Raw genomic sequence first — 54339 nt, 5'->3', positions numbered from 1 at the left:
AGCGCGGCGCCTCTTCTTCGTCGACCAGACGTATGGCAAGGTCGATGACGGCGGCAGGCACGTGTTCGAGCTTCGCCGGCCCCAGACCGCGCGCTTCGGCCAATCCCGCGATGGGATCGGGTGTGCGCACGATGAGACGCCCGCTGCGTGCGGAGAGGTATACCTGATCGTCTGACACGAAGGCGGCGAAGACGCCTGCCGCCCGGAAGAAGGCGAGCGCCTCAAACGCAAGCATCGTCTTGCCGGTGCCCGATTCGCCCTCGATCAGAATGCCGGTGCCCGCAACAACAATGGCAGTGGCGTGGCGGTTGTGCATGGCGGTCAGGCCTCGGCCGGCAGCGAGACGATGAAGCGGGCACCCTTGAGGTCGCCGGGCTTTGCCCCGGCAATGTTCTCCGCTGTCAACGTGCCGCCATGGGCCTCGATGATCTGGCGGCTGATGGAGAGGCCAAGGCCGGAATTCTGGCCGAATGCCTCGCCGGCCGGGCGATCCGTGTAGAAGCGTTCGAAGATGCGATCGATGTTTTCCACGCGGATTCCGGGCCCATTGTCCTCAACCGTGAGGATGACGCGCTTGCCGGCGCGCGCGAGGCGCACATCGATCCGTCCGGTCTTCTCCGGCACGAAGGAGCGGGCGTTCTCGATCAGATTGGTGATCACCTGCCCCAGCCGCAGGTCATGACCCTGAATGAAATAGGTCGTGTCCGCTTCGTCTTTTCCGCCGGCTGTGAACGTGATCTCAACCGGCTTCTTGGATGAACCGGCCTCGCGGATCGCACCCACCAGATCGCCAACGAACTGCTTCAGCTCCACGCGGCCCGCGTCCTCGCGCGAAAGCTCCGCATCGAGGCGCGATGCATCGGAAATGTCGGTGATCAGGCGGTCCAGGCGCCTGACATCGTGCTGGATGATTTCCAGAAGCCGCTCGCGCGAGCGCTCATCCCTGGCGAGCGGCAGGGTTTCCACCGCGCTGCCGAGGGAGGTCAGCGGGTTCTTCAGCTCATGCGCCACATCGGCGGCAAAGCTCTCGATGGCGTCGATGCGTGCATAAAGCGCCTTCGTCATGTCGCGCAGAGCCGCGGACAGATTGCCGATCTCGTCCTGACGGTGGGAGAAGTCGGGGATCTCCTCACGCGAACGCGCGCCACGGCGCACGCGCACCGCCGCCGCCGAGAGGCGCCGCAACGGGTTGGCGATCGTCGAGGCAAGCAGCAGCGAAAGAATGGCCGTCACCAGCGCTGCGACGGCAAACACGCGCAGAATCGCCTTGCGCTCGGCTGCAACGATCTTGTCGATGTCGCCGCCCTGGGTCGACAGGAGAAGCACGCCGAGCACCGCGCGGAAGCGCTGGACGGGCACGGCGACGGAAACGATCTGCTCGCCCTGCTCGCTGATGCGCACCACATAATTGGTCGTGCCGGTGAGCGCCTTCATCACTTCCGGATAGGCCACACCGCTGCCTCCCGGCTGCTCCCGGTAGACAGGCAGGTCCCGGCGGCGGAAAATCTCCCTCAGCCGTTGCCAGACCTGATCGAAAAGGCTCGCATCTTCATCCTCGATGGAGGGCAGCTCATAGCGGAGCACCTGCCCCAGATACTGGGAATCAAGCAGAAGGTTGGCGTCTGGATCATAGATGCGGGCGCGTGTCCGGGTCTGCGGTATGAGCCTTCGCAGGAGGGGAGCCACGCGCTCGGGATTGATCGGAAAGTCGAGGCTTTCCAGCTGGTCGCCCCGCGGCGGCAGGCTCTGCCCCGCCTGCAGCTCGAGCAGCTTGTCGGGATCCACAAGGATGGAGTCGGTCTCCACCTCGGCAGAGCTGGCAATGGCGCCGGCAATGATCTCGCCCTGTGTCATCAGGCTTTCCACGCGGGCGCTGATCAGCTCTTCGCGGAACTCGTTCAGATAAAGAACACCGACAACCAGAACGCCGAGACCGGCGAGGTTGAGAAAAAGGATACGCCGCGTCAGGCTGGAAAAGACATAATGGCCGAAAAGACGGCGCAGGGGCACGGCAAGCCGGCCCAGAAAAGGCTGGCCCGCTGAACGCGCGGCCCTCGCGGACCGCCGCTCCGTCTTTTCCGTTTCTGCACTCATCGCTACTGTCTTGCCGGCACACGCGCCGGGCTACTGCAATTCCGGGACGACCCCAGGGTCCTGACCCAAGAGCGGTTCACCGTTTCATGGAAACGCCGCTCCGCTCTATCTGTCTTTCCGCATTTATGCGGTCGTCAGGTGACTCCACCTGACTGCAAAATGCTAGATCTCTCGGAAGCGATAGCCGACGCCATACAGCGTTTCGATCATGTCGAATTCGCCGTCAACCGCCTTGAACTTCTTGCGCAGGCGCTTGATGTGGCTGTCGATCGTACGGTCGTCCACATAGACCTGCTCGTCATAGGCCGAATCCATCAGCGCGTCGCGGCTTTTAACCACGCCCGGACGCTGCGCCAGCGAATGCAGGATCAGGAATTCCGTGACGGTGAGCGTCACCGGCTGCCCCTTCCAGGTGCAGGTGTGGCGCTCCTGATCCATCACAAGCTGCCCTCGCTCCAGCGACTGCGACTGCTTGCCCGGCGCCTTGGCAGCGATCTCGCGATTGCTCGCGCGGCGCAGAACCGCCCGGACACGCTCGACCAGAAGGCGCTGCGAGAAGGGTTTGCGCACAAAATCGTCAGCACCCATCTTGAGGCCGAAGAGTTCGTCGATCTCGTCGTCCTTCGAGGTCAGGAAGATGACCGGCACATCGCTCTTCTGGCGCAGCCGGCGCAAGAGTTCCATGCCATCCATGCGCGGCATCTTGATGTCCAGGATCGCCAGGTTCGGCGGCCGCGCGCCCAGCCCTTCGAGCGCCGAAACACCGTCGGTGTAGGTCTCGACCCGATAGCCTTCCGACTCCAGTGCGATGGAAACGGAGGTGAGAATGTTGCGGTCGTCATCGACAAGCGCGATTGTTGCCATATCCAGCGGCTCCCTCATGGGCATATCGTCCCTATCTGCATCGATCGGCTGCGCAGTTGCAGGACAAATTGGGTACAAAATGTGGCATATAAAGCAGCCTGTGTCACACCGGCGCAGTCTCGTGACACCTCCGGACGCAGCGAAGCTGTGCAAATCTGCGATGAATCCGGGCCGATTTAAACGATTTAAACGATTTTAAAAAATTTAAATCGATTAATGGTTTGAAATCCCTCGCTTATTTGTGTTTTCAGCTGAGATCGCCTGCGGAGACAGGCATCTCAAGGGAAATCTGGTGGTTACGATGAACGAAACCGGCATGCGCAACCCGGCTTGCGGGATCGACAGCAATGGTCTGAAAACGACGGGCGCCGTCTTTTATAATTTTCAGCCGGCTGCGCTCTATGAGGAGGCGATCCGCCGCGGCGAGGCAAAACTCACCGCCGACGGCGCGCTGGTGGCCGAGACCGGCCAACACACGGGCCGCTCCGCCAGGGACAAGTTCGTCGTGCGCACCACCGACACCGAGGATGCCGTGTGGTGGGACAACAACAAGCCCATGTCGGCTGAACATTTCGACGCGCTTTACGCGGATTTCGTAAAGCAGGCCGCTGACTGCGACCTTTTCGTGCAGGACCTTGTGGGCGGGGCGGATCCTGAAAACAGCCTGCCCGTGCGCGTCATCACGGAATATGCATGGCATTCTCTGTTCATCCGCAACCTGCTCCTGCGGCCCGAAGTGGAGGCGCTTGCCTCCTTCGTGCCGGAGATGACGATCATAGACCTGCCGTCCTTCCGCGCCGACCCCGAGCGCCACGGCTGCCGCACCGAGACCGTCATCGCCGTGGACCTGACCCGCAAGATCGTGCTGATCGGGGGCACCTCCTATGCGGGCGAGATGAAAAAGTCGGTCTTCACCGCGCTCAACTACATTCTGCCGGCAAAGGGCGTCATGCCGATGCACTGCTCGGCCAATGTCGGGCCGGATGGCGATGCCGCCGTCTTCTTCGGCCTGTCGGGCACCGGCAAGACCACGCTTTCTGCCGATCCGTCGCGCACGCTGATCGGCGACGACGAGCATGGCTGGGGCGAGACCGGTCTCTTCAACTTCGAGGGCGGCTGCTACGCCAAGACGATCCGGCTGTCTGAAGAGGCCGAGCCGGAAATCTTCGCCACCACCCGCCGTTTCGGCACGGTGCTGGAGAATGTTGTGCTCGATGACCAGCGCCGCCCCGACTTCGACGATGGCAGCCTGACGGAGAACACGCGCTGCGCCTATCCCCTGCACTTCATCCCGAATGCAAGCGAGACCGGCCGTAGCGGCCATCCCAGCAACATCATCATGCTGACGGCGGATGCCTTCGGCGTGCTGCCGCCCATCGCCAGGCTCACACCGGCGCAGGCCATGTATCACTTCCTGTCGGGCTACACTGCCAAGGTGGCCGGCACGGAGAAGGGCGTGACAGAACCGGAAGCGACCTTCTCCACCTGCTTCGGCGCCCCCTTCATGCCGCGCCATCCCTCGGAATACGGAAACCTGCTGCGCGACCTTATCGCCCGTCACGGTGTCGATTGCTGGCTGGTGAACACCGGCTGGACCGGCGGGGCCTATGGTGTCGGCAACCGCATGCCCATCAAGGTGACGCGCGGCCTTCTGAACGCGGCGCTGAGCGGCGGGCTCAACGATGTGGAGTTCCGCACGGATCCGCATTTCGGCTTTGCCGTTCCCGTTGCGGTGCCGGGCATTGATGCAGGCGTGCTTGACCCGCGCTCCACCTGGGCCGACAAGGCCGCCTATGACGCTCAGGCCCGCCGTCTCGTCGGCATGTTCGTCGACAATTTCGAAAAATTCGAAACGCATGTGGATGCCAGCGTCCGCGCGGCAGCGCCGCATATGGCGGAAGCGGCCGAATGACATCAGGCTTGCATCCCTGCCGCTGAATGCGCATTTTCAGGCCCGGTTCACGACCGGGCCTTTTCATGTGAACGGACAGGAGCAATGGCCGAGGGCGACCTCAACATCAGGAATGGCGTTACCGTCTTCGAGGACGAGTTGCAGGAACAGTTCATCCGTTCCTCCGGTCCCGGCGGGCAGAACGTCAACAAGGTGGCGACCGCCGTGCAACTGCGTTTCAATGCGCGGGGGGCACGCGGCCTGCCCGAACGTGTGCGCGAAAGAGCGCTTGCGCTGGCAGGCAGCCGCGCCACCAAAGACGGCGATATCGTGATCGAGGCCGGGCGTTTCCGCACTCAGGAGATGAACCGCGCCGACGCCCGAGACCGGCTTGCCGAACTGCTTTCGCGCGCCGCCGAACCACCGCCCAAGCCACGCAGGAAGACAAAGCCGTCCCGCTCCGCCATTGAGCGGCGGCTGAAGGCAAAGGCCGGTCGCTCATCCGTCAAGAAGATGCGCGGCAAGGTCAGCTTCGACTGAGGCGGGCATCGTCAGGGGACGCGCCCGCTACGGTAACTTATGCCCAGCAACTGTTTTGCGGTTGAAATCCTGAGGCGTTACACGTCAAATATCCCAATTCTAACTGGAGACCTTACCCATGGGCATTTTCGATTTCGTCAAATCCGTCGGCAAGAAGCTCGGCGTGGTGGACGAGGAACCCCCGGCAGCGGACGAACTGAAGAAGGAACTCGATTCCCACAAGCTCGGAACCGACAAGGTTGATGTGGTCGTGGAAGGTGACAAGGTCGTTCTCAAGGGCGAAGTCGCTGACCAGTCGGCTTTCGAAAAGGCCGTTGTTGCCGTCGGCAACACGCTCGGCATCTCCAAGGTCGAGGCCGGCGAACTGAAGGTCGCTGCGGCGGCAGCGAAGGCGCCGGTTTTCTATACCGTGAAAAAGGGCGACAATCTCTGGAAGATCGCCGAGGCCAATTACGGCAAGGGCAAGGGTGCGAAATACACTGTGATCTTCGAAGCCAACAAGCCGATGCTCGACGATCCGGACAAGATTTACCCCGGCCAGGTGCTGCGCATTCCCGATCTCGCCGAGGCGTGATCGCAACTGTCATGATCTGACAGGAGACGGCGGCTTTCGGGTCGCCGTTTTCTTTTTTGCGGGTGTAAGCTTTCTGCGCGAGGCTGTCTGCGTGGTGCGTGGTTCGACAAGCTCACCATGAGGAAGGCGGTATCGGGCAAGCCTGTTCATGAACATGATGGTGGGGTTTGCAGCCAATCCCGCCCCTCATGGTGAGCTTGTCGAACCACGCACTCCATCAATGCAACGGCGCATCATGCGCCGTGTTCGATGCAAGGAGAATTGATTGCCAACCCTGACCGAAGGCGTGCGCCATCTACCGGGTTATCTCGATCGCGCAGCCCAGGAAGCGCTGGTTGCGGACATTCGCGCCGTGGTGCGCGAGGCACCACTGTTTGTGCCTGCCATGCCCCGCACCGGCAGGGAGATGAGCGTTCGCATGACCAATTGCGGCGCGCTCGGCTGGGTTACGGACAAGGAGCGCGGCTATCGCTATCAGGCGATGCATCCCGTGACTGGAAAACCCTGGCCGCCCATTCCGGCACGGCTGCTCGCGCTTTGGGACGAGGTGGCGGATTTTCCCGCTCCGCCCGAAGCCTGCCTTGTCAATCACTACACCGAAGCGGCCAAAATGGGCCTTCACCAGGACCGCGACGAAGAAGCCTTCGCAGCACCGGTGGTTTCCGTATCGCTTGGCGACACATGCCTCTTTCGCGTCGGCGGCACAACACGCGGCGACAGAACCGTTTCCGTCAAGCTTCAGTCCGGAGATGTGGTGGTGCTCGGCGGGGCAGGGCGGCTGGCCTTTCACGGCGTCGACCGCATTTATCCGGGCACCTCGACACTGCTTTCGGCGCCCGGGCGCATCAATCTCACGCTGCGCCGGGTTACAGCTTCCTGAGCGCGACCTCTTCTGTCAGATGGTTGGCGCCCTTGCGCAGGATCAGATCCGCGCGCGGCCTGGTCGGCAGGATGTTTTCGCGCAGGTTCTTCAGATTGATGTTCTCCCAGAGCTGCTCGGCAATGGCGAGCGCGGCGTTGGGCTTCAGCGCGGCATAGCGGTGGAAAAAGGATTCCGGATTCTGGAACGCCGTTTCGCGCAGCCGCATGAAGCGGTCCACATACCATTGATGGATCAGATCTTCCGGTGCGTCGATATAGATGGAGAAATCGAAGAAATCCGACACCACGGGGACGGCTGCCCCATCCTGCGGAAGATCGCGCGTCTGCAGGACATTGATGCCCTCGAAGATCAGAATATCGGGCCGGTCGATTGTGCGGAACTCGCCCGGCAGAACATCGTAGGTCAAGTGCGAGTAAAGCGGCGCCTGGACATTTGGCAGGCCGGCCTTGATGGCCGAAAGAAACCGCAGGACGGCCCCGACATCGTAGCTTTCGGGAAAGCCCTTCCGTTCCATCAGATTTTCGCGCCGCAGGACCTCGTTCGGATAGAGGAAACCATCGGTCGTCACCAGATCGACCTTCGGGCTGGATGGCCAGCGGGTGAGGAGCTCCTGCAAAACACGCGCCGTGGTCGATTTGCCGACGGCCACTGAACCGGCGATGCCGATGATGAAGGGGGATTTGACCACGTCTTCCGAATCGAAAAACACCTGCCTCTGCCGGAACAGGAGTTGTGTGGCTTCCACATGGGCCGAGAGCAGGCGCGACATGGAAAGATAGATCCGGCGCACCTCCTCCAGATCGACCGGGTCGTTCAGCGAACGCAGGCGCCGAACCTCGTCCTCGGTCAGCGTGAGCGGAGTATCGGCGCGAAACTTCGCCCATTTCTCGGCGCTGAAAATGCGATAGGGGGAGTACTTCTCCCCTGAGACAAGCTGGTCCATGAAGTTCGCGGCCCCCTTCCTTGCCGCCATGGCTGTCTTTGTGCTCTCGGTCATGCGTCGAATGATGCCATTCTGTGCAGAAACGATCTATCCCTTTCGGGATGCCTTCTCCTCAACGCCCGAACGTGCGGTGCGGCGCTCAAGCTCTTCCATCACCTCGTCGAGCGAAACGCCTTCGAGCGCCAGAACCACGAGCCAATGATAAAGAAGATCGGCGCTTTCGGAAATCAGCTCCTGCCTGTCACGCGAGACGGCGGCGATCACCGTTTCAACGGCTTCTTCGCCCAGCTTCTGCGCGGCCTTGGGCGTGCCCTTTGCAAACAGCCTGGCAGTCCATGAGTTTTCGTCGCCCGAGCGCGCGCGCTCGGCGATGATGGCTTCCAGACGGGTGAGGTCGAACTGGCTCATGCCTGCTCCGGGGTCTGTGCGGGATCGAGCCGCATGGGAATGCCCGCCGAGGCCATATATGCCTTGGCCTCGCCGATCGTGTAGGTGCCGAAGTGAAAGATCGAAGCGGCCAGCACGGCACTGGCATGGCCCTCGCGCACGCCTTCGACGAGGTGATCGAGCGTACCGACGCCGCCGGAAGCGATCACCGGCGCACGCACCGCATCGGCCACGGCGCGTGTCAGCGGAATGTTGTAGCCCGCCTTGGTGCCATCGCGGTCCATCGAGGTCAGCAGGATCTCGCCGGCGCCTAGATCGACCACCTTTCGTGCAAACTCAACCGCATCGATGCCGGTCGGTGTGCGCCCGCCATGGGTGAATATCTCCCAGCGCAGCGGTTCGCCTTCGCCAGAGACCTGCTTGGCGTCTATTGCCACGACAATGCACTGATCGCCGAACTTGTCGGCAGCGCGGGCCACGAGCTCCGGGTCCTTCACCGCCGCCGTGTTGATCGACACCTTGTCGGCCCCGGCGAGCAGGAGTTTGCGGATGTCGGAAACCTCGCGCACGCCACCGCCCACGGTGAGCGGCATGAAGCACTGTTCGGCGGTGCGCGCCACCACGTCGAAGATCGTTTCGCGGTTGTCGCTGGAGGCGGTGATGTCGAGAAAGCAGAGCTCGTCTGCCCCGGCGGCATCATAGGCCTTCGCCGCTTCCACCGGATCGCCGGCATCGATCAGATCGACGAAATTGACGCCTTTGACGACGCGGCCGTCCTTCACATCGAGACAGGGGATGACGCGGGCTTTGAGGGTCATTTGTTCACTTTGCACACAACTTTAAGTTCCATTAGCCTTGTCAGATGGATTCTCGATCTGCTGACAGCGAATACATATTCTATGCCGATGAGAGTGGCGATCACTCCCTTAGATCCATCGATCCAGCCTACCCCGTATTTTCTTTATCCCTCTGTGGTTTCAAGAAAACCACCTATTGCAGCCGCATCGTTCCCCGGTTTCAGGCCCTGAAATTCCGATATTTCGGGCACGATGCAATCATTCTTCACGAGCACGACATCCGCAAACAGAATGGCGCTTTCCGGATATTGACCGACCGTGTTGTCAGGGAAAGTTTTCTCGACGATCTTTCCGACTGCCTCACCAATGCGCCGTTCAAAATCTTTAGCACCGTGATTTACAAGCTGGACCTGAAGCTGGATCTCTTTCCCGAGAATCCCTACGCCATCTCCCTTCGCATCAGCCTCCAGCATGTGTGCGGTTTTCTGAAACGAAATGGACAATTTGGCAAGCGAACCTACTTCATTTTCGAGAAGCGCGGCACCAAGGAAGACGGAGAACTGGAGCTCGAGTTTCGCCGGATCGTGTCTGGCCAAAACGATCTTTCCCTTCCACTGGACCGATTTGAGATTGTCTTCTGCGACAAGAAGGCCAATTCGACGGGAATGCAGATCGCCGATCTGACAGCGCGCCCGATTGGATTAAGCGTTTTCAGGAAAAATCAGACAAACCGGGCGTTTGAACTGATCCGCGGCAAACTCCATCGAGGTCGACGTTACAGTCGACCGAGCCAGGGCATCATCGTGCCATAAAAGCGAAAGGCCTCGGATTACTCCAAGGCCCGACGCCGACCGGGAAACCCCAATCCATTTGACTTCAATATAGGGCATCGCCCAAAAATGTCAAGAAAACAGAAGTGATTCCAATCGCTTATGGAAATTAAAGCAAGTGATTCTTTTTGCTGAGAAAATGACTTCTATCCGTTCTTCTGCAGAATTCTCAACGCCTCCGCCGGATCGATCCGGCCGTCATAAAGCGCGCGGCCGGAGATTGCGCCTTCGAGCTTCGCCGCGTCGGGCATGGTCATGCGCACGATATCGGCTATGGAGGCGAGGCCGCCCGAGGCGATCACGGGGATGGAGACCGCATCGGCAAGCTCGATGGTCGATTCCCAGTTGATGCCGGTCAGAACACCGTCCCGGTCGATATCCGTGTAGATGATGGCGGCGACGCCCGCGCCTTCGAACCGGCGGGCCAGTTCGATGGCTGAAAGATCGGAGGTTTCCGCCCAGCCTTCCACGGCCACCTTGCCGCCGCGCGCATCGATGCCGACGGCGATCCTGCCCGGAAACGCCCTGCAGGCTTCCTTCACCAGATCGGGATCGCGCACCGCGACAGTGCCGAGGATCACGCGCGACAGGCCCTTTTCGAGCCAGGCCTCGATATGGGCGAGCGTGCGGATGCCGCCACCGAGCTGTACCGGGTTTTTCGTCGCTTTCAGGATCGCCTCGACGGCATCGCCATTGACGCTCGCGCCGGCGAAAGCGCCATTCAGGTCAACCACATGCAGCCATTCGAAGCCCTGCTCTTCAAAGCTGCGGGCCTGGGCGCCGGGGTCGGTGTTGTAGACCGTCGCCTCGTCCATGTCGCCCAGTTTGAGCCGAACGCACTGGCCGTCTTTCAGGTCGATGGCGGGAAAAAGGATCATGTGTCAGACGCCCTCGATGATGCTGAGCCTGGCTTTGGAAACGGGTTGCCGGAACGTGATGGCATGCTGGTATTCCGGCGAGTGGTAGCAGGCGAGCGCCTGCTCATAGGATGAAAACTCGATGACCACCTGACGATCGCCCGTCGGTTCCTCCGGCGCGAGCGACTGCCCGCCGCGCACCAGAAATTTCGCGCCGTACTTCTCGAAGGCGACAGCATTGGCTTCGATATATTTCCTGTAGCCATCGAAATCGGTGATCTCGACTTGCGCGATCCAGTAGCCTTTTTTGTCCGCTCCACTCATCACGGCCTCCAGCGAAGGAAATTGGCGATCAGGGCCAGGCCAAGCGCCTGGCTCTTTTCCGGGTGGAACTGCGTGCCCACCAGATTGTCCCGCGCGACCGTTGCTGTGATCGGCCCGCCATAGTCAGCGGTGGCGAGAATCTCGGCCTCGTTGCGCGCGGCGAAGTGATAGGAATGCACGAAATAAGCGTGCAAACCGTCCGCTCCGGTGGGAATTCCATCGAAGATCGGGTGCGAATGTTTCACGTGAATCGTGTTCCAGCCGATCTGCGGGATCTTGAGTTTCGGGTCGGACGGTGTCATCTCGACCACATCTCCGGCAATCCAGCCGAGCCCTTCCGTGACCGTCTTCTCCAGCCCGCGTTCGCTCATAAGCTGCATACCGACGCAAATGCCGAGAAAGGGCCGCGCCTGATGAATGGCGACATCCGTGATCGCCTCGACCATGCCCGGCACGGCATCGAGCCCCCGCCGGCAGTCGGCATAGGCACCGACACCCGGCAGAACGATGCGGTCAGCAGTGCGGACGGCATCGGCGTCCGCCGTCACGGCGATCTCGGCCGCGATGCCGTTTTCACGTGCGGCACGCTCGAAGGCCTTTGCGGCCGAGCGCAGATTGCCCGAACCGTAATCGATGATCGCAACCTTCATGGTCAGCGCGCTCCAGGATATGTAAAGAGACCAAGCGCCGGCTCGCTGGCACGGCCCGAACCTCTCGCCGGTGCCGGTCTTTCGTTCAGGGCAGGGAGCGGGGTTTCGTTCCCGGCTTCCGCCTTGTCGGAGAGGAGGCCGGCCATGAACCGGGTTTCGGCCTCGTCGCGGCCTGCAGCATCGACAACACCCCATTCGCGCCAGCCGCGCCTCTCAAGCATTGCAACACGCAGATTGCGTGCCTCCAGCGCGATGAAGAACGACAGACAGAGCGATGCCACCGTTGCCGTTACGGACCAGCCTTCCAGTGTCCCAAGCGCGCCGACGACGAGCGCAGCGGCAAGGGCAGCCAGCGCCTCCAGCCACATGCGATGCCAGAGAAACCACAGAAACGGCATGATGAAAGCCAGAAAGGCAAAGCCGTCGCGTATGAGGACTGCCTGTTCCACATCACCCTCGGGCGGCTCCATCACCACATAGCTTGCCATCGGCCTATCCCTTCAGGCTGCCCTTGGTGGAGGGCACCGCGTTGCCCTGGCGCGGGTCGGCCTCGCAGGCCGTGCGCAACACACGCGCCACCGCCTTGAAGCAGGTCTCGGCGATGTGGTGGCTGTTGGCGCCGTAATGGTTGGTCACGTGCAGGGTGATGCCGGCATTCTGCGCCAGCGCCTGAAAGAATTCGCGCACCAGCTCGGTGTCGAACGTGCCGATCTTCTGGGTCGGAAAATCCACGTCCCAGACGAGAAAGGGGCGCCCGGAAACATCAATTGCGGCGCGCGTCAGGCATTCGTCCATGGCAAGGTCGAGCGAGGCATAGCGCGTGATGCCGCGGCGCTCGCCCAGCGCCTCCGAGATGGCTTTGCCCAGAGCAATACCGCAATCCTCGACCGTGTGGTGATCGTCGATGTGCAGATCGCCATCGGCCTTTACCGTCATGTCGATCAGCGAATGGCGGGAAAGCTGCTCCAGCATATGGTCGAAAAAGCCCACGCCGGTGGCCACCTCAAAGCGGCCTTCGCCGTCGATATCCACTTTGACGGCAATGGCCGTCTCGTTGGTCTTGCGGCTGATTTCGGCGGTGCGCGTCTTGCTGGAAGCCATGGTCTTTCCCTTTGCGCTGCGTGAAGGCCAGCCTTCTAGCAGCATGTTCGGGCAGCGCCAAGCACTCTCACCAATCTCGTCTCTCGCGTTTGCATTCCACGTTGTTCAACTTACATATTCGCTCTGACGGTGCCGTGCCTTATCGGGCGGCGCGAAAAGGAGTGTGCGATGAGCGACGAAAAATCCATGCACGCCACGACAATCGTCACTGTGCGCAAAGGCGGCAGGGTGGTGATTGCCGGAGACGGGCAGGTCAGCCTGGGCAATACCGTGATGAAGGGCAATGCACGCAAGGTGCGGCGCATCGGCAAGGGCAATGTGATTGCCGGCTTTGCCGGGGCGACGGCCGATGCCTTCACCCTTCTGGAGCGGCTGGAGGCCAAGCTGGAACAGTATCCCGAGCAGCTGATGCGCGCCTGTGTCGAGCTGGCCAAGGACTGGCGCACCGACCGCTATCTGCGCCGGCTCGAGGCGATGATGCTGGTCGCCGACAAGAACATCACCCTGGCGCTGACGGGCAATGGCGACGTGCTGGAGCCGGAAGGGGGCATCATGGCCATCGGTTCCGGCGGCAATTTTGCACTCGCTGCGGCGCGTGCGCTCGCCGACACCGACAAGGACGCCGAAGAGATCGCCCGCAGGGCGATGGAGATCGCCGCATCCATCTGCATCTACACCAATGACAATGTCGTGGTGGAAACGCTCGATGCCGAGTGAACCGGACCAGATAGATATTATCCCGGTCACGGCCGGGCACTATCCGCTCCTTCTCGACTGGCTCCACCAGCCGCATGTGCGCGAATGGTGGGGCGATCCGGACACGGAACTGGCCCATATCCGTGACATGGTGGAAGGGCGGGACACGACACGGCCTTTCGTGATCCGCCTCGACGGAAAGCCCATCGGTTACATCCAGTACTGGTTCGTTGCCGACAACAGGAGCCCGGATATCCTTGAAAAGGACCCATGGGTGGGCGAACTGCCGGAGGATGCCGTGGGTGTGGATCTGACCATCGGCGAAGAGGCGCTTCTTTCCCGGGGCATTGGCAGCCGTGCCGTCAGGCTGATGGTCCAACGGCTGCTCGATGAAGGCCACGCCAGCATCATCATCGACCCGGATCGTGAAAACCGCCGCGCCGTGCGCGCCTATGAGAAGGCGGGCTTTCGCCCGATCCCTCATCTTGAAGGCCGCACCGGGAGCGTGCTCATCATGCAATACGACAAGAACAACGAGACGAACACATGACCACATTTTCCCCGCGCGAGATCGTCTCCGAACTCGATCGCTACATCATCGGCCAGAAAGACGCCAAGCGCGCCGTGGCCATTGCGCTGCGCAACCGCTGGCGCCGCCAGCAGCTCGAGCCGGAGTTGCGCGAAGAGGTGATGCCCAAAAACATCCTCATGATCGGCCCCACCGGCGTCGGCAAGACCGAGATTTCCAGGCGTCTGGCCAAGCTTGCCGGCGCGCCCTTCGTCAAAGTCGAGGCTACGAAATTCACCGAGGTCGGCTATGTGGGCCGCGACGTGGAACAGATCATCCGTGATCTGGTCGAGGTGTCGATCGGCCTGACCCGCGAGAAGATGCGCGAGGATGTCAGAGCCCGCGCCCACATGAACGCCGAAGAGCGCGTGCTTGAGGCGCTGGTGGGCAAAACCGCCAGCCCCGCCACCAAGGACAGCTTCCGTCAGAAGCTGCGCAACGGGGAGCTGGACGACAAGGAAATCGAGGTGGAGGTCTCCGACTCGGGAGGCGGCATGCCCGGGTTCGAGCTTCCCGGCATGCCCGGCGCCAATATCGGCGTTCTGAACATCAACGACATGCTGCAGAAGGCCATGGGCGGCCAGCAGACCAAAAAGCGCAAGACGACGGTCAAGGAATCCTACGAGCTGTTGATCGCCGACGAATCCGACAAGCTGCTCGACCAGGACGAAGTGACCCACCGGGCACTGGAATCGGCGCAGAATGACGGCATCGTCTTCCTCGACGAGATCGACAAGATCGCCACGCGCGAGGGCGGCGTGGGGGCCGGCGTCTCGCGCGAGGGCGTGCAGCGCGACCTGCTTCCGCTGGTTGAAGGCACGACCGTTGCAACGAAATACGGGCCGGTGAAAACCGACCACATTCTGTTCATCGCTTCTGGTGCGTTCCACGTTTCCAAGCCCTCGGACCTTTTGCCCGAGCTCCAGGGCCGTCTGCCGATCCGCGTTGAATTGCGGGCGCTGGAGAAAGACGATTTCCGCCGCATCCTGACGGAAACCGAGGCGAGCCTCATCAAGCAGTATGTGGCCTTGATGGAGACGGAGGGCGTGACGCTCGAATTCACCGACGACGCCATCGACCGGCTGGCGGCCATTGCCGTCGATCTCAATGCGACCGTCGAGAACATCGGCGCGCGCAGACTGCAGACGGTGATGGAGCGGGTTCTCGACGACATCTCGTTCGATGCGCCGGACCGCTCCGGCAGTGCCTTAAAAATCGATGCAGGCTATGTCGATGAAAATGTCGGCGACCTGGCCAGAAACACGGACCTGTCGCGCTTCATTCTTTAGTCGCTGACTGAGTTCATTGCCCTGCCATCTCCGCGTCGGCAGGGCAATGAAGCCGGCTTTTCAAGTGTGACATCTCTGCCGCGGTCGCGGCGTCATCGCGCTCTGGCCGCGAATGTCTCTCGACTTGGTGTCAGGCTTTGCCTAATTTGCCCGCAATCCAGAAAAAAAGAACGACTCGGGGGCGCAAGCAGCGCGACATGGCATCACGGGCTCGATTGGTTATCGGCATTTGTGTCGGCTTGGTCGGCGCGGGTTCCCTGCCCGTGGCGGCGGCAAAGCTTGTGCCCGAGGGCAACCGCAATGCCGAGCAGCCGCCCATACCCGGTGTTTCGGCCAAGCGCACCAAATCCGCACAGACCACCTATGACGCCAAATACGGCAAGGTCTATCAGCTTCTGAAAAACGACAGCGGGCTGGTTTCCAAGATCCGTTCCATTTCCGCCAGCTATCAGATCGATCCCGTGCATATGGTGGGAGCCATTGTTGGCGAACATACTTACAATGTGGACGCCTATGACCGGCTGCAAACCTATTATGTGAAGGCGGTCTCCTACCTGAAGAGCGATTTCTCCTTCTCCCATGCCGGTGAGACCGTCGGGCAGTTCATCGAACGGCCGGAATTCGCCGAGTGCGAAAAGGAGAAGGGCAGCTACGACCTGTGGTCCTGCCGTGAAGCGGTTTGGGACAAGGCGTTTCGCGGCAAGAGTGTGGACGGGACGAAATGGCCGAACGACCGCTTCGGTGCCGTGTTCTTCCAGCCCTTTTACGCCGGCCAGACCTTCGGCATCGGTCAGCTCAACCCGCTGACAGCGCTCAAGATGACCGACATGGTGCACAAGGTGTCCGGCTTCAGAAGGATCAGCCATGACAATCCGCAGGAAGTCTACCAGACGATCATGGACCCGGATAAGTCGCTCGCCTATGTCGCGGCGACGGTGAAAAAATCGATCAGCGCCTATAAGCGCATTGCGGATTTTGACATTTCCGGAAACCCCGGCATCACCGCAACGCTCTACAATCTCGGTAATCCCGAAGCGCGCGCTGCGCGGCTGGCAGCCGAAAACCGCATTCTCCGGGCAAAGGGCCAGCGGATAAAGCTTCCAGAAGAGAACTATTACGGCTGGCTGGTGAACGACAAACTGGATGAGCTGAAGGCGCTGTTCCAGGACTCCTGAGCTCGCACCGGCAGGATTTTCTACCTTTTTCCGGTCGCACGGTCGCCGGTAATGGCGCGGAGCTGCTGCAGAAGCAGGGTCACCTCGGCGTTCTTCATAGAAGCGATATGCGCCGCCAGAAGATTGGCGAGTTCGGTCGCCTCGGGTGCGAGCCTGGCCGTGTCCACGACAACGCGCGGATGGGAGAGCTCGGCAATGCGCTGCATCTCATCCGCCTCGTCCCAGATCACATTGAAGTAACCGATGATCTTCTGGATCATCGCCCAGTTGGGCGGGCTCGCACGACCATGTTCCAGCGAAGAAAGATAGGCTGCGCTTACACCGATGGACGCCGCCATCTCCTTCTGGCTGACACCGCGCTCCCTGCGAAGCTGACGGATTTTTTCACCGAGCGGCGTCACATCCCGCTCCCGTGCCTGCGCTTCAGGCGAATGTAGAATGCACCGCCACCGCCATGCCGGCGGCTGGCCTGGTCGATCCCGCTGACAAGCGAAGAAAACGGCGGCGTCGCAAGCCATTGCGGAACGGCGCGCCGCAACACGCCATCGCTGCCGAAGGAAGCTCCCTTGCCGGTGATCACGAGCACATGACGCACGCCATCGGCATGGGCGCGGCTCAGGAATGAGAGGAGGAGACTGTGCGCCTCGGACTGGGTCAGCCCGTGCAGGTCCACGCGCCCCTCCAGAGCGAGCCGGCCGCGCGCGAGCTTGGTGTGCGTGGGTTTGTCTATCCGCCGCGTCGGATGCGCTTTCGCCGGGGGCGCGTTGTTCTGCTGCGAAGCGCCTGCCGGAGCCTTGCTGCCGGTGTCCTGCGCAACGAGGCGGGTCAACTCGGCCATGGTGTCATCGGTCGGTTCCGGCGGGTCTTCGAGCACCTTGCCCTTCAGCGGCTCGGTTGTGCGCGCCACCCGGTTCCAGAGGATGCGGTCTTCCATGCTCAGGCGTTTCGGTGTGTGGCTGGTCATCGATCAGCCTCCCAGAAGCCCGCGCGGAACCAGCGCATAGAAATCCGCTTTGTGGCGGATCACGCCGGCGATCTCGCCTGCCGCTGCGCCACTGCCAATGAAGAGATCGGCCCGCGCAGGCCCGGTGATCGCCGAGCCCGTATCCTGTGCGATCATCAGGCGACGGAAGGGCTGACCATCGACCGCATCGAGTTCGGGCGCGTCGATGAAGAACGGAGTCCCGAATGTGTGCAAAAGCCGGTCGACCGCTATGGAGCGTCCCGGTGCAAGCTGCACCTTGGCGGCGGCTACGGGTCCGAGTTCGGGGGCCCCGGCATCGGTCTCCCGAAAAAAGATAAATGAGCGATTTTGCCACAGAATCTCGTCAATCCGGTCCGGATTTTCCGAAAACCAGGCGCGAATGCTCTGCATTGTGACCGTTTCAGGCGCAAGCTCGCCACGGTCGATCAGAACCCTGCCAGCGCCGGTGAAAGGGTGGCCCGATTTGGCGGCATAGGTCACACGCATGGTCGAACCGTCTTCAAGCCGCAGCCGTGCCGCGCCCTGGACGTGGATGAAATAGGCATCCACCCTGTTGTCGAGCCAGACAAGTTCCAGCCCCTGGCCCGCAAGTGCTCCACGGTCGATAGCGCCGCGGTCGTGATACGCCACGAGGCCGGTACCCGTCTTTCTGGCGAAGGCGAAATAAGGGTCGAGACCGGGAGGTCGATTGTTTTCATCGACATCGACCAGATCGCCGGGGCGCTTATAAAGCGGGACGCAGAAACGCTCCGTCTTGACGCGCGAGGCTTCCACTTCCGGTTCATAATACCCGGTTACGAACCCGGGCCCGCCATCCTCCGCCCGTATGCGGCAGGGGATGAAATGCTGTTCGAAGAAGGCGCGGGCCGCCCGCTCATCGGCATCCGGCATGGCGCGGGCCGCCCTGTGCGCCGGGGCAAATGCGGAAAGGGCGATACCGAGAGCACCCGAGCGATAGGGCTTTATCTCGATACGTTCGGCCGAGCGGGCAAAGGCCTGAAAGGCGGACAGGACCGAATCCTGCCGCCAGCCCGGCATTTTATCGAACGAAACCCGCTCGAGGGTTGGCGAAAGCGCCGCAGGCGGCGCGGCCGTGCACGACGCTCCGCCAGACAAGGATCAATCCTCGGCTTCCGTGGCGACGAGCTTCCAGTTGGGATCGCGGGAGCGCGTATCGCGCGCGAAAGTCCAGACATCCTTGACTTCAGCGACGGTTTCCGGATCGCCGTCGATCACCTCGCCGGCGCTGTCGCGCGTGGCGGAAATGAGCTCACTGACGATGCGCAGCGTGACATGTGCCTCGGAGCCCTTCATCTCGGCTGCAATGATCGTCATGTCGTCAATGCCGACAAAGGAGGATTCAATCTTTTCGCTGCGTTTCTCACGCTCGTCGATGGCAGCGACGAAACCCTCATAGACCTCGCGGGAAAGCAGGTTCTTCAGCGTGCGGCGGTCGCCATCGGCATAGGCCATCACGATCATCTCGTAGGCCATCTTCGCGCCCTCGACAAAACTCTTGGGAGCGAAGGATGCGTCGGCATCCCGGATGGCGCGCATGCCCTTGTTCAGATCGGTGCCAGGCTTCGCCGCCTTGTCGATGTCGGCATAGGTCTGGTCCGGTTCCGCTGCGCCCTTGCGGCGCGGGAGGGACACCACGTTTTCGCCATTGGAGGACTGTTCCTTACGGGACGCATTGCGCCCGGCCGTATAGGGGTCGAACGGCGGACGCTCATTGCCCGTGCGCCGGCCCAGCACGTTACGCAACTGGAAAAAGATCACCACAGCGGCAATCAGAAAGAAAATTGTGCCGAAATCGAAGAATTCCATAACGTCCAGCCAAACGAGCCACTGTGTTCCACAGCGCGTGCCGGCTCAGGGCAGGCGCAGAGGCGACGGCATCCCGTCCCTACCGGAAATCATATAGAACGCAGGGAGCCATCATTCAAATTATCGGTCAGAATACCTATGTTTTCCCAACTGGCCAGCATGGAACGGCCAGAAACGGCTTAAACATGCAACAAGGCTAACAGGTTCGTGCGCTTTTCCATTGTTCCCTTCCTGCTCCTCGCCATCCCGCTTGCCGAAATCGCCATGTTTGTGGTGGTCGGCAGCCAGATCGGCGTGTTTCCCACACTGGGCCTCGTGCTTGTGACAGCCATCGCCGGCTCCATACTCCTGAGAATCCAGGGGTTCGGGGTTGTACGCCGCATTCAGGAAACCATGAATGAGGGCGGCGTGCCCGGCCGTGACCTGGTGCATGGCATGATGATCATGGTGGCCGGCGTGCTGCTTCTCACGCCCGGTTTCATCACCGATACGCTCGGTTTTCTCCTTTTCGTGCCAGCCATCCGCGATGCAGGCTGGAAATTTCTTCGCAGCCGGATCGTCATCCTCGGCGGCCCGGCATCAGCCGGAGGCCGGCACGCAAACCCTCATGGGCGCGATACCGGGCCGCAGACCATCGATCTTTCTGCAGACGATTACAGCGAATCCGGCGACGAGAATTCGCCCTGGCGCAAACCGGACCGCGAATAGAGCATCGGACCGAAAAGTGGAATCTGGTTTTCGGTTTATTCCGATGCTCCACTTATAATTTAGATCGTCCTTTGTGCGTCCGGATGGACGCACGGCGATCCAGGGGCTACCCCGCCGCGCCTTGTCATGCGCCGAAGCCCATGCTAGCGAGCAGGCAAATCTTAAAGGGGAGCCGCGCGGCTGCCGAACCACGCTCGAGGAAAAACGCATGGCCAAGAAACCAGAAGAAAAGACCGAAGCTGCAAAGGCCGGCAACGGCGCCCAGCCCTCTCTGAACGTGCTGACCCAGTATGTGAAGGACCTTTCCTTTGAAAGCCCGGGTGCACCGCAATCGCTGCGCGGCCGTTCCGAAGCCCCCGCGATCAACATCAATGTCAACGTCAACGCCAACCCGCTCGGCGATACGGACTACGACGTCGTTTTGACGCTCAATGCCAAGGCCGAGGCCGAGGGCAAGGTTCTTTTCAACGTCGAGCTGGTCTATGGCGGCGTTTTCCGCGTTGCCGGTTTCCCGCAGGAGCACATGCTGCCGGTTCTCTTCATCGAGTGCCCGCGTCTGCTCTTCCCGTTTGCCCGCCAGGTCATTGCCGATACGACGCGTGCCGGCGGCTTCCCTCCGCTGATGATCGATCCGATCGATTTTGCCCGCATGTTCCAGCAGCGCGTTGCCGAGGAACAGGCAAAGGGTCAGGTTCAGGTTTCCTGAACCAACCGGTTCCCGGAATTTTTCAGGCAGGGCGGTGCTTTCGGGCGCCGCCCTGTTTCATTTGAGCCGTATTCTTCCTGCCGCGCCCATACTTTCAGGCGCGAAAAGTGTGCCAGAGTGCCTTTTCGCCAAGCTTCTCCACCAGCGCTTCATGCGCCGCGCGCTCGGCTTCGCTGATCCGGGGTGGCAGGGGGGCGGGTCTTGCTGAAACCGTCACAGCGCCCCGGTCCGTATTGCCCCCCGCATCGTCACCGCCGGTGGAAATTTCAAGACCGAGGGCGGCCTGTTTTCCGCCGATCAGCTCGATATAGACTTCGGCAAGAAGTTCGGCGTCGAGCAGGGCGCCGTGCTTGGTGCGGTGGCTGTTGTCGATCCCGTAGCGGCGGCAGAGCGCATCGAGCGAATTCGGGCCCATCGGGTGTTTGCGCCGGGCGATCGCCAGCGTGTCGACGACCAGACCCGGGTCCACCGGCGGCACGCCGAGGCGGTCGAATTCGGCGTTGATGAAGCCGATGTCGAAATTGGCGTTGTGCGCAACGAGCTTTGCGCCGTCGATGAATTCGAGGAATTCTTCGAGAATTGCTCCAAACACCGGTTTGTCTGCCAGATCGGCATCGGAAATGCCGTGAACCGCCTGGGCTTCGGGGTGAACGGAGCGCCCCTGCGCATTGATGAAGTGGTGCAGCGTGCGGCCGGTGGGAAAGCGGTTGTCCAGCTCGACACAGCCAAGCTCGATCACCCGGTCTTCGTTGGAATCGAGGCCTGTGGTTTCCGTATCAAAAACGATTTCGCGCATTCTTCCGCTCCGGAGGTCGGGTCAAATCCAACATGCGCGCCCGGGATCGGCGACGCAAGGATACCGTCAGGGGGTGTCCGTTTCGGCTGGGGAAAGTTCGTCGATCACGGCTCTCACCGCCTTTCGCGCAGCCTCCATGCCTTTGCCGGTGTCGATGATGAAGTCCGCGCGCCGGCGTTTTTCGGCATCGGGCACCTGACGCGCGAGAATCCCGGCGAACTTCTCCTCCGTCATGCCGGGGCGCGACAGGACCCGTTTGCGCTGCTCTTCCGCCGGCGCGGTCACGACGACAATGCGATCGACGCGATCTTCCCCGCCAGTCTCAAAAAGAAGCGGGATGTCGAGCACGACAATGGGGGTGCCTTTTTTCCGGTGTTCGGCGACGAACACGTCGGCATCCTGCCGCACCAGCGGATGGACAATTTCCTCCAGCGCCCTGAAGGCTTCGGATTTCCCCAGCACCGCCTCGGCGAGGCGCGCCCTGTCCACCGTGCCGTCCGTCACCGTTCCGGGAAAGCGCGCCGCAATCAGTGGAGCGGCGGCACCCGAATAGAGGCGATGGACCGCAGCATCGGAATCGTGAACCGGCACACCTTCATCCATGAACATTCTGCCCGTGGTGGACTTTCCCATGCCGATGGAGCCGGTCAGGCCAAGAACAATGGTCATGACGCGTCCCCGCCCGCAAGCACATGATCCCGCAGTGCCCCCGTTACCACCGGCCGGACACCGAACCAGCGCTCGAAGCCCGGCACGGCCTGATGCAGCAACATGCCGAGGCCATCGACCGGTGTGAGCCCCCGGGCCTCGGCGGCGGCGAGAAGATCCGTCTTGAGCGGGGCATAGACGATGTCGCTGACAATTGCGTGCCCGGGCAGGGGATCGAGCGAGATTTCCAGCGGCGGCTGGCCGGTCATGCCGAGCGCGCTCGTGTTGACCAGAAGATCGGCATTGCCGAGGAGCGCGGGCAGATCTTCCCAGCCATGAGCGCTGACGCCAGTGCCGAAACGCACGGCCAATTCCTGCGCGCGCGCAAGCGTACGGTTGACCACGCGTATATTTTTATAGCCGGCTTTTTGAATGGCATGGATGATGGCCCGCGCCGCGCCGCCGGCGCCAAGGACAACCGCCGTTTCACCATTCGTCCAGTTGGGAGCACCGGCGCTCAGATGTGCGGCAAAACCGTAGGCATCCGTGTTTCCGCCAATCAGTTTGCCGGATTCAAACCACAGCGTGTTGACCGCGCCGATCATCTCCGCCGCTTCGTCACGCCGGTGAACTGCGGCAAAGGCCGCTTCCTTGTGAGGCAGCGTGACATTGCCGCCGGCATACCCAGTCGCCGGCAAATCACCAAGAAAGGCATCGAAATCGAGCGGGGCGACGTCCAGCTTTTCATAGCTGCCGTCGATGCCATGCTCGGCAAGCCAGAACCCGTGAATGAGCGGCGAGCGGGAATGGGCGATCGGGTGCCCGCAGACGAAAGCGCGAATCTCAGCCATCGATGGCCCCCAATCTGCGGAGCTCGGCAAGGAGTGGCAGAAGAGGCAGGCCGACAATGGTGAATGTATCGCCTTCGATCTTTTCAAAGAGCTGAATGCCTTCGCCCTCAATCTGGTAGGCGCCGACGCTCGCAAGTGCCTTTTCGCCCACATTGGACAGGTGCCGCCCGATGAAGGCGGGATCGAGATCGCGCATAGAGAGGCGGGCAACGCCCACATGGCGCCAGACCACCTCACCATCACGGGCGATGACCACAGCGCTGTTGAGCTGATGCGTGCGACCGGAAAGTTTCAGGAGGTGGCGGCGCGCACCTTCCATATCGGCCGGCTTGTGGAACACCTCGTCATCCAGTGAAAGCGTCTGGTCGGCACCGATGACGAGCGCACCCTGTTCACGTTCAGAAACGTCAACGGCCTTGGCTTCCGCCAGAACCTGGGCGAGTGTTTCGGGATCGGCGCCGCTGCCCTCAAGTGTTTTTTCCACGGCGCGCTCGTCAATCTCGGAGCGTTCAACGCGGAAGACAACACCGGCATCGCGCAGCATTTTCTGGCGAAAGGTGCTGCCGGAGGCCAGGACGATGGCGGGCCTGCTGGTCATGTCGTCACCCTCTGTTTTCTCGTGCCTTCGCATACAATGCGAGAATGGCCGCTGCGGTTTCCTCGATGGAGCGGCGGGTTACGTCGATTACCGGCCAGCCATGGCGTGTGCAGAGCTGGCGCGCATAGGCGATCTCGCGGGAGATCGTCACGCGGTCGGTATAGGGGTTGAAGGCGTTTTCATCCACCGATCCCAGAATCCGGTTCTGGCGAATCTGCGAAATGCGTTCGGCGGACGCGACCAGTCCAACGATCAGGGGCCTTTTTGCCAGGGCGAGCGCTTCCGGCAGTTTCATGTCGAGCACGATGGGCACGTTTGCGGTCTTCACACCACGATTGGCCAGATAGATGCTGGTCGGCGTCTTGGACGTGCGGGATATGCCGACGAGGATGACATCCGCTTCCTCGATATCGAGCGGAAGCTGACCGTCGTCATGCTCCATGGTGAAATTGAGCGCCTCGATGCGGTGAAAATACTGCGCATCAAGCACATGCTGCGCGCCGACCCGACGGCCGGCGGGGGTGCCCAGATAAGACTGGAAGACCATCAGAACGGGTTCGAGCACCGACACGCAGGGCAGGCCGAGCGCGGCGCAGCTTTCATCCACCTGACGGGCGAGCTTCTGGTCCACCACCGTATAAAGCACGATGCCGGGCTCGCGCTCCACCTCGTCAAGCACACGAGCGAGCTGCTTCTCATTTCGAATCAGCGGGTAGATGTGCTCGATCGCCCGCGCGTCCTTGTATTGCGCGGCTGCGGCGCGTCCTGCGGCCAGGAGAGTCTCGCCGGTCGCATCAGAAATCATGTGAAGATGGAAGAAGCGCTGCGGCTGTTGCACGGATTTTTGCCCCGCCATGTGGATGCCTGTTGATAACGCGGGCCCGAAAAAATGGCGAGGCCGCACCCTTTGATAACTCCACCCGTTCTTCCACAGACAGGCCCCGTGTGAATTGCGCTCGTCCCATGTGGAGAACAATCGACAATCCCCGAACCTTCCTTCACTGTCCACCGGGCGAGGTCAACCGAAATCGCTACAGCCCATTGAATCTGCGCGCTGAATCCGCATTATCCCCGTTCTTCTGAAGATGTGCATTTCTGCGAGGCGCGGCAATAAGACCGGGCTCGCGATGCGCAAAACCGTGGACAGATTTGAATCCACATTACAAACAGAGTCTAAGAATCAGAAGAATCTTCAGATCTGTAATTATCTTTTGAATCCTGACTGTGGAGCAGCCTGATGGGGCAGCGAAAAATCCTTGATGTGCTTAGAGGCGAGACGGTGTTTCCGCCTCCCGTCTGGATGATGCGCCAAGCAGGACGATATCTGCCCGAATACCGGGAAACGCGGAAACAGGCAGGGAGCTTTCTCGATCTCTGCTACAACCCCGATCTGGCAGTGGAAGTGACATTGCAGCCGATCCGTCGTTTCGGGTTTGATGCATCGATCCTCTTTTCCGACATTCTCGTCGTGCCGCATGCGCTCGGCCGCGATCTGCGCTTCGAGGAGGGCAGGGGTCCGCTTCTGACGCCCATCGATGCGAGCGGTATCGCAAAACTTGAGACATCGGGCTTTCACGATCATCTGGCGCCGGTCTACGAAACGGTGCGACGGCTTCGCAGGGAACTTCCCGATGAAACGACACTGCTCGGGTTCTGCGGAGCGCCCTGGACGGTGGCGACCTACATGATTGCCGGGCATGGCACACCGGACCAGGCACCGGCCCGCATGTTCGCTCTTGAGCAGCCGGAGGCCTTTTCCGCGCTGATCGACCGCCTTGCGGACTGTTCTGCCGATTATCTCATCCGCCAGATCGACGCCGGCGCCGATGCCGTGCAGATATTCGATTCCTGGGCGGGCGTTCTCGACGAGCTGTCTTTCGAGCGGTGGTGCGTGAAGCCGGTGGCGCGGATGGTGGCGAAGGTGCGGGAAAAGCACCCCGACACACCGATCATCGGCTTTCCGAAGGGTGCAGGCGCGCTTTACGCGGGCTATCGCCGGGAGACGGGCGTGACGGCACTCGGGCTCGACTGGACGGTTCCTCTGGGCACAGCGCGCCGCCTGCAGGCCGAGGGGGCGGTTCAGGGCAATCTTGACCCTCTGAGGCTGATTGCCGGCGGAGAGGCGCTCCACGAGGGCGTGGACGCGATTGTGGAGGCGCTGCGGCATGGCCCGTTCATCTTCAACCTTGGCCACGGCATCACGCCGAAGACGCCGGTTGAGCATGTGGAAGCGATGCTGAAACGGATTCGGGAGGCCGAGTGATGGCTGCGAGCGATACGGGTGGTAAAAAGGCCGCAGGCAGGGCTTTCGCGGCGCTGGCGATCTTTATCGCCCTGACAGCGCTCCTGTTTTTCTACAATCCGTCCGGATTCTATCTCTGGGCCAAGGCCATTCATGTGATCGCGGTGATCGCCTGGATGGCGGGCATGCTCTACCTGCCGCGTCTCTTCGTCTATCACGCGGATGCCACGCCGGGATCGGAGACGTCCGAGACCTTCAAGATCATGGAAGGGCGCCTCTTACGGCTGATCATCAACCCGGCGATGATGGTCACCTGGGTGCTCGGCCTGTGGCTTGCCTGGAATGGCTTCGGCTTCTCCGGCGGGTGGCTGCATGCCAAGATCGCGCTGGTGGTGGCGATGTCGGGCGTGCACGGCTATTTCTCCGCCGCCGTGCGCCGGTTTGCCGCCGACCAGAACACGAAGCCGGCGCGTCATTGGCGTATAATGAACGAAGTGCCGACGCTTCTGATGATCGTCATCGTCATCCTTGTTATCGTCAAACCCTTCTGATACGGGTTGCGAAGACCGCCCATGACACCGCCCATGATATGGAACCGGGAAAGCTGTCTTGCCCTTTGGCAGAGACGGCGGTAAGAGATGGTTCCTTCCTTTTAGTCCGGTTCCACGAATATCTTCCGTTTCGAGTGAAACCGGCCGGCTTCAAATACGCCTACCTCCACCTTTTCCGTTGCCTTTCCAGAGTCCGCACATGCAGGAAATGAAACTCCAAGAGCTGAAAAGCAAATCGCCAACCGATCTCATTGCGTTCGCAGAATCGCTTGAGGTTGAGAACGCCAGCATCATGCGCAAGCAGGAGCTGATGTTCGCGATCTTAAAGAAGCTCTCCACCCAGGATATCGAGATCATCGGTGAGGGTGTCGTCGAAGTGCTGCAGGATGGCTTCGGCTTTCTCCGCTCGGCAACAGCCAATTATCTGCCGGGCCCCGACGATATCTACATCTCCCCCTCGCAGATCCGCCGTTTCTCGCTGAAAACCGGCGATACGGTGGAGGGTCCGATCCGGAGCCCCAAGGAAGGCGAGCGCTACTTCGCCCTTCTCAAGGTCAACACGATCAATTTCGAGGATCCGGAGAAGATCCGCCACAAGATCCATTTCGACAACCTGACCCCGCTCTATCCCGATGAGCGGCTGAACATGGAAATCGAAGATCCGATAAAGAAAGATCTGTCGGCGCGCGTGATCGACCTCGTGGCGCCGCTCGGCAAGGGCCAGCGTGGCCTGATCGTCGCGCCGCCACGTACGGGTAAGACGGTTCTTCTGCAGAACATCGCCCACTCGATCACGTCGAATCACCCGGAATGTTTCCTGATCGTTCTTCTGATCGATGAACGCCCGGAAGAAGTGACCGACATGCAGCGCTCCGTGAATGGCGAGGTGATTTCCTCCACCTTCGACGAGCCGGCCTCGCGCCACGTGCAGGTTGCCGAGATGGTGATCGAGAAGGCGAAGCGTCTGGTCGAGCATGGCCGCGACGTGGTTATCCTGCTCGATTCGATCACCCGCCTCGGTCGTGCCTACAACACGGTGGTGCCATCCTCAGGCAAGGTGCTGACGGGCGGTGTCGATGCCAACGCACTACAGCGCCCGAAGCGCTTCTTCGGTGCAGCGCGCAACATCGAAGAGGGCGGGTCGCTGACGATCATCGCAACTGCGCTGATCGATACGGGCAGCCGCATGGACGAAGTGATCTTCGAGGAGTTTAAGGGAACGGGCAATTCCGAAATCGTGCTCGACCGCAAGGTTGCAGACAAGCGCATCTTCCCGGCGATCGACATACTCAAGTCCGGTACCCGTAAGGAAGACCTGCTCATTCCGCGTCAGGACCTGCAGAAGATTTTCGTTCTGCGCCGCATTCTGGCGCCGATGGGCACCACGGATGCCATCGAGTTCCTGAACGACAAGCTGAAGCAGACCAAAACCAATTCGGAATTCTTCGATTCGATGAATACCTGATTGTGGCTCCGACGATCTGTCGGCGACATCCAAGTTTTCAAGGCGGCATTCCGGTGCCGCCTTTATCTTTTGTTTACCATGATTTCCGTGCGGTGCCGTCGCGCAGGGCGGCTTCGAGCTCTTCCGGCTTCAGGAACGGTGGCAGGCATGTCTGCCCAATACAGAGATACGCAGCCTGCCGCTGAGGATCGATCGTTACACCGCCCGGTAGTTTCTGTGTACTGCCGTTCACCACGACGACATCGAACCGCCCGGGATTCAGGTTTCGATTCGCTACCGGAACAAAAACAGGATCCTTGCCCGGTTCGACCATCAGGAGTTTTGCCGCGTTCTGAGCCAGTGCCGCCGCATAGACAATGCCGGCCTGGCCATATGTCTGTGTGGCTGCGCGGCCGAGCGCTGCCTGCGCGACTTCCGCTACCCGATTGTCCGGATCGTCCCCGGAGAGCACTGAAAGGGTCAACAGAGCTTCGATAACCTGGCTCGTGGCAGACGGTATGGCCTCGTCCACGTCGCCGCGTATGCGCATGGGGACATCGGACGCGTCGCTCGCGGTCAGGTAATGTCCGGTTCCGCTCTTGTCCGCGTACCAGGTGTGCAGTTCGCGCGCCCAGGCGTGTGCCTGGTCCATGAGGGAAGGCTCGGCAGTTGCCTGATAAAGCGCGCCGGCGGCGGAAATCATGCACGCATAGTCGCTCGAAAGACCGGGGAACACCGCTTTGCCGTTGCGAGAACTGTGTGGAAGGCGGCCCTGCTCCATCGATTCGCATACGTAACGAAAAGCCCCACGCGCTGCCTCCAGCCAGTCGGGTCGATTGAGCAATCGCGCAGCATCGGCAAGCGCTGCAATCGTGAGCCCATTCCAGTCTGTTAAAACCTTGTCGTCGCGTCCGGGTTGATCCCGCTCGTTTCTTATAGAGAGAAGCGTGTCCAGCATGGCGCGCAGCTCTGCTTCCTTCTGGTCGCCGAGATAGTGGGCGTGGCCGCGGCGGTGAAGTATCGGGTTTCCTTCCCAGTTCTCAGGCTGTGCCAGTGAGAAGATTTCGAGAAAGCCATCGGCTCTGCTACCGAGCGCGCTGCGTATTTGTGCTTCTGTCCAGAGATAGGTCTGTCCTTCAACCCCGACGGTGTCGGCATCGAGGCTGGATGCAAAAGCACCACCTGCAACCCGCATTTCGCGGAGAAGCCAACCCACCGTCTCTTCGATTCGTATCCGAAACAACGCATTGCGCGTATCGCTGTAGACCCAACACAACATGCGCAGAAGCTGGGCGTTGTCATACAGCATTTTTTCAAAATGCGGGACGAGCCATTTGTCGTCGGTGGAATAACGTGCAAGGCCGCCACCCACATGATCGTAGATGCCGCCGGCGAGCATCGAAGTCAGACTATGCACTACGGCGGTCCTGTGCGCCGGGTCATCGCTTAACCAGAGGACACGCATGAAGGGGACATTTGGAAATTTTGGCGCCCCGCGAAGACCGCCAGCCTTGTGATCGATCATTCCATGGATGTTGCCGGCCAGAGTCTGGAGAACCTCCTTCGGCGACCCAGCATCACCCGGTGCGGGAGCGAGACGGGTCTCCACATGCGCGCCAAGTGCACCCGCGCTCCTGACGAGTTCGGCGCGTTTGCCCTGCCAGGCAGCATTCACGGCCTCGAGCACCTGAAAAAATCCTGGACGCTCGTATCGCTGCTCTGGCGGAAAGTAGGTCCCGCCCCAGAAGGGCTGCCCGTCGAAGTCCAGAAACATGGTTAGAGGCCAGCCGCCCTGTTCGCCCATGGCGGAGAGCGCGGCCATGTAGATCTGATCGATCTCTGGCCGCTCCTCCCGATCGACCTTGATGTTGACGAAATGGCGGTTCATCGCTGCGGCGATTTCCGGGTTCTCGAAAGACTCGTGCGCCATCACATGACACCAGTGGCAGGCGGCGTAGCCGACCGAGAGGAGAATGGGTCTGTCGCTCTCTCTCGCCTCGCTCAGGGCCGCTGCCGACCACGGCCTCCAGTGAACCGGGTTGTTCCGGTGCTGAAGCAGATAGGGGCTTGTTTCGGCAGCCAGAAGATTTTTTGCAGGCAGCGGCATTGGGGCTCCTTGCACATCGAACAGTTATGGAAAATATCTGGGGTCAGGGCCTGACTCTGGCCCACGGTAGGGCGCTTTGGACGTGAGAGCAAATGAGATGAGAGAAACCATATTCGCACTTTCCAGCGGCGCTTTGCCGTCGGGCGTCGCTGTTGTGCGATTGTCGGGTCCCGGTACCTGCTCCGCGCTCGAAGCTCTGGCAGGAAAACTCCCGGAACCGCGCCATGCGACGCTGCGAACATTGCGGGACAGCCGGAGCGCCATTCTCGATCGATCTCTTGTCCTCTTCTTTCCAGGCCCAGAGAGCTTTACGGGGGAAGACTGTGGCGAACTCCATCTCCATGGCGGGCGGGCCGTTGTGCAGGCCGTTCTGGAGACGCTTTCAGGCTATCCCGATTTTCGCCTTGCCGAAGCGGGCGAGTTCACACGACGCGCCTTTCTGAATGGAAAGTTCGATCTCACGGAGGCCGAAGCGCTCTCCGACCTCATTTCTGCGGAAACCGAGGCGCAACGCCGTTTCGCTCTCGCAAACGCGGAAAGCCGGCACAGGGCTCTTTATGACGGATGGCGAAAGACACTCATCCACGCGCGGGCAATGATCGAGGCGGAACTCGATTTCTCGGATGAAGAAGACGTTCCGGGCTCTGTTGCCGAACGCGTCTGGGAGGAGATTGCCGAGCTACGGAGTTCGCTTGAACGTCACGCCGCCGGTTACCGCACTGCCGAGATCATCCGCGAGGGGTTTCGCGTGGTGATCCTTGGGGCGCCGAATGCGGGAAAGTCCAGTCTTTTGAACACGCTGGCCCGCCGGGACATCGCCATCGTGACGGAAGAGCCCGGGACGACACGCGATGTTCTCGAGGCTGTGCTTGACGTAGGTGGGGTCAAGGTGATCGTGACAGACACAGCCGGCATTCGTGAGAACCCCGGGAGAGTCGAAGCCCTGGGGATTGACCGTGCCATAGATCGCGCCCGGGAGGCTGATCTCATCCTTCTGCTTGAAGACTGCAATGCGCCGGTCAGGGTTTGGCCCCCGGATGGCATTCCGCATCGACGGATAGGCAACAAGCTGGACCTGGCAGACAAGACACACCATCAGGGACAATATGACTTTCTCATCTCAGCCCATACAGGTGAGGGCATTGATAGCCTTTTAAGCGAGATGCGTGAGCTCGCTGTGCAAGCGACATCAAATGCCGGTGAAGCACTCCCTTTCCGGGAGCGGCATGTGCAGCTTATCCTGGATGCAGCGGGACATGTGGATACCGCAGTGAGACAAACCAGCCTCCCGCTTGAAGTTCGGGCGGAGGAGCTGCGGCTTGCAGGTAATTCGCTTGGACGAATAAGCGGCACGATCGACGTCGAAGATCTTCTGGACACCATCTTTTCGCAGTTTTGCATTGGGAAGTGACTCACGTGAAACACTGCAAAGCCAGCTTAAACCGGTGACTCACGTGAAACACTGTCTGTCTGATCGAAGCGTGACTCACGTGAAACACAGACGTCAGATCCGAATGCGCACGCAACAATGTTTCACGTGAAACCGACAGGCTTCGCAAATCCCTTGACTGCTTCTTCAGAAAAAGACATGTCTGACGCTCTCCAATCCCCGCGAAGTATCGGGCTTCCATAGCACCTCTCAACGCTGTGAAGGCATCGATGGAATCGGATCATGAAGAACAGTAGCTACGATGTAATTGTTATCGGCGGTGGCCACGCTGGTGCAGAGGCCGCTTCCGCTTCTGCGCGATCCGGTGCCAGAACGGCGCTGGTCACGCTCCGCTTCGATACCGTTGGTGCGATGTCCTGCAACCCGGCAATCGGGGGGCTGGGCAAGGGACATCTTGTACGGGAGGTGGATGCGCTGGACGGCATTATGGGTCGCGCTGCCGATGCAGCGGGTATCCAGTTTCGGCTCCTCAATCGGCGCAAGGGTCCAGCAGTGCGGGGACCGCGCACGCAGGCCGACCGCAAGCTCTATCGCAATGCGGTGCAAAGCGCGATCAGGGCAGTGCCCGACCTCGAAGTGATTGAAGGGGAGGCGCTGGAACTGCGAATCAGCGACGACCGCATCGCCGGAGTTGTGGTCTCCGGAGAGCGCTATCTGACCTGCGGCTCTGTTGTGCTGACAACTGGGACATTTCTGCGCGGTCTCATTCACATTGGGGAGAAGACGATCCCGGCGGGCCGTATGAACGAACAGGCGGCCGAGCGGCTTTCGATTTCAATGGAAGCGGCGGGTTTTCGCCTGGGGCGACTGAAGACGGGGACGCCACCACGTCTCGACGGCCGTACGATTGACTGGGCTTCGCTGGACATGCAGCCGGCGGACGACGACCCGACACCCTTTTCCCTGTTGACGGATCGGATCACCAACCGCCAGATCGAATGCGGCATCACACGCACCACCGGCGAAACGCATGCGGTGATCCGCCAGCATCTGCATCGCTCCGCCATGTATTCCGGCGCGATAGATGGAATCGGGCCACGCTATTGTCCTTCGATTGAAGACAAAATCGTCAAGTTCGGAGATCGCGAGGGCCATCAGATTTTTCTCGAGCCGGAAGGGCTCGACGATCATACGGTCTATCCGAACGGTATCTCCACATCGCTTCCCGAAGATGCGCAACTCGCGCTTCTGAAGACCATTCCCGGCCTTGAGCGGGCAGTGATGCTGCAGCCGGGCTATGCTATCGAGTATGACCATGTCGATCCGCGCGATCTTGAGCCGACGCTGGAGACGCGAAAGGTTCGTGGTCTCTTTCTTGCGGGGCAGATCAACGGAACGACCGGATATGAGGAAGCAGCTGCGCAAGGCATGTTGGCCGGGATCAACGCAGCCCGCGCGGCTTCGGGTAGCGAGATGGTGACGCTTGGGCGCGCTGACGCCTATATCGGCGTTTTGATTGACGATCTGGTAACGCGGGGCGTGAGCGAACCGTATCGCATGTTCACATCGCGGGCGGAATATCGGCTTTCGCTGCGTGCCGATAATGCCGATATGAGGCTGACACCGCTTGCCGTTCAGCTTGGCATCGCATCGGCGGAGCGAGGGGAGCGGTTTACCGCGATGGAGCGTTCGCTTGAGGCTGCGCGCTCGCTGCTCAAGGACAGGTCCTTGAGCCCGAATGAAGCGGCCCGGCATGACATCAATCTCAACAGGGATGGGGTTCGTCGTTCTGCTTATGAACTCTTATCCTATCCGGATATGGACATAAGCCGGCTTATTAACATCTGGCCGGAGCTGGTCGAGATCCCATCGAGCCTGGTTGAAAAGATTGAAACGGAAGCGCGGTACGCCGTTTATCTGGAACGTCAGGGCAATGACGCAGCCATGCTGCGGCGCGAGGAGGCGCGCCTCATTCCCGCTGAACTGACATTTGACGGGATCGCCGGACTTTCAAACGAATTGAAGCAGAAGCTGAAGGACCGGAGGCCACGAAGCATCGCCGATGCCCAAAGGATTGATGGAATGACGCCTGCCGCTTTGGCTTTGATTATCGCAAGTCTGCGCCAGTTCGAGACACAGAAGGGCGCTGCCTGATGGATTCAGCGCGGTTTTCGCGGCTTTTGGAGATTTCAGGGCCGGTTTCACGTGAAACATTTGATCGTCTGGTTGCATTTGAGGGAATTTTTCGGCGCTGGTCACGACGAATCAACCTGGCCGCCCCATCAACGCTGAACGATCTCTGGGAGCGTCATATTCTTGACAGCGCCCAATTGCTGCGTCTCGCACCCGATGCGCTCAAGTGGCTCGACGTGGGATCCGGTGGTGGATTTCCCGGTGCCGTCATGGCGATTCTTCTGGCTGAAAAGCCGGGCGCCGAGGTGCATCTCGTTGAGAGCAATCGGAAAAAGGCGGCGTTCCTGGTCTCTGCTCTGAATGAAGTGGGCGTTGCGCCACGGGTTCATGCAAGGCGGATCGAAGACACATATGATGCGATTGGCGCGCCAGACATCGTCACAGCGCGTGCGCTTGCGCCTTTGCCGCTTCTTATCGAACTGACGGAGCCCTGGCTGACGCAGGGCGCACGGGCGCTCTTTCACAAAGGTCGGGATTACCGCCGGGAAGTGGAAGAAAGCGGTAACACGTGGCGATTCGATCTGGTAGAACATGAAGATAAGGTTGATGCGGCAGCCATCATTCTTGAAGTGAGCAATCCGCTCCGGCGATAGCCGGCTTGCCGCAGAGCCTTCCAGTAGGGTCAGATCGGGGTAGCAGCAGCGATGAACAGCGGCACGCGAATCATCACAGTCGCAAACCAGAAGGGCGGGGTCGGCAAAACGACAACGGCCATCAATCTCGCCACGGCGCTCGCTGCCATTGGCGAGAATGTTCTCGTGGTCGATCTGGATCCGCAGGGCAATGCCAGCACCGGGCTTGGCATCGACCGCCAGCAGCGGCTTGTTTCGTCCTATGATGTTCTGACGGGCAATGCCGGTGTTCTGGAAGCGGCCATGGCAACGGCGGTTCCCGGGCTTTCCATCGTGGCATCCACGCTCGATCTTCTCGGTATCGAAATGGAAATTTCGAGTGCACCGGATCGCGTTCTAAAGTTGCGTAACGCCTTGAATGAAGACGGTATTCCGTATTCATACGTGCTGGTCGACTGCCCACCTTCACTGAACCTTCTGACCTTGAACGCAATGGCTGCGGCGGATTCGATTCTTGTGCCGCTGCAATGCGAATTCTTCGCCCTTGAAGGTCTCAGCCAGCTCCTGGAAACGGTGGAGCAGGTGCGCGGCTCGATCAATCCGCATCTGGGCATTCAGGGCATCGTGCTGACCATGTTCGACCGGCGCAACAATCTGGCCAATCAGGTGGTCGAGGATGTCCGCGCGCATATGGGCGACACGGTCTATGAGACGATTATCCCGCGCAATGTGCGCGTTTCGGAAGCGCCATCCTACGGAAAACCGGCGATTCTCTACGATCTGAAATGCTCCGGCAGCCAGGCCTATCTGCAGCTTGCGTCGGAGGTGATTCGCCGCGAGCGCCGACTGCGGGCGGCATGAGATGGATGCGAAGATATTCGCAGGAAGACTGAGTTTTGTGGTTGATGGTGTTGTGACATGAACGAAGATCCCTCACGCAAGCGCCTGGGGCGCGGTCTCGCCGCGTTGATCGGTGAGATGGACAAGCCGGAAACCGAGCAGAAAGAGGCGGTGCGTGCCGACCGTTCTGTTCCAATCGAGTTCGTTTCTCCCAATCCGCGCAATCCGCGCCGGCAGTTCGTCGAGAGCGACCTGAGCGATCTGGCGCAGTCCATTCGCGAGCATGGAATCGTGCAGCCTGTGGTCGTGCGCTCGGGCGACGCGCCGGGCCGCTTCGAGATCATCGCCGGTGAACGGCGGTGGCGTGCGGCACAGCGGGCCGGGTTGACGGAAGTGCCGGTGATCCTGCGGGAAGTGGATGACAAGGCCGCGCTGGAACTCGCCATCATCGAGAACGTCCAGCGTGCCGATCTCAACCCGCTCGAAGAAGCGCGCGGCTATCAGCAGCTTATCGATGAGCACAATTACACACAGGCCGATCTGGGGCAGGTTATCGGCAAGAGCCGAAGCCATGTGGCCAATACATTGCGGCTTCTGAAACTGCCGGACGCGATTGGCGATCTGATTATTGACGGTTCCCTGTCGGCGGGTCATGCGCGCACACTGGTAACGGCGGAAGATCCCGTTGGTCTCGCGCAGCGTATCGTCGAGGATGGACTTTCGGTGCGCCAGGCAGAAGCTCTGGCCGCTGCGCCGCGCGGTGAGGAAAAAGCGCCGCGGCCGCCCAAGAAGGAAAAAGACGCCGACACGCTTGCGCTGCAGAAGCTTCTCAGCGACCGCACCGGCCTCAACGTCGTGATCAATCACAAGGAGCGTGGCGGGGAAATGAAGATCGCCTATCGCTCTCTGGAGCAGCTCGACGAACTGTGCCGGCTTCTGCAGCAATAGTGCCTGGGATCGGCCTGGTCTCTTTCGCCGGGCCGATCGTCCTCGATCCCTTGCCTGTCATTCTTTGAATGGCAGGTAAGCCTCGCGGGCCTGATGCGTAGGCAATTCAACGTCTTATGTGGTTTCCGACAGCTTAACGGCGTCCGCGGGCGCCCTCGACCGTCAGTGCAAGCAATGCCTGGCGGGCGATCGAACCGGCCAGTGCCGGCTTCTGGCGTGTGCGCAGGATCGTGGCCTGCAGGCGCTCCGCGGCGTTCTGCAGTGCCGTGCTGCTCCAGCGGCCCAGTGCGTTTTCAACGGTTTTGCGACGCGAGAAGAAGACCGGCGGCCTGGCGCCGGCAACGGCTGCGCTGGCTGACACGCCCTTGCTGTCCATCGCAGTCCGCATGATCTGCAGGGCATGGATCTGACGGAGTGTTGCGGAGAGCACGAGAAAAGGCGGGTTTCCAGCAGCAAGAAAGCGCTGAAACGCGCTGTCGAATGCCTGAAAACGGCCGGAAATAATCGCGTCCACCGCCTCATCGCTGCTCAGGCCCGCGACGTCTCCAATGAGCAGGCGGATGTCCTCCGGCGTTACCTCGCTGGCACCGGCGCAGTAGAGGGTCAGTTTCTCCAGCTCGCCGCGTGTCGCCAGCCGGTCGCCGCCAAGGTTGGCTTTGAGAAGCTGGCGTGCCTCCAGTGAGATTTTCAGGCCTGCGCCGCCGAGCGTTTCGTCGATAACCGCATCGATGCCGCGCCCGTCATCCGCGTAGCAGGGCAGGGCCATGGCGCCTGCGCCACGCTCGACCGCCGAACGCAGGGAGGAGCCTTTGCGAAGGTCGCCGCCTTCGATGAGAATTGCGCAGTCCGCAGGGGGCTCTGCAATGAGCGCGGTGACATCGCTGACCAGCGCCTTCTGGTTGCCTGCGCCCTTTACCCAGATGAGGCGCTGATCGGAAAACATCGGCACGGTCTGCGCCTCGTCGGCAAGACGCCCCGGCTGCTGTTCCACTTCATTGGCCTCGATGCGCACAACGGTGAAGGGGTCGTCCAGCGGCAGGCCTGTGCCCGCAGCAAAGCGCCTAGCGCGCTCACTGACAAGCCCGCGATCAGGCCCATATATCAGGATGACCCGATAGGCCTGCTCCGGCTTTGCAAGCCAACGGTCGACTTCGTGCGCTTTCTTCTGTGCCATGTCGGCTGGATACCACAGCGAATCGCCAAGGGCACGTGTGAAAAAAGGCCGGGTCGCATTCGGATCGCCGGTCACTCGCCCCGGGATCTGCCTGGGCGCTTTCATGCAAGGGCGCATGAGTGCGTGCGGAGTATCCGGCTGAGAAAGGGCTGTGCCGGCAAACCTGGCGGAGTTCAATTCATATGCATATGAAACCTTTTGCGACCTCAAGCAGTCCAAGGTTCCGATCGTACTGAGCGGGCAATCTTAGCCGGACAATGGGGACAGAAAATGAAACGGCAGTGTCATCAAAGACCGAGAGTACCGGGCCACCCGCCTACGAAGATATTTGCATATGCATCCTTTTTCAGTTAGACCGTTTCAAGCTGCCTGTGGTGTTTCGCTGCGGCCTCAAACGTTTCTGGGAGGAGACTTATGAGCCAGTCCATTATCGGTGAATTTGCCAACCAGTTGCTGTCGGGCAAGGTCGAGGTCGTCGACCTGTCCGCGGTGCTGGGTCCCGGCACCCCGCTTCTCAAGCTACCGCCGGAGCTTGCCGTGGACACGCCGAAGATCGAGATTCACAAGATCTCCGCTTATGACGACAACGGGCCGTGGTGGGCCTGGAACTGGCTCAAGCTTGGCGAACATTCCGGCACCCATTTCGATGCGCCGATCCACTGGATCACCGGACGCGACCATCCCGATGGTTCTACCGACACAATCGACCCCGGGAATTTTGTCGCTCCAGTCAATGTGATCGACTGTTCGAAGGAAACGGCGGAGAATCCCGATTTTCTGCTGACGGTCGACCATATCAAGGCCTGGGAGACCGAGCACGGCGAGATACAGAAAGGCGAATGGGTCGTTTTGCGCAGCGACTGGTACAAGCGAAACGGTTCGGAAGAACGCTTTCTGAACGCCGACGAAACCGGTCCGCATTCGCCGGGGCCAACGCCCGAAGCGATCAGCTATCTGCTCGACAAGGGGATCGTCGGCTGGGGCAGCGAGACGATCGGCACCGATGCCGGCCAGGCCGGTGGAATGGAGCCGCCATTCCCTGCGCACAACCTTCTGCACAAGGCCAATCGCTACGGTCTCGCCAGTCTCGCCAATCTCGACAAATTGCCGCCGAAGGGAGCGATCCTGATCGCGGCACCGTTGAAAATAGAGCATGGCACGGGCAGCCCCTGCCGCGTTCTGGCGCTTGTGGCTCGGGATTAAGCCGGTAGCACCATGGCGAACCCTGACAGAAGCATCACGGGCAGCGGCTTCAACGCACTGCCCGCCGCTGAGAAGAGGGTTTTCATCCGCAATTGCCTGACATTTCGTGTGTCATGGAAGGTAGGGTAGCGGTTCAGACAATCTGCTGGTGAGAGGCTTTGATGGACGAACGCTTGGATAGCAGGAATTCGAGAATTGAAACGCTGGGCCAGATGGGACTCCAGCAATTCGCGCCCTATCTGATGAACCGCATTATGGGACGCTACAATGCGACCCTGCGGCAGGATTTGCGCCGACAGGGATTGACGGTGCCGCAGGTGCGTGCGCTTGCCGTCCTGGCGGTCGGGGATGGCATGTCGATCAATGAGTTATCGGTCTACACGGTGATTGAGCAGTCGACCATGAGCCGCACGCTTGACGCACTGGAGACGCAGGGCCTGGTTCGGCGCGAAGCCTGTCAGGATGACAGCCGTACCCGAAACATCTTCCTGACCGACAAGGGACGGGAAGAGTTCAACCGTGCATGGCCAGCCATGCACGAAGCCTTTGCCGAAATGTTCAGGGGTATTGACGAGGCGGAATACTCCGCCTTCGTCGCCACGCTTCAGAAAATCCTCGGCAACATCAGAAAGCACGATTTTTAGCGAGCCCGCCCGCAGTGTGGAACTGCGGTGCCAGCGACGGGAGACTGCATCATGGCTGAACGTTCGTTTGTGAAGGAGGTCCAGAAGCTGCGGCTTGGGGCCGGCGAGACCTTCCACGGCGAAGGGATTCTCGCCATCACCAAGGCGCTTCTGCAATGCGGCGTGGGGTATGTGGGCGGCTATCAGGGCGCTCCCATCAGCCATCTTATGGACGTTCTGGCTGACGCACAGGACATTCTGGGCGAGCTCGGCGTCCATTTCGAGGCCAGCGCCTCGGAGGCGACGGCAACCGCCATGCTGGCGGCTTCCGTACACTATCCCATTCGTGGCGCCTGTACGTTCAAATCGGCGGTGGGCCTCAATGTCGCTTCGGATGCGCTGGCCAATCTTGCCTCTGGCGGTGTGACCGGTGGTGCGCTCATCATCGTTGGCGAGGATTACGGTGAAGGCTCCTCCATCATGCAGGAGCGCAGCCATCCGTTTGCCATGAAGAGTCAGGTATGGCTGCTCGATCCGCGACCCAACCTGCCTTCCATCGTCAAGGCCGTGGAAGATGGATTCGAGCTTTCGGAAGTCTCCAACACCCCGGTCATGCTGATGGTGCGCATTCGCAGCTGCCACGTGACCGGCAGCTTCGAGACGAAAGACAACAAGCGCCCGGAAATGACCGTTGCAGACGCGCTGGAAAATCCGCGTCGGGACACCAACCGTATCGTTTTGCCGCCCGCTTCCTTCCTGCATGAGAAGGAGAAGGTGGAGAAGCGCATGCCGGCTGCGGTCGATTTTATCCGCTCGCGCAGGATCAACGAATTTTTCGGGCCAGAGCGGGGCAAGGCCGGCATCATCCTGCAGGGCGGCATGTACAACAGCGTCATCCGGGCGCTGCAGCGCATCGGTCTTGCCGATGTCTATGGCGAGACGGATGTGCCGCTCTATGTGCTCAACGCCGTCTATCCACTCATCGATGACGAGGTGGTCGACTTCTGTGAGGACAAGGACTCCATCCTGATCGTGGAGGAGGGGCAGCCCAACTATCTTGAGCAGGCCATCGCCTCGATGATGCACAAGAAGGGCGTCGATACCCGCATTCTCGGCAAGGACATTCTCCCCATGGCGGGTGAATATACCGGCCAGATCATGCTCGACGGCATCAGTGCCTATCTGCGTGCCAATGCGCCGGAGCTTCTGGCTGCGCAGGTTCTGGCCCCCAATGCGCCGGGCGAAAACACGCTGGCAGCGGATCTTGCCAAGGTGGTCCCCGGACGCCCACCCGGCTTCTGCACCGGCTGTCCCGAGCGACCGATCTTCGCTGCCACCAAGCTGATCGAACAGGAGCTCGGGCCGCACCACATCTCGTCGGATATCGGCTGTCATCTGTTCTCGATCATGCCGCCCTTCGAGCTTGGGGCGACAACGATGGGCTATGGGCTTGGGCCGGCATCTGCATCTGCGTTCAATTCACCGGACGCGAAGCGGCGCTCGATCTCCTTCGTCGGCGATGGCGGTTTCTGGCACAACGGCCTGACCTCCTCGATCGGCAATGCGGTGTTCAACGAGAATGACGGTGTCATTGTCGTGGTCGACAACTTCTATTCCGCGGCGACTGGCGGGCAGGACATTCTCTCTTCCCGTGCCGACAACCCCACCAAGTCGACGAAACATCCGATCACCGATGCGGTGAAGGGGATGGGCGTGAAATGGGTTCGGCATATCGACCGCACCTATGACGTGACCAAGGTACGGGCGGCGCTGCGCGAGGCGCTGACGACGGAAGAGAAGGGGCCGAAGGTGATCGTCGCCTCCTCCGAATGCATGCTCAACCGCCAGCGCCGGGAAAAGCCCCTTGTGGCAAAAGCGATCTCGGGTGGCGAGCGGGTGGTGAAGCCGCGTTTCGGCGTCGACGAGGATGTTTGCACCGGCGATCACGCCTGTATGCGGCTTTCGGGCTGTCCGTCGCTTTCGGTCAAGAAGCTGGATGATCCGTTGCGGGACGACCCGGTGGCCTCGATCGATCACACCTGCGTGGGCTGCGGCAATTGCGGTGAGGTGGCCGATGCGGCAGTTCTCTGTCCGTCCTTCTATCGCGCGGATGTGGTGCACAATCCCGGCTGGTGGGACCGTTTCGCAAACAGGGTGCGCAGCAAGGTGACCGGCTTCCTGCAAACCCGCCGCGAAAAGCGGCGCCTGACATTCGCCGACGCTTGAGGGAACGACCATGGCCAAGCGTATGAAAGCAAAAGAAGAGCAGAAGATCATCAAGCTCGCCATCCTCGCCGTGGGCGGGCAGGGCGGCGGTGTTCTCACCAACTGGATCACCGATGTGGCCGAGCGCAACGGCTACCTTGCACAGGCAACATCCGTTGCGGGCGTGGCGCAGCGCACCGGGGCGACGATCTATTATGTGGAGATGTGTCAGGATACCGGTCGCCGGCCGGTTTTCTCGCTGGCACCGGCGCAGGGCGACATCGACATTCTGATTGCTGCCGAGCTCATGGAGGCCGGGCGTGCGGTGATGCGCGGTTTCGTGACGCCCGACCGCACCACGCTGATTGCCTCGGCGCACCGCATTGCGGCCGTTTCGGAAAAAATCGAACCGGGCGACGGGCGCGCGGATTCGCCCACCGTTCACCGGAATGCGCGCGAAGCGGCGAGCCGCTACATCTGTTTCGACATGGAAAAGGTGGCCGTGGAAGCCGGCTCAGTGATCTCATCGAGCCTCTTCGGGGCACTGGCAGGCTCCGGTGCATTGCCGTTTCCGCGTGAAAGCTACGAGGAAACCATCGAGGCTTCGGGGCGCGGGGTGAAGGCGAGCCTCGCGGCATTCGGCAGGGCGTTCGACCTCACGGTTTCCGGTGAGCGCGTGGAAGAGGTGCGTGCCAATGCAGCGCCGGCTTCTGGGCAGATCGCGGTGGAGGGACCGGAGCGGCTGGTGGCGCGGTGGAACGCACTGGCATCCCGCGCGGCGGCCTATCCCGAGCCGGTGAGAGCCATGGCGCTCGCCGGGCTGCGCAAGGTGGTCGATTATCAGGACCTCGCCTATGGCGCGGCGTATCTCGACCGACTCGAGAGGGCGCTGGCGCTGGACAGCGCAGAAAAGGGCCATGCCCTGGGAGAAGCAGCGGCCAAGCATGTGGCCAACGCCATGTGCTATGACGACATTCTGCGCGTTGCCGATCTGAAAACGCGAACCGCGCGCGCCGAGCGCATCCGCAGGGAGATGAAGGTCGGCGAGGCCAATGTGCTTCAGGTGACCGAGTTTTTCCATCCACGTGTCGAGGAATTCTGCGGCACGCTGCCGGCCAGGCTTGGCCGCTTCATCGAAAACCGGCCGGGTCTCGCCCGCTGGGTCGATCGCCGTATCAACCGCGGCCGGCGTATCCGCACCGACAGCCTGTTCGGCTTCGGCGCTCTCTGGCTGATCGGCACGCTGCGGCCATGGCGCCGATCGCTGCTGCGGCATCAGGTGGAAGAGGCGCATCTGGAGCGCTGGTATGCGCTGGCGCTCGACACGGCGCAGCGCGACTATGCGCTGGCGGTGGAAATTCTCAATTGCCGACGGCTCATCAAGGGCTACAGCGACACGCATGTGCGCGCGCACTCCAAGTTCGACCGGGTGCTCTCCGGCCTGACCCTGCTGGAGGGCCGCGACGATGCGGCAGACTGGCTTCGACGGCTGCGTGACGCCGCGCTCAAGGACGAGAAGGGCGAAATGCTCGATGGGGCGCTCAAGACGGTGGCGACGCTGGAAGCGGTCTGAGCGCATTTTGCGTGGGGGGGCGGGGCCATGCCGGAAACGGCGTGGCCTCTTTCGTTTGCAGGTACCGGAATTTGCAGGTACCGGAATTTGCAGGCACTGGCATTTGCGGGGACTGGTCTTGCCCGCGCCGCCATTCCTGATATTAGTCGCCTCGACTTCCAAGGCTCCGGCGTGCGGAGCCGGTCGGCCATGCCGTACCTCTCATACCGGGAAAGACCATGACGAAACTCAAAGACGTGAAAAAGGTCGTGCTTGCCTATTCGGGCGGCCTCGATACCTCGATCATCCTCAAATGGCTGCAGACGGAGCTGGGCGCGGAGGTGGTGACCTTCACTGCCGATCTCGGCCAGGGCGACGAGCTGGAGCCGGCGCGCAAGAAGGCCGAGATGCTCGGCATCAAGGAAATCTACATCGAGGATGTGCGCGAGGAATTCGTGCGCGATTTCGTCTTCCCGATGTTCCGCGCCAATGCCGTTTATGAGGGCGTCTATCTGCTGGGCACGTCGATTGCACGCCCGCTGATCTCCAAGCGTCTGGTGGAAATCGCCGCCGAAACCGGGGCTGACGCCATCGCTCACGGCGCGACCGGCAAGGGCAACGACCAGGTGCGTTTCGAGCTTTCGGCCTATGCGCTCAATCCCGACATCAAGGTGATCGCACCCTGGCGTGACTGGGAGTTCAAATCCCGCACCGACCTGATCAATTTTGCCGAGGCACACCAGATCCCGGTGCCCAAGGACAAGCAGGGCGAGGCGCCTTTCTCCGTCGATGCGAACCTCCTGCACTCCTCTTCCGAAGGCAAGGTGCTGGAGGACCCATGGGTGGAGCCGCCGGAATATGTGCATCAACGCAGCGTTTCGCCAATGGATGCGCCCGACGAGCCGACCGAGATCACCATCTCCTTCAAGGCGGGCGATGCCGTTGCCATCAATGGCGAGGCGCTTTCGCCGGCGACGCTGCTCAAGGCGTTGAACGATCTTGGCCGCGACAATGGCATCGGCCGCCTCGACCTCGTGGAAAACCGCTTTGTGGGCATGAAATCGCGCGGTGTCTATGAGACGCCCGGCGGCACCATTCTGCTGGCTGCGCACCGGGCAATGGAGTCTGTCACGCTCGACCGTGGTGCAGCGCATCTCAAGGACGAGCTGATGCCGCGTTATGCGGAGCTGATCTACAATGGATTCTGGTTCTCGCCGGAACGCGAGATGTTGCAGGCCGCCATCGACAAGAGCCAGGAAGATGTGGAAGGCGAGGTGCGCCTGAAACTCTACAAGGGCAATGTGATCGTGACCGGCCGCAAGTCCGACAAGTCGCTTTATTCTGATGCACTGGTCACCTTCGAGGACGATCAGGGTGCCTATGATCAGAAGGATGCAGCCGGCTTCATCAAACTGAATGCCTTGCGCCTGCGTACGCTGGCGGCGCGCCGGCGGGGCCGCTGATCGATACAGCATTTCGATAATGAAAAAGCCGGCTGTGATGCCGGCTTTTTTTGTGCGTTGAGCAGCAGGGGGCAGGGTTTGGCGTCTGCCGGCCCTTCGCTATGGCTCCGGGCGTTCGTCGCTCAAAAAGCCAAATCGTTGGCTTTTTGCCCGCTTTGCAGGACGCTCCTCACCCATCGATCTCCCTGGCCATGATGGCGATGGCCTGCTGATAGACGCTTGCCGCGTTCCAGCCCTGAATGGCGCGGAAGTTCGGCTGTCCCGGCTGATAGCCGGCCCCGCGGCGCCAGCCATGAGCACGCAGGAAGTTTGCGGTCGAGGCAAGCGCATCGGCCTGCGAACGGATCATGTCGACCCGGCCGTTGCCGTCACCATCGACGCCATATTTCAGAGCGTTGCCCGGCAGGAACTGGGTCTGGCCGATCTCGCCATGGGCTGCGCCCCGGGCATTGGGATCAAGCATGCCGCGATCCACCATTGTCAGCGCGCCGTAGAGGTGACCGGTGAAGAACTCCGAGCGACGGCAGTCATAGGCGAGCGTGGCAACAGCGGAGACAATGTTCTGATTTCCGAGGAAGCCGCCAAAGCCCGTCTCCATGCCCCAGATGGCGATCAGCGGGCCGGCAGGCACACCGTAGCGCTTCTCGATGTTTGCGAAGAGACGTGCATATTTCTTCTTCATTCCCTTGCCGCGCGAAATGATCGCGTTCGAGCCCCGCTTCTGCATGAACGAATTCAGCGACAGCTTGAAGCTTTTCTGGCCACGGTCGGCGGCAATCGTCTTGCTGGCGTAACGGGTTTTTGCAAGAGCGTTCAATCCGCGCTTGCCAATGCCACGTGATGCCGCTTCCTGGCTGAACTGTGCCTTCCAGGCTTCAAATCCCCCGGCATTGTTTCCACACTGCGCGGCGGAGGCATGCCCCGCCATGAGAAGTGAGGCACACAACGAAGCGGCCAGGACCCCCGCTCTTCCCCCGAAAGCCATGTTGCTCTCCTTAAGATAAATGATGGCTAGATAATGTGATGCTGGCAGCGATTACACAACATACCGGCGGCCGCAAGCGTTGAGTTTCCTAGCATAGCGGTCATTACCGAACCGTTTCGCGGGCCGAGTTGCTCCATTTCCGGTTATTTGCCGCGGAACCGATCGCGGCCCGCCCCGTTTGATGCCCCAGTTGAAACCGACTGGAGATGAGTCATGAACAAGGTGTTTCTCAAAAGCGCTGCCGCCGGTGTGGCGTTGCTGGCTTTCGCTGGTGTGGCAGGTGCAGAAGTGCTTGCACGGGCGACCGCAGATCTGAACATTCGCTCGGGCCCGGGTCCGCAATATCCGGTTGTCGGGGTGATCCGGGCCGATGAAGAGGCCGCCATCGAAGGTTGCCGGGAAGGCAGCAAATGGTGCGCCGTCAATCATGCCGGCGTGAATGGCTGGGCTTATTCGGACTATCTGACTGCTCCTTTCGACGGTGCCGGGGACTATGTGGTGGTGACCGACCGCCCGGCGGAGGCGCTGCCTCCGGTTTCCTATGAAGCCACGTCGAGTGTCGAAATCGAGCCGGTTCGTGGCGAACTGATCGGCCGCAAGACCGCTCTCGGCACGGTGGAACCCATCGCTCCTCCGCCCGCGGAGGTTACAACCTATATCCAGACAAACCGGCTGGAACCCGTTTATCTCGAGGGTGAAGCCGTCGTTGGCGCCGTGGTTCCTGAAACCGTGGAGGTCCGCGAGATCCCCGACTATGACTACCGCTATGTCTATGTGAACCAGCAGCCGGTTCTGATCGAACCCGAGACGCGGCGCATCGTTTATGTTCTGCGATGACAGGTTAGACTGGGATCGAGCTGTCGGTACGATGTTCAGCACCGATGACCGGGCGCTGCGGCGATGGTTTCGCCGCAGCGTCAATTTTTCAGACGATCTCTTTGCGACGGCTTGACGAGGGCGAATAAAGAAGGCAGTTTTTGTCTTGTTATTAGCTGACTAAATATACTGTTGAAGACGTACCATCGGATACTTTCAGACAGAGATATTCGCCTGCGCCGAGAGCGCGTGCAGGCCAATGCGTAATATCGCAAAAACAGGAATCTACCGTGATAACACCACAGTCCGGACGAGCGTGCGCTCATCCATTCGCGGCGGTTGCGACTGCCTTCGTCATTTCATCGTTTCCCTATACCGCGGATGCGCGGCATTCGAATGATCAGCCTGTCGGCCCTGAAACGGCTGCGATGCAACAATCGCCGTCGGTCCGGATGCCGCTTCCGCCGGAAGACATTGTGCCGCGCCATCACGCTTACCGACAGTCTGAACCTGGCCGACGGTCTGAACCTGGCGTGGCGGCCGGGCAGCAGGTCGCATCCAGTTGGGTGATAATCTGGCTCGCGGCACGCTACTATCCCGGCTTTTGCGAAGACCTGCCAACGCATCTTCTGGAGATGTGCGGTGAGGAAAAGCGAAAGGCGGAGCTGGAGAAACGCCGGCAGCCGACAGACGAAAACTGAGCTACTTTGTGCTGCGCAGGCGCGTTCTTTTGACTGGCCTCAATCTCACGATCTGACGCGCTTTGCGCAGCCGAAGCCATGCTCTCCTTGACTCCAGAGACAATTTCCTGTCTACAGGCGCAGAATTTCCGCGACGAGTGACAACTCCGAGCAGCCGACCAGGGCGCCTTTCAACGGAAAGTGACGATCCTGGAGGTCAACACCCGGCAGCGCGATGCGCCCCCGGGTGCTTTTCGGCTTTGCGCGATGTTTGAAGCTCAGGCGCGGATGCATTACCTCTCGCATGAACACGAATGATGCGAGACATGAGGAACGCGGATGTTTGAATCGCTTCAGGAACGCCTTGGTTCCATCCTGAACGGCCTGACGGGCCGCGGTGCGCTGTCGGAGGCGGATGTCGCTGCGGCCCTGCGCGAGGTCCGTCGCGCGCTGATCGAGGCCGATGTGGCGCTCGATGTGGTGCGTTCCTTCACGGACCGTGTACGCGAAAAGGCCGTTGGTGCCGAAGTTCTGAAATCCATCAAGCCCGGCCAGATGGTCGTCAAGATCGTCCATGACGAGCTTGTCGAGATGCTGGGCACCGAGGGCGAGACCATCGACCTCAACGCGCCGGCCCCCGTCGTCATCATGATGGTGGGTCTGCAGGGCTCTGGTAAGACCACCACGACCGGCAAGATCGCCAAGCGCCTGACCGAGAAGCAGGGCAAGAAGGTGCTGATGGCGTCGCTCGATACGCGCCGTCCCGCCGCCCAGGAACAGCTCAAGCAGATCGGTGAGCAGACCGATGTCGCTACGCTGCCGATCATTGCCGGCCAGACGCCGGTCGAGATCGCCAAGCGCGCCACGCAGGCGGCCCGCCTCGGCGGCCATGATGTGGTGATCCTCGATACGGCAGGCCGTACGCATATCGACGAGCCGCTGATGGTCGAGATGTCGGACATCAAGAGCGCGTCGAACCCGCACGAGATCTTGCTCGTGGCCGACTCGCTCACCGGTCAGGATGCCGTCAATCTCGCCAACAACTTCAACGACCGCGTCGGTATTACCGGCCTCGTTCTGACCCGTATGGATGGTGACGGGCGCGGCGGTGCGGCGCTTTCCATGCGTGCCGTTACCGGCAAGCCGATCAAGCTGATCGGTGTTGGCGAAAAGATGGATGCGCTCGAGGAATTCTATCCCAAGCGCATCGCCGACCGCATTCTGGGCATGGGCGATATCGTTTCGCTGGTCGAGAAGGCCTCCGAAACCATCGATGCGGAAAAAGCCGCGGCGATGGCCAAGAAGATGCAGGCCGGCAAGTTCGACCTGAACGATCTCGCCGAGCAGCTGCGCCAGATGCAGAACATGGGTGGCATGGGCGGCATCATGGGCATGATGCCGGGCATGGGCAAGATGAAGGATCAGATGGCTGCCGCCGGTCTCGACGACAAGATGTTCGGTCGTCAGATCGCCATCATCCAGTCGATGACGCCGAAGGAACGCGCCAATCCGGACCTGCTCAAGCACAGCCGCAAGAAGCGCATTGCCGCCGGCTCCGGCACGGATTCGGCGCAGATCAACAAGCTTTTGAAGATGCACCGCCAGATGGCCGACATGATGAAGGCCATGGGCGGCAAGGGCCGCAAGGGCGGCATGATGCGCGGCCTCATGGGCGGCATGGCGCAGAAGATGGGGCTCGGTGGCATGCCGGGTGGTCTTGGGGGAGGTATGGGCGGCGGCATGCCCGATCTGTCCAAGATGGATCCGAAGCAGCTCGAGGCTCTGCAGAAGCAGGCAGAAGCCGCTGGCCTTGGCGGCGGTCTGCCCAAGGGCGGTTTGCCGAAGGGCCTTCCGGGAATGCCCGGTGGCGGCTTGCCGGGGTTGCCTGGCGGTCTGCCCGGACTGCCGAAGAAGAAGTAAGGGAATCCGATGAGCGACAACACGGATCAGGCCAAGGCAAAGCTACTCGAGCTGCGCGCCTCCATCGACAACATCGATGCGGCACTCGTGCACATGCTGGCCGAGCGTTTCCGCTGCACGAAGGCGGTCGGTCATCTCAAGGCCGTTCACGATCTGCCGCCGGCCGATCCTGCGCGCGAGGAGCGCCAGATCGCGCGGCTGCGCCGGCTTGCCGATGACGCCAATCTCGACCCGGATTTTGCCGAAAAGTTCCTCAATTTCATTATCCGCGAGGTGATCCGTCATCACGAGGCGATTGCCGAGGAACATGGCAACGGCTCCAAGACCGGTGAGAAGGCCTGAGCATGACACCGGTCCTCGAAAGCGAGCGCCTCATTCTGCGCGGCTGGCAGCGGGAAGACTTTCCCGCCTATGCAGCCTTTTGCGCGGATGCGAAACGCACGCTTCATACCGGCGGACCGAAGGACGCCTTCCAGGCATGGACCGCTTTCTCGTCCATGGTTGGCGCATGGGCGCTCAATGGCTACGGCATGTTCGCCGTGCAGCCGAAAGACGCCGATGCCGTTGCCGGTTTCGTTGGCCTCTGGCATCCGCCGGCGATCGACGAGCCGGAGCTTGCCTGGAGCCTCTATGAGGGCTTCGAGGGCAAGGGATATGCGGTGGAGGCAGCACGCCGCGTGCAGGTCTGGGCAGCCGAAGACCTGAAACTGCCGCCGCTTATGAGCTTCGTCCATCCGGACAATCTGGCCTCACAGGCCGTCGCAAAGAGGCTGGGTGCCGAGCCCATGTCTCCCACTGAACTGCGCGGCGAGCCGCGCCTGAGATTCCGGCACGTGTTGCCGGCTTGAAAGCCATTATCGAAAGGAAGAAACCATGGCACTGAAAATTCGTCTGGCCCGTGCGGGCTCCAAGAAGCGTCCTTACTATCATGTGGTTATCGCCGATGTGCGCAGCCCGCGTGACGGCCGCTTCATCGAGAAAGTCGGCTCCTGGAACCCGATGCTCCCCAAGGATGGTGAGCGCGTCGTTCTCAACGAAGAGCGCATCAAGCATTGGCTCGCAAACGGAGCCCTGCCCACCGACCGTGTTCTGCGTTTCCTCGACGATGCCGGCCTTGCCAAGCGCGACGCGCGGAGCAACCCGAACAAGGCGAAGCCCGGCAAGAAGGCACAGGAGCGCATCGACGCCGCCAAGCAGGCCGAGGAAGACGCAAAGGCCGCTGCAGCCGAAGCGGAAGCCGCCGCCGCCGAGGCACCGGCTGAAGAGGCCGCTGCAAGCGAATAAGCTTTGCAGGTATGTGGTATTAAGAATGGCGGGTCGAAAGGCCCGCCATTTTTGTTTTGGGATGTGGTGTGACGCTATCCGAGATGGCGCTCGCCCCTCACCCTTACCCTCTCCCCGCTTGCGGGGAGAGGGAGGCATCCACGTTGCGGCCATCCTCCTTCTCCCCGTATGCGGGGAGAAGGAGGATGGCAGGCGGATGAGGGGCCAGCGCCGGCCTCGTCACACAAACACCGCGCAAAAGAAAAAGCGGGCCCGAAGGCCCGCTTTCTCACGCTTTAATCGAAGAATCGCCTTGTCTCAGGCGGCTTCCTTCTTTGGCTGGATCAGGCCGCGCGCGACGAGAAGCTCGGCGATCTGCACCGTGTTGAGGGCAGCGCCCTTGCGCAGATTGTCGGCCACGACCCACAGAGCCAGACCGTTGTCGACCGTCGGATCTTCACGGAGGCGGCTGATATAGGTGGCGTCTTCGCCGGCGCTCTCGTAAGGCGTCACGTAACCGCCGTCCTCGCGCTTGTCGATCACCTGGCAGCCCGGCGCTTCGCGCAGGATCTCGCGCGCCTCGTCGGCCGTGATCGGCTTCTCGAACTCCAGGTTCACGGCTTCCGCATGGCCGATGAACACCGGCACGCGCACACAGGTGGCCGTGAGCTTGATCTTCGGGTCGAGCATCTTCTTGGTCTCGGCGACCATCTTCCACTCTTCCTTCGTAAAGCCGTCTTCCATGAAGACGTCGATATGGGGAATGCAGTTGAAGGCGATGCGCTTGGTGAACTTGTTGGTCGAGATCGGATCGGCGACGAAAACGGCGCGCGTCTGCTCGAACAGCTCGTCCATGCCTTCCTTGCCTGCGCCGGAAACCGACTGGTAGGTGGACACGACCACGCGCTTGATGGTCGCTGCCTCATGCAGCGGCTTCAGCGCGACCACGAGCTGCGCCGTGGAGCAGTTCGGATTGGCGATGATGTTCTTTTTGGTGAAGCCGTCGACCGCGTCGGGGTTCACTTCCGGAACGATCAGCGGCACGTCCGGGTCGTAGCGCCAGGCCGACGAATTGTCGATCACGACGCAGCCCTGCTTTCCAATCTTCGGAGAATACTCCTTGGAGATCGAACCGCCGGCCGACATCAGGCAGATATCGGTGTCGGAAAAGTCATAGGACTCGAGTGCCTTAACCTTCAGCGTCTTGTCGCCGTAGGAAACCTCGGTGCCGACGGAACGGCGGGAAGCAAGCGGGACGATCTCGTCTGCCGGGAAGCCGCGCTCTTCGAGGATATTGAGCATTTCGCGGCCGACATTCCCCGTGGCGCCGGCGACAGCTATCTTGAAACCCATGTGGTTTTTAACTCCTGTCTCTCTCCGCTTGGCTTTGATTTGAAGGCCTGCAGCCAGCAGGCATCTTCTCCCCGGCTGGGCCCGGGGAGAGAACGAGCAGCCGAGGCGTCAGACCGTTTTGGTCGTCGTTTTGGCTGTCGTTTTGGTAAAGCAGAGACCGACGCTGCCGTTCCCGGCTGCGTTTAAAAAACTTTGTGCAAATGGCGCTTCGTGATGCGCGCGCATGGCAAAGGGGTCTCCGTTTCCGCGCGTTGTTTTACGCTGAATCAGGCGCAAGTCAACGAAATAGCGTGCGCGGCCGGCCATGCCGGCCGCAAACAGGGGTCAGGCAAGCGCCTTGTATTTGGCCACGATGGCATCGCCCATTGCCGTGGTGCCAACCTCGGTCATGCCCTCAGACATGAGGTCGCGGGTGCGCAGGCCGTCTTCCAGAACCGAAGCGATGGCTTTCTCCAGGCGGTCTGCCTCTTCAACCATGTTGAAGGAGTAGCGCAGGCACATGGCAAAGGAAGCGATCATGGCGATCGGGTTTGCGATGCCCTGGCCGGCGATGTCCGGTGCGGAACCATGTACCGGCTCGTAGAGCGCCTTGCGCGAGCCGGTCTTCTCGTCCGGTGCGCCAAGCGAAGCCGAAGGCAGCATGCCAAGCGAACCGGTGAGCATGGCGGCAACGTCAGACAGCATGTCGCCGAACAGATTGTCGGTGACGATGACGTCGAACTGCTTGGGCCAGCGCACGAGCTGCATGCCGCCGGCATCCGCCAGCATGTGGGTCAGCTCGACGTCGGAATACTTCGCCTTGTGCGTGTTGGCGACGACCTCTTTCCAGAGGACGCCCGACTTCATGACGTTGTGTTTTTCCATGGAGCAGACCTTGTTGCTCCGGGTGCGGGCAAGCTCGAAGGCCACGCCGGCAATGCGTTCGATCTCGTACGTGTCGTAGACCTGAGTATCGATGCCGCGCTTCTGGCCATTGCCAAGGTCGATGATCTCCTTGGGCTCGCCGAAATACACGCCGCCGGTCAGCTCGCGCAGGATGAGAATGTCGAGGCCTTCGACGACTTCCGGCTTGAGGGAGGACGTGGCGGCCAGCGCCGGGTAGCAGATGGCCGGGCGCAGATTGGCGAAGAGCTCCATCTCCTTGCGCAGGCGCAGAAGACCGGCCTCCGGACGAACCTCATAGGGAACGCCGTCCCATTTGGGGCCGCCGACCGCGCCGAACAGCACGGCATCCGCCGCCATGGCCTTGTCCATGTCGGCATCGGAGATCGACTGGCCGTGCGCATCATAGGCGCAGCCGCCGACGAGGCCTTCCTCGGTCTCGAACCCGGCGTTGAAATCGGCGTTCATCATGTCGATGAGTTTCTTGACCTCGGCCATTGCCTCGGGGCCGATGCCATCGCCGGGGAGAAGAAGGAGTTTGCGCGTTGCCATGGAATGCCTCTCGAACTGGTAATTCGAGGGACTTGCTAATCCGCCGCGCCGGATTGCGCAAGGCTGGCAGGTCAGGAAGCGGTACGGTTGCGCCTGAGCGCTGTCACCTCGATCTCGATCTTCATCTCCGGCTCGTTGAGCTCGCAGACGATCATGGTGGCTGCTGGCCGGATATCGCCGAACGCTTCGCCGAGGATCGGGAAGACCCGGGACACATAAGAGCGGCTGGTTACGTAGTAATGCGCGCGCACCACGTCGGCGAGCTCGAAGCCGCCCTCGGTCAGCGCTGCGCGAATGGTGGAAAGGCAGTTGCGTGTCTGCTCTTCCACGCTGTCGGGCATGGCCATGGTTGCATAGTCATAGCCCGTAGTGCCGGAAACGAAGCACCAGTCTCCATCAACCACCGCGCGGCTGTAGCCTGCGGTCTTCTCGAAGGGAGATCCGGTGGAGATGAGGCGGCGCTGGCCGCCTCTGTCATCCCGGCTTACGCCCATGGATGGCTTTCCGTGTACTTGTTCTCGAAGGTTTCGATGGCCGGAGCCTTTTCCATGGTGAGGCCGATGTCGTCGAGGCCGTTCAGCAGGCAGTGCCGCTTGAAGGCGTCGATCTCGAACTTCACCACGCCGCCGTCCGGGCCGCGGATTTCCTGCTCTTCAAGATCGACCGTCAGCGTCGCATTGGCGCCGCGCTGTGCGTCGTCCATCAGCATGTCCAGTTCTTCCTGGCTGACCTTGATGGGCAGAATGCCGTTCTTGAAGCAGTTGTTGTAGAAAATGTCGGCGAAGCTGGTGGAGATGACGCAGCGAATGCCGAAATCGAGCAGCGCCCACGGGGCATGTTCACGGCTCGAACCGCAGCCGAAATTGTCGCCGGCGACGAGAATGCTGGCGTTGCGGTAGGCCGGCTTGTTGAGCACGAAGTCCGGGTTCTCGGAACCATCTTCGTTGAAACGCATTTCGGCGAAAAGCCCGGCGCCGAGGCCGGTGCGCTTGATCGTCTTGAGATAATCCTTCGGAATGATCATGTCGGTGTCGACATTGACGATCGGCATGGGCGCGGCGACGCCCGTCAGCTTGGTAAACTTGTCCATGAATCCTGGTCCGTTGTCTGCGCGGCCATTTTATCTGCCGCCTCTCAATACACAAGCCGACCCCGCAAAGCAAAGCTCTCTTGTTTTTGTCCCTCAAGCGCCGGGCGGGCGCATACGCGCCCTTGGCTTTCGGCGCACAGGCGCCGGCGGCCGATCGGCCTTGCCATCCTGCTGCGCAGAATGGAAATCTTTCTTCCATTCGGATTGTGCAAGGAAGTTTTCCCTTGGCCAATTGTCCTGTCTTGCTTCGAATGCAGTACTGAGCCATGAAACGGATATGCATCATCATCCAGCACAGCTTCGCCGCTCGGTTCTTTACGTGCCCGCCAGCAATGAAAAGGCGCTGGTCAAAAGCGCAACGCTTGCCTGCGATGCGGTGATCTACGATCTGGAAGATGCCGTCGGACCGGAAGAAAAACTGGATGCGCGCGAGAGGCTGCGCGACTTTCTGAATGGCGGGGATCGTCCGCGCTGCGAGGTCGTCGTGCGCATCAATGCGCTCTCCAGCATCTGGGGAACGGAAGATTTTCTGGCTGCGCGCGCGGTGAAGCCCGATGCCATTCTCCTGCCCAAGGTGAATGGCCCCCGTGACATTCTCGACGCGGATGCGGCGCTTGATGAAACCGATGCGCCGCGCAGTCTGAAGCTCTGGGCCATGATCGAGACACCGCGCGCCGTGCTCAATCTGGGGCCGATCGCGGAGCTCGGG

The 54339-nt window shown here is 61.0% G+C and carries 59 protein-coding genes (2 of these 59 running past the window's edge); 30 read left to right on the top strand and 29 right to left on the bottom strand.

Annotation, left to right across the window (positions count from 1 at the left end):
• The 3 genes from KUG85_RS14310 to KUG85_RS14300 all read right to left on the bottom strand — a co-directional run.
• A protein-coding gene (locus KUG85_RS14310) for an HPr kinase/phosphorylase (RefSeq protein WP_223005667.1) crosses the window boundary here: on the bottom strand, nt 1–316 show its 5' portion. Its footprint begins 143 nt before the window's first position; only the first 316 of its 459 coding nucleotides appear in the window; its start codon is at nt 314–316; its stop codon lies off the left edge, out of view.
• Nucleotides 317–321: 5 nt separating this feature from the next.
• Nucleotides 322–2094 carry a stimulus-sensing domain-containing protein gene (locus KUG85_RS14305; protein ID WP_223005666.1) on the bottom strand — a complete coding sequence of 591 codons (1773 nt, stop codon included), beginning with the start codon at nt 2092–2094 and terminating at the stop codon, nt 322–324.
• A gap of 162 nt (nt 2095–2256) precedes the next feature.
• The gene (locus KUG85_RS14300) at nt 2257–2958 is read right to left on the bottom strand and encodes a response regulator transcription factor (RefSeq protein ID WP_088941548.1); all 702 of its coding nucleotides are present in this window, start codon (nt 2956–2958) and stop codon (nt 2257–2259) included.
• A 301-nt stretch (nt 2959–3259) separates the two neighbouring features.
• On the opposite strand from KUG85_RS14300, the gene KUG85_RS14295 reads away from it, so the two are divergent.
• The 4 genes from KUG85_RS14295 (at nt 3260) to KUG85_RS14280 (ending at nt 6843) form a co-directional block, all read left to right on the top strand.
• Entirely contained in the window at nt 3260–4870 is a 1611-nt protein-coding gene (locus KUG85_RS14295) for a phosphoenolpyruvate carboxykinase (protein ID WP_065817089.1), read from the top strand.
• A gap of 84 nt (nt 4871–4954) precedes the next feature.
• Complete coding sequence (arfB, locus tag KUG85_RS14290; protein WP_007009104.1) at nt 4955–5389, top strand: alternative ribosome rescue aminoacyl-tRNA hydrolase ArfB; 435 nt, start codon at nt 4955–4957, stop codon at nt 5387–5389.
• A 118-nt stretch (nt 5390–5507) separates the two neighbouring features.
• Nucleotides 5508–5963 (top strand): peptidoglycan-binding protein LysM, encoded by a 456-nt coding sequence (gene lysM / locus KUG85_RS14285; RefSeq protein WP_007009105.1) that lies wholly within the window; start codon nt 5508–5510, stop codon nt 5961–5963.
• Between the two features lie 265 nt (nt 5964–6228).
• A complete protein-coding gene (locus KUG85_RS14280; protein WP_025029299.1) occupies nt 6229–6843 on the top strand; it encodes an alpha-ketoglutarate-dependent dioxygenase AlkB family protein in 615 nt (204 codons plus the stop codon).
• Here the strand turns inward: KUG85_RS14280 and coaA are convergent.
• From coaA to hisF, 3 genes are all read right to left on the bottom strand, one after another.
• The gene (gene coaA / locus KUG85_RS14275; RefSeq protein ID WP_223005863.1) at nt 6830–7789 is read right to left on the bottom strand and encodes a type I pantothenate kinase; all 960 of its coding nucleotides are present in this window, start codon (nt 7787–7789) and stop codon (nt 6830–6832) included. The genes KUG85_RS14280 and coaA overlap by 14 nt on opposite strands.
• A gap of 87 nt (nt 7790–7876) precedes the next feature.
• Complete coding sequence (locus tag KUG85_RS14270) at nt 7877–8197, bottom strand: phosphoribosyl-ATP diphosphatase (protein WP_065816742.1); 321 nt, start codon at nt 8195–8197, stop codon at nt 7877–7879.
• A complete protein-coding gene (gene hisF, locus KUG85_RS14265; RefSeq protein WP_223005665.1) occupies nt 8194–8994 on the bottom strand; it encodes an imidazole glycerol phosphate synthase subunit HisF in 801 nt (266 codons plus the stop codon). Before hisF ends, KUG85_RS14270 begins: the two co-directional genes overlap by 4 nt.
• A 44-nt stretch (nt 8995–9038) precedes the next feature.
• On the opposite strand from hisF, the gene KUG85_RS21225 reads away from it, so the two are divergent.
• Nucleotides 9039–9785 carry a DUF3800 domain-containing protein gene (locus KUG85_RS21225; RefSeq protein WP_223005664.1) on the top strand — a complete coding sequence of 249 codons (747 nt, stop codon included), beginning with the start codon at nt 9039–9041 and terminating at the stop codon, nt 9783–9785.
• A 164-nt stretch (nt 9786–9949) separates the two neighbouring features.
• Here KUG85_RS21225 and hisA read toward each other — a convergent pair whose 3' ends face one another.
• Genes hisA through hisB form a run of 5 tightly spaced genes read right to left on the bottom strand, consistent with a single transcriptional unit; the run spans nt 9950 to nt 12735 of the window.
• Nucleotides 9950–10681, bottom strand: a complete 732-nt coding sequence (hisA, locus tag KUG85_RS14255) for a 1-(5-phosphoribosyl)-5-[(5-phosphoribosylamino)methylideneamino]imidazole-4-carboxamide isomerase (RefSeq protein WP_223005663.1) — start codon at nt 10679–10681, stop codon at nt 9950–9952.
• 3 nt (nt 10682–10684) lie between these two features.
• Complete coding sequence (locus KUG85_RS14250; protein ID WP_223005662.1) at nt 10685–10984, bottom strand: DUF1330 domain-containing protein; 300 nt, start codon at nt 10982–10984, stop codon at nt 10685–10687.
• The gene (gene hisH / locus KUG85_RS14245; RefSeq protein WP_223005661.1) at nt 10984–11634 is read right to left on the bottom strand and encodes an imidazole glycerol phosphate synthase subunit HisH; all 651 of its coding nucleotides are present in this window, start codon (nt 11632–11634) and stop codon (nt 10984–10986) included. Before hisH ends, KUG85_RS14250 begins: the two co-directional genes overlap by 1 nt.
• 2 nt (nt 11635–11636) lie before the next feature.
• The gene (locus tag KUG85_RS14240) at nt 11637–12122 is read right to left on the bottom strand and encodes a DUF2628 domain-containing protein (RefSeq protein WP_223005660.1); all 486 of its coding nucleotides are present in this window, start codon (nt 12120–12122) and stop codon (nt 11637–11639) included.
• A 4-nt stretch (nt 12123–12126) separates the two neighbouring features.
• Nucleotides 12127–12735 (bottom strand): imidazoleglycerol-phosphate dehydratase HisB, encoded by a 609-nt coding sequence (gene hisB / locus KUG85_RS14235; protein ID WP_065817090.1) that lies wholly within the window; start codon nt 12733–12735, stop codon nt 12127–12129.
• 168 nt (nt 12736–12903) lie between these two features.
• Here hisB and hslV point away from each other — a divergent pair, with 168 nt between their 5' ends.
• The 4 genes from hslV to KUG85_RS14215 all read left to right on the top strand — a co-directional run bounded on the left by hslV (nt 12904) and on the right by KUG85_RS14215 (nt 16463).
• On the top strand, nt 12904–13452 hold the full coding sequence (gene hslV / locus KUG85_RS14230; RefSeq protein ID WP_007009116.1) for an ATP-dependent protease subunit HslV: 549 nt from the start codon (nt 12904–12906) through the stop codon (nt 13450–13452).
• Nucleotides 13442–13981 carry a GNAT family N-acetyltransferase gene (locus tag KUG85_RS14225; RefSeq protein WP_223005659.1) on the top strand — a complete coding sequence of 180 codons (540 nt, stop codon included), beginning with the start codon at nt 13442–13444 and terminating at the stop codon, nt 13979–13981. The genes hslV and KUG85_RS14225 overlap by 11 nt, the downstream gene beginning before the upstream one ends.
• Nucleotides 13978–15288, top strand: a complete 1311-nt coding sequence (hslU, locus tag KUG85_RS14220; RefSeq protein WP_065816751.1) for an ATP-dependent protease ATPase subunit HslU — start codon at nt 13978–13980, stop codon at nt 15286–15288. The genes KUG85_RS14225 and hslU overlap by 4 nt, the downstream gene beginning before the upstream one ends.
• Before the next feature lie 197 nt (nt 15289–15485).
• Nucleotides 15486–16463 carry a DUF1402 family protein gene (locus KUG85_RS14215; RefSeq protein ID WP_065816752.1) on the top strand — a complete coding sequence of 326 codons (978 nt, stop codon included), beginning with the start codon at nt 15486–15488 and terminating at the stop codon, nt 16461–16463.
• A gap of 20 nt (nt 16464–16483) precedes the next feature.
• Here KUG85_RS14215 and KUG85_RS14210 read toward each other — a convergent pair whose 3' ends face one another.
• The 4 genes from KUG85_RS14210 to KUG85_RS14195 all read right to left on the bottom strand — a co-directional run bounded on the left by KUG85_RS14210 (nt 16484) and on the right by KUG85_RS14195 (nt 19275).
• The gene (locus KUG85_RS14210) at nt 16484–16864 is read right to left on the bottom strand and encodes a helix-turn-helix domain-containing protein (protein WP_065816753.1); all 381 of its coding nucleotides are present in this window, start codon (nt 16862–16864) and stop codon (nt 16484–16486) included.
• Nucleotides 16861–17427: a Smr/MutS family protein gene (locus KUG85_RS14205; RefSeq protein WP_065816754.1), complete on the bottom strand. Its 567-nt coding sequence runs from the start codon at nt 17425–17427 to the stop codon at nt 16861–16863. The genes KUG85_RS14210 and KUG85_RS14205 overlap by 4 nt, the downstream gene beginning before the upstream one ends.
• 3 nt (nt 17428–17430) lie before the next feature.
• The gene (mltA, locus tag KUG85_RS14200) at nt 17431–18486 is read right to left on the bottom strand and encodes a murein transglycosylase A (RefSeq protein ID WP_223005658.1); all 1056 of its coding nucleotides are present in this window, start codon (nt 18484–18486) and stop codon (nt 17431–17433) included.
• 81 nt (nt 18487–18567) lie between these two features.
• Nucleotides 18568–19275 carry a Tim44/TimA family putative adaptor protein gene (locus tag KUG85_RS14195; RefSeq protein WP_007009125.1) on the bottom strand — a complete coding sequence of 236 codons (708 nt, stop codon included), beginning with the start codon at nt 19273–19275 and terminating at the stop codon, nt 18568–18570.
• A 207-nt stretch (nt 19276–19482) separates the two neighbouring features.
• Here KUG85_RS14195 and KUG85_RS14190 point away from each other — a divergent pair, with 207 nt between their 5' ends.
• Nucleotides 19483–19983 carry an FxsA family protein gene (locus KUG85_RS14190; protein ID WP_223005657.1) on the top strand — a complete coding sequence of 167 codons (501 nt, stop codon included), beginning with the start codon at nt 19483–19485 and terminating at the stop codon, nt 19981–19983.
• 208 nt (nt 19984–20191) lie between these two features.
• Entirely contained in the window at nt 20192–20689 is a 498-nt protein-coding gene (gene secB, locus KUG85_RS14185; RefSeq protein WP_007009127.1) for a protein-export chaperone SecB, read from the top strand.
• A gap of 94 nt (nt 20690–20783) precedes the next feature.
• Here secB and dnaQ read toward each other — a convergent pair whose 3' ends face one another.
• From dnaQ to KUG85_RS14160, 5 genes are all read right to left on the bottom strand, one after another.
• On the bottom strand, nt 20784–21485 hold the full coding sequence (gene dnaQ / locus KUG85_RS14180; RefSeq protein WP_223005656.1) for a DNA polymerase III subunit epsilon: 702 nt from the start codon (nt 21483–21485) through the stop codon (nt 20784–20786).
• Between the two features lie 66 nt (nt 21486–21551).
• Nucleotides 21552–22154, bottom strand: a complete 603-nt coding sequence (coaE, locus tag KUG85_RS14175) for a dephospho-CoA kinase (RefSeq protein WP_223005655.1) — start codon at nt 22152–22154, stop codon at nt 21552–21554.
• A complete protein-coding gene (locus KUG85_RS14170; protein WP_223005654.1) occupies nt 22151–22984 on the bottom strand; it encodes a shikimate dehydrogenase in 834 nt (277 codons plus the stop codon). The genes coaE and KUG85_RS14170 overlap by 4 nt, the downstream gene beginning before the upstream one ends.
• On the bottom strand, nt 22977–23582 hold the full coding sequence (locus tag KUG85_RS14165; RefSeq protein ID WP_223005653.1) for a Maf-like protein: 606 nt from the start codon (nt 23580–23582) through the stop codon (nt 22977–22979). The genes KUG85_RS14170 and KUG85_RS14165 overlap by 8 nt, the downstream gene beginning before the upstream one ends.
• A gap of 4 nt (nt 23583–23586) precedes the next feature.
• On the bottom strand, nt 23587–24420 hold the full coding sequence (locus KUG85_RS14160) for a pyruvate, water dikinase regulatory protein (RefSeq protein WP_223005862.1): 834 nt from the start codon (nt 24418–24420) through the stop codon (nt 23587–23589).
• A gap of 399 nt (nt 24421–24819) precedes the next feature.
• Here KUG85_RS14160 and hemE point away from each other — a divergent pair, with 399 nt between their 5' ends.
• The 3 genes from hemE to rho all read left to right on the top strand — a co-directional run bounded on the left by hemE (nt 24820) and on the right by rho (nt 27840).
• Nucleotides 24820–25845, top strand: a complete 1026-nt coding sequence (hemE, locus tag KUG85_RS14155) for a uroporphyrinogen decarboxylase (RefSeq protein ID WP_223005652.1) — start codon at nt 24820–24822, stop codon at nt 25843–25845.
• On the top strand, nt 25845–26375 hold the full coding sequence (gene hemJ, locus KUG85_RS14150) for a protoporphyrinogen oxidase HemJ (RefSeq protein WP_223005651.1): 531 nt from the start codon (nt 25845–25847) through the stop codon (nt 26373–26375). The genes hemE and hemJ overlap by 1 nt, the downstream gene beginning before the upstream one ends.
• 199 nt (nt 26376–26574) lie before the next feature.
• Complete coding sequence (gene rho / locus KUG85_RS14145; RefSeq protein WP_223005650.1) at nt 26575–27840, top strand: transcription termination factor Rho; 1266 nt, start codon at nt 26575–26577, stop codon at nt 27838–27840.
• Between the two features lie 73 nt (nt 27841–27913).
• Here the strand turns inward: rho and KUG85_RS14140 are convergent, their stop codons facing one another.
• Nucleotides 27914–29926: a thioredoxin domain-containing protein gene (locus KUG85_RS14140; RefSeq protein WP_223005649.1), complete on the bottom strand. Its 2013-nt coding sequence runs from the start codon at nt 29924–29926 to the stop codon at nt 27914–27916.
• Nucleotides 29927–30023: 97 nt separating this feature from the next.
• On the opposite strand from KUG85_RS14140, the gene mnmE reads away from it, so the two are divergent.
• The 5 genes from mnmE (at nt 30024) to KUG85_RS14115 (ending at nt 35869) form a co-directional block, all read left to right on the top strand.
• Nucleotides 30024–31337 carry a tRNA uridine-5-carboxymethylaminomethyl(34) synthesis GTPase MnmE gene (gene mnmE / locus KUG85_RS14135; RefSeq protein WP_223005648.1) on the top strand — a complete coding sequence of 438 codons (1314 nt, stop codon included), beginning with the start codon at nt 30024–30026 and terminating at the stop codon, nt 31335–31337.
• A 261-nt stretch (nt 31338–31598) separates the two neighbouring features.
• Entirely contained in the window at nt 31599–33470 is a 1872-nt protein-coding gene (mnmG, locus tag KUG85_RS14130; RefSeq protein WP_223005647.1) for a tRNA uridine-5-carboxymethylaminomethyl(34) synthesis enzyme MnmG, read from the top strand.
• A complete protein-coding gene (rsmG, locus tag KUG85_RS14125) occupies nt 33470–34102 on the top strand; it encodes a 16S rRNA (guanine(527)-N(7))-methyltransferase RsmG (RefSeq protein WP_223005646.1) in 633 nt (210 codons plus the stop codon). The genes mnmG and rsmG overlap by 1 nt, the downstream gene beginning before the upstream one ends.
• Nucleotides 34103–34153: 51 nt before the next feature.
• On the top strand, nt 34154–34942 hold the full coding sequence (locus KUG85_RS14120; protein ID WP_025029320.1) for a ParA family protein: 789 nt from the start codon (nt 34154–34156) through the stop codon (nt 34940–34942).
• Between the two features lie 57 nt (nt 34943–34999).
• Nucleotides 35000–35869 (top strand): ParB/RepB/Spo0J family partition protein, encoded by an 870-nt coding sequence (locus KUG85_RS14115; RefSeq protein ID WP_065816767.1) that lies wholly within the window; start codon nt 35000–35002, stop codon nt 35867–35869.
• Nucleotides 35870–36002: 133 nt separating this feature from the next.
• Here KUG85_RS14115 and holA read toward each other — a convergent pair whose 3' ends face one another.
• A complete protein-coding gene (holA, locus tag KUG85_RS14110; protein WP_223005645.1) occupies nt 36003–37043 on the bottom strand; it encodes a DNA polymerase III subunit delta in 1041 nt (346 codons plus the stop codon).
• A gap of 414 nt (nt 37044–37457) precedes the next feature.
• Between holA and KUG85_RS14105 the strand changes: the two genes are divergently transcribed.
• The 5 genes from KUG85_RS14105 (at nt 37458) to KUG85_RS14085 (ending at nt 44089) form a co-directional block, all read left to right on the top strand.
• On the top strand, nt 37458–38246 hold the full coding sequence (locus tag KUG85_RS14105; RefSeq protein ID WP_065816768.1) for a cyclase family protein: 789 nt from the start codon (nt 37458–37460) through the stop codon (nt 38244–38246).
• A gap of 161 nt (nt 38247–38407) precedes the next feature.
• Nucleotides 38408–38890, top strand: coding sequence for a MarR family winged helix-turn-helix transcriptional regulator (locus KUG85_RS14100; protein WP_065816769.1), 483 nt, complete (start codon nt 38408–38410; stop codon nt 38888–38890).
• Between the two features lie 51 nt (nt 38891–38941).
• Nucleotides 38942–41095: a thiamine pyrophosphate-dependent enzyme gene (locus tag KUG85_RS14095; RefSeq protein ID WP_223005644.1), complete on the top strand. Its 2154-nt coding sequence runs from the start codon at nt 38942–38944 to the stop codon at nt 41093–41095.
• Nucleotides 41096–41105: 10 nt separating this feature from the next.
• Complete coding sequence (locus tag KUG85_RS14090; protein WP_223005643.1) at nt 41106–42647, top strand: indolepyruvate oxidoreductase subunit beta family protein; 1542 nt, start codon at nt 41106–41108, stop codon at nt 42645–42647.
• A gap of 218 nt (nt 42648–42865) precedes the next feature.
• On the top strand, nt 42866–44089 hold the full coding sequence (locus KUG85_RS14085) for an argininosuccinate synthase (RefSeq protein ID WP_223005642.1): 1224 nt from the start codon (nt 42866–42868) through the stop codon (nt 44087–44089).
• Nucleotides 44090–44258: 169 nt separating this feature from the next.
• On the opposite strand, the gene KUG85_RS14080 is transcribed toward KUG85_RS14085, so the two are convergent.
• Nucleotides 44259–45074, bottom strand: coding sequence for a lytic murein transglycosylase (locus KUG85_RS14080; protein ID WP_065816773.1), 816 nt, complete (start codon nt 45072–45074; stop codon nt 44259–44261).
• A gap of 213 nt (nt 45075–45287) precedes the next feature.
• Here KUG85_RS14080 and KUG85_RS14075 point away from each other — a divergent pair, with 213 nt between their 5' ends.
• The gene (locus KUG85_RS14075) at nt 45288–45911 is read left to right on the top strand and encodes a DUF1236 domain-containing protein (RefSeq protein WP_065816774.1); all 624 of its coding nucleotides are present in this window, start codon (nt 45288–45290) and stop codon (nt 45909–45911) included.
• A gap of 791 nt (nt 45912–46702) precedes the next feature.
• Here KUG85_RS14075 and KUG85_RS14070 read toward each other — a convergent pair.
• Entirely contained in the window at nt 46703–46864 is a 162-nt protein-coding gene (locus KUG85_RS14070) for a hypothetical protein (protein WP_155983360.1), read from the bottom strand.
• Nucleotides 46865–46909: 45 nt separating this feature from the next.
• On the opposite strand from KUG85_RS14070, the gene ffh reads away from it, so the two are divergent.
• The 4 genes from ffh to rpsP are packed head-to-tail and all read left to right on the top strand — an operon-like array spanning nt 46910 to nt 49774.
• Nucleotides 46910–48490, top strand: a complete 1581-nt coding sequence (gene ffh / locus KUG85_RS14065; protein ID WP_223005641.1) for a signal recognition particle protein — start codon at nt 46910–46912, stop codon at nt 48488–48490.
• 9 nt (nt 48491–48499) lie between these two features.
• Entirely contained in the window at nt 48500–48832 is a 333-nt protein-coding gene (locus tag KUG85_RS14060; protein WP_065816776.1) for a chorismate mutase, read from the top strand.
• A 2-nt stretch (nt 48833–48834) separates the two neighbouring features.
• Nucleotides 48835–49338 carry a GNAT family N-acetyltransferase gene (locus KUG85_RS14055; RefSeq protein ID WP_223005640.1) on the top strand — a complete coding sequence of 168 codons (504 nt, stop codon included), beginning with the start codon at nt 48835–48837 and terminating at the stop codon, nt 49336–49338.
• A 25-nt stretch (nt 49339–49363) separates the two neighbouring features.
• The gene (gene rpsP / locus KUG85_RS14050; protein ID WP_065816778.1) at nt 49364–49774 is read left to right on the top strand and encodes a 30S ribosomal protein S16; all 411 of its coding nucleotides are present in this window, start codon (nt 49364–49366) and stop codon (nt 49772–49774) included.
• A gap of 297 nt (nt 49775–50071) precedes the next feature.
• Here rpsP and KUG85_RS14045 read toward each other — a convergent pair whose 3' ends face one another.
• From KUG85_RS14045 to leuD, 5 genes are all read right to left on the bottom strand, one after another.
• A complete protein-coding gene (locus KUG85_RS14045; protein ID WP_223005639.1) occupies nt 50072–51106 on the bottom strand; it encodes an aspartate-semialdehyde dehydrogenase in 1035 nt (344 codons plus the stop codon).
• Nucleotides 51107–51214: 108 nt separating this feature from the next.
• Nucleotides 51215–51412, bottom strand: coding sequence for a hypothetical protein (locus tag KUG85_RS14040; RefSeq protein ID WP_007010733.1), 198 nt, complete (start codon nt 51410–51412; stop codon nt 51215–51217).
• A gap of 18 nt (nt 51413–51430) precedes the next feature.
• Entirely contained in the window at nt 51431–52540 is a 1110-nt protein-coding gene (gene leuB / locus KUG85_RS14035; protein WP_065816781.1) for a 3-isopropylmalate dehydrogenase, read from the bottom strand.
• Between the two features lie 71 nt (nt 52541–52611).
• A complete protein-coding gene (locus KUG85_RS14030) occupies nt 52612–53034 on the bottom strand; it encodes a RidA family protein (protein WP_223005638.1) in 423 nt (140 codons plus the stop codon).
• A complete protein-coding gene (gene leuD / locus KUG85_RS14025; RefSeq protein ID WP_007010730.1) occupies nt 53025–53630 on the bottom strand; it encodes a 3-isopropylmalate dehydratase small subunit in 606 nt (201 codons plus the stop codon). The genes KUG85_RS14030 and leuD overlap by 10 nt, the downstream gene beginning before the upstream one ends.
• Nucleotides 53631–53907: 277 nt before the next feature.
• Here leuD and KUG85_RS14020 point away from each other — a divergent pair, with 277 nt between their 5' ends.
• Nucleotides 53908–54339, top strand: partial view of an HpcH/HpaI aldolase/citrate lyase family protein gene (locus tag KUG85_RS14020; RefSeq protein ID WP_223005637.1) — the beginning only. The gene runs 474 nt beyond the window's last position; 432 of the gene's 906 nt are visible here — the first part of the coding sequence; its start codon is at nt 53908–53910; its stop codon lies off the right edge, out of view.

The sequence above is a fragment of the Nitratireductor rhodophyticola genome, from assembly GCF_019891355.1.
GTDB classification, from domain to species: domain Bacteria; phylum Pseudomonadota; class Alphaproteobacteria; order Rhizobiales; family Rhizobiaceae; genus Nitratireductor; species Nitratireductor rhodophyticola.
This window is presented reverse-complemented; position numbering and strand designations above follow the sequence as displayed.

Bases quoted from the DNA above. Each gene is read 5' to 3' on its own strand.
- mnmG (WP_223005647.1), top strand. From the start codon at position 31,599: ATGAAGAACAGTAGCTACGATGTAATTGTTATCGGCGGTGGCCACGCT.
- KUG85_RS14270 (WP_065816742.1), bottom strand. From the start codon at position 8,197: ATGAGCCAGTTCGACCTCACCCGTCTGGAAGCCATCATCGCCGAGCGC.
- lysM (WP_007009105.1), top strand. From the start codon at position 5,508: ATGGGCATTTTCGATTTCGTCAAATCCGTCGGCAAGAAGCTCGGCGTG.
- KUG85_RS14195 (WP_007009125.1), bottom strand. From the start codon at position 19,275: ATGGAATTCTTCGATTTCGGCACAATTTTCTTTCTGATTGCCGCTGTG.
- KUG85_RS14305 (WP_223005666.1), bottom strand. From the start codon at position 2,094: ATGAGTGCAGAAACGGAAAAGACGGAGCGGCGGTCCGCGAGGGCCGCG.
- KUG85_RS14205 (WP_065816754.1), bottom strand. From the start codon at position 17,427: ATGACCAGCCACACACCGAAACGCCTGAGCATGGAAGACCGCATCCTC.
- mltA (WP_223005658.1), bottom strand. From the start codon at position 18,486: ATGCCGGGCTGGCGGCAGGATTCGGTCCTGTCCGCCTTTCAGGCCTTT.
- KUG85_RS14095 (WP_223005644.1), top strand. From the start codon at position 38,942: ATGGCTGAACGTTCGTTTGTGAAGGAGGTCCAGAAGCTGCGGCTTGGG.
- KUG85_RS14085 (WP_223005642.1), top strand. From the start codon at position 42,866: ATGACGAAACTCAAAGACGTGAAAAAGGTCGTGCTTGCCTATTCGGGC.
- KUG85_RS14120 (WP_025029320.1), top strand. From the start codon at position 34,154: ATGAACAGCGGCACGCGAATCATCACAGTCGCAAACCAGAAGGGCGGG.
- KUG85_RS14295 (WP_065817089.1), top strand. From the start codon at position 3,260: ATGAACGAAACCGGCATGCGCAACCCGGCTTGCGGGATCGACAGCAAT.
- KUG85_RS14140 (WP_223005649.1), bottom strand. From the start codon at position 29,926: ATGCCGCTGCCTGCAAAAAATCTTCTGGCTGCCGAAACAAGCCCCTAT.
- hemJ (WP_223005651.1), top strand. From the start codon at position 25,845: ATGGCTGCGAGCGATACGGGTGGTAAAAAGGCCGCAGGCAGGGCTTTC.
- holA (WP_223005645.1), bottom strand. From the start codon at position 37,043: ATGGCACAGAAGAAAGCGCACGAAGTCGACCGTTGGCTTGCAAAGCCG.
- coaA (WP_223005863.1), bottom strand. From the start codon at position 7,789: ATGGACCAGCTTGTCTCAGGGGAGAAGTACTCCCCCTATCGCATTTTC.
- leuD (WP_007010730.1), bottom strand. From the start codon at position 53,630: ATGGACAAGTTTACCAAGCTGACGGGCGTCGCCGCGCCCATGCCGATC.
- hslU (WP_065816751.1), top strand. From the start codon at position 13,978: ATGACCACATTTTCCCCGCGCGAGATCGTCTCCGAACTCGATCGCTAC.
- KUG85_RS14070 (WP_155983360.1), bottom strand. From the start codon at position 46,864: ATGCATCCGCGCCTGAGCTTCAAACATCGCGCAAAGCCGAAAAGCACC.
- KUG85_RS14060 (WP_065816776.1), top strand. From the start codon at position 48,500: ATGAGCGACAACACGGATCAGGCCAAGGCAAAGCTACTCGAGCTGCGC.
- coaE (WP_223005655.1), bottom strand. From the start codon at position 22,154: ATGACCATTGTTCTTGGCCTGACCGGCTCCATCGGCATGGGAAAGTCC.
- rho (WP_223005650.1), top strand. From the start codon at position 26,575: ATGCAGGAAATGAAACTCCAAGAGCTGAAAAGCAAATCGCCAACCGAT.
- hslV (WP_007009116.1), top strand. From the start codon at position 12,904: ATGAGCGACGAAAAATCCATGCACGCCACGACAATCGTCACTGTGCGC.
- KUG85_RS14170 (WP_223005654.1), bottom strand. From the start codon at position 22,984: ATGGCTGAGATTCGCGCTTTCGTCTGCGGGCACCCGATCGCCCATTCC.
- KUG85_RS14090 (WP_223005643.1), top strand. From the start codon at position 41,106: ATGGCCAAGCGTATGAAAGCAAAAGAAGAGCAGAAGATCATCAAGCTC.
- KUG85_RS21225 (WP_223005664.1), top strand. From the start codon at position 9,039: ATGGATTCTCGATCTGCTGACAGCGAATACATATTCTATGCCGATGAG.
- secB (WP_007009127.1), top strand. From the start codon at position 20,192: ATGGCCAAGAAACCAGAAGAAAAGACCGAAGCTGCAAAGGCCGGCAAC.
- KUG85_RS14105 (WP_065816768.1), top strand. From the start codon at position 37,458: ATGAGCCAGTCCATTATCGGTGAATTTGCCAACCAGTTGCTGTCGGGC.
- KUG85_RS14030 (WP_223005638.1), bottom strand. From the start codon at position 53,034: ATGGGCGTAAGCCGGGATGACAGAGGCGGCCAGCGCCGCCTCATCTCC.
- KUG85_RS14045 (WP_223005639.1), bottom strand. From the start codon at position 51,106: ATGGGTTTCAAGATAGCTGTCGCCGGCGCCACGGGGAATGTCGGCCGC.
- hisB (WP_065817090.1), bottom strand. From the start codon at position 12,735: ATGGCTTCCAGCAAGACGCGCACCGCCGAAATCAGCCGCAAGACCAAC.
- hisH (WP_223005661.1), bottom strand. From the start codon at position 11,634: ATGAAGGTTGCGATCATCGATTACGGTTCGGGCAATCTGCGCTCGGCC.
- rpsP (WP_065816778.1), top strand. From the start codon at position 49,364: ATGGCACTGAAAATTCGTCTGGCCCGTGCGGGCTCCAAGAAGCGTCCT.
- rsmG (WP_223005646.1), top strand. From the start codon at position 33,470: ATGGATTCAGCGCGGTTTTCGCGGCTTTTGGAGATTTCAGGGCCGGTT.
- KUG85_RS14040 (WP_007010733.1), bottom strand. From the start codon at position 51,412: ATGGCCGGCCGCGCACGCTATTTCGTTGACTTGCGCCTGATTCAGCGT.
- dnaQ (WP_223005656.1), bottom strand. From the start codon at position 21,485: ATGCGCGAAATCGTTTTTGATACGGAAACCACAGGCCTCGATTCCAAC.
- KUG85_RS14075 (WP_065816774.1), top strand. From the start codon at position 45,288: ATGAACAAGGTGTTTCTCAAAAGCGCTGCCGCCGGTGTGGCGTTGCTG.
- KUG85_RS14055 (WP_223005640.1), top strand. From the start codon at position 48,835: ATGACACCGGTCCTCGAAAGCGAGCGCCTCATTCTGCGCGGCTGGCAG.
- leuB (WP_065816781.1), bottom strand. From the start codon at position 52,540: ATGGCAACGCGCAAACTCCTTCTTCTCCCCGGCGATGGCATCGGCCCC.
- KUG85_RS14215 (WP_065816752.1), top strand. From the start codon at position 15,486: ATGGCATCACGGGCTCGATTGGTTATCGGCATTTGTGTCGGCTTGGTC.
- KUG85_RS14165 (WP_223005653.1), bottom strand. From the start codon at position 23,582: ATGACCAGCAGGCCCGCCATCGTCCTGGCCTCCGGCAGCACCTTTCGC.
- hisF (WP_223005665.1), bottom strand. From the start codon at position 8,994: ATGACCCTCAAAGCCCGCGTCATCCCCTGTCTCGATGTGAAGGACGGC.
- KUG85_RS14300 (WP_088941548.1), bottom strand. From the start codon at position 2,958: ATGGCAACAATCGCGCTTGTCGATGACGACCGCAACATTCTCACCTCC.
- hisA (WP_223005663.1), bottom strand. From the start codon at position 10,681: ATGATCCTTTTTCCCGCCATCGACCTGAAAGACGGCCAGTGCGTTCGG.
- hemE (WP_223005652.1), top strand. From the start codon at position 24,820: ATGGGGCAGCGAAAAATCCTTGATGTGCTTAGAGGCGAGACGGTGTTT.
- arfB (WP_007009104.1), top strand. From the start codon at position 4,955: ATGGCCGAGGGCGACCTCAACATCAGGAATGGCGTTACCGTCTTCGAG.
- mnmE (WP_223005648.1), top strand. From the start codon at position 30,024: ATGAGAGAAACCATATTCGCACTTTCCAGCGGCGCTTTGCCGTCGGGC.
- KUG85_RS14100 (WP_065816769.1), top strand. From the start codon at position 38,408: ATGGACGAACGCTTGGATAGCAGGAATTCGAGAATTGAAACGCTGGGC.
- ffh (WP_223005641.1), top strand. From the start codon at position 46,910: ATGTTTGAATCGCTTCAGGAACGCCTTGGTTCCATCCTGAACGGCCTG.
- KUG85_RS14250 (WP_223005662.1), bottom strand. From the start codon at position 10,984: ATGAGTGGAGCGGACAAAAAAGGCTACTGGATCGCGCAAGTCGAGATC.
- KUG85_RS14080 (WP_065816773.1), bottom strand. From the start codon at position 45,074: ATGGCTTTCGGGGGAAGAGCGGGGGTCCTGGCCGCTTCGTTGTGTGCC.
- KUG85_RS14115 (WP_065816767.1), top strand. From the start codon at position 35,000: ATGAACGAAGATCCCTCACGCAAGCGCCTGGGGCGCGGTCTCGCCGCG.
- KUG85_RS14225 (WP_223005659.1), top strand. From the start codon at position 13,442: ATGCCGAGTGAACCGGACCAGATAGATATTATCCCGGTCACGGCCGGG.
- KUG85_RS14240 (WP_223005660.1), bottom strand. From the start codon at position 12,122: ATGGCAAGCTATGTGGTGATGGAGCCGCCCGAGGGTGATGTGGAACAG.